The sequence below is a fragment of the Bacillus sp. BML-BC051 genome (assembly GCF_019656175.1).
Taxonomy (GTDB): domain Bacteria; phylum Bacillota; class Bacilli; order Bacillales; family Bacillaceae_G; genus Bacillus_A; species Bacillus_A mobilis.
Genome location: NZ_BPLI01000075.1, coordinates 1 through 57,671, shown reverse-complemented (window position 1 = coordinate 57,671; position 57,671 = coordinate 1). Strand labels below are relative to the sequence as shown.

The following is a 57,671-nucleotide window of genomic DNA, read 5'->3' as shown; positions in this document are numbered from 1 at the left end:
TGCAATTCGGCACGTAATCGTATCAAAAGAACGATCTGCAAACGGTAAACTTTCAGCGTTTCCAGCAACAAAAGATACATTTTCATGTCCATTACTTATAATAAATTTTTTCGCACTCTCTAACATTTTTTCAGTTAAGTCTAAGGCAATTACTTCTTTAAAAAATGGAGCTAATACATTCGCAACATGTCCACCGCCAGTAGCGATATCAAGAAGACGATAATTATGACGAGACTCAACTTGTTGAACTACATATTGTAAATCCGGTCCTTTAGCATGAATTTTACTTTTCACATACTTCTCCGCATTATTACCAAACTGCTGTTTCACAAGCTCTTCTTTACTCATTTTATCATCTTCTTTCTATTGTTATTTACATATAGAATTCATATAATAATTAAAGTTCTCTTTATGTATTTTCAAATCCTCTTTTCAGCTTACTTCTTATCATGCTGTCCTATCATCAATATAATATTAATTTTACGTTTTATTACGAAACAAAAAAGGCTACGGGAACTTGTCCCCTAACCTGACTAAATATTTATTACATTTTTACTTTTTCATATACATCTATATAATATAAATCCTCTTTCAACTTCATAATAACGTCTACTTCGTTATAAGTAGCCTCACGAGCATGTAAACCAAATTGATCCATGCCAATCCATATCCATCCAGGTGTATGAAATAGAACATCTACATTAAAATAATCTAATTTAGTAAGCTCCGATTTAATAAATTTATCTTTATTAGCGATTTGTTTATCTATCAAACCATTTTCCAATAGCGATATAATTTTCCCTACAATTGGATGTTCACGAACAATAAAGTGATATTCCTTTTCCTCCACATTCGCCACAATCAAACGAGAATCAGATAAATCAGACCCTAAATTCGACATCTTTATTTATTCACCCCCTTTATGAGTTTCACAAATATAATAACAAATGAATATTCAAATGAAATTAATATAATGTAAAAAATAAAAAAGCTGACTCCCTTTTAGAAATCAGCCTTTATATTTTGATCATCTTTATACTTTTACAAACGATTATAATGTCTCTTTTTCCTCATCATTTCCGGAAACTAAATTCCCAATAGCATCCGCCGTTACTTCAACCACAAATTCACAAATACCTACTACTACTTCTCCAATTACTTCATCCATCTTTTTTACCCCCTTATTTTATGTAACTTATTTGTAGTATAGAAGAGAGTGATTGTTTTTAACTATCGGAAAACGTGACAACAACATTACAATTTTGTAAGCTTTTTCAATTTGTTTAGCTTATATCCTTTGAAAATCCAAGTATGATTCACAAGCATATAGGCCATCATAATATTAGGTAAGTTCCAATTCTGCTAGAGGAGGCGTGTAAAATATATTACGTAAAATTAATTAAAGGTCAATCATTCTATGCTTTTGATCATCGCTTCTTAATGTCTGAAGAAGAAGCGGTTTCCGAAAAAGTTTATAATTACTTACGTCGCAATGAATTTTTTGAGGTACGTAAAGAAGAATATTCGGCTTAACTACAAAAAGCATCAAGAAAACTATCACATAATTGTGGTATTTTCTTGATGCTTTCATTTGCTCTCCCTCTTTTCAACAATTGTGCTCATTCTCTTAATACATACTATTATTTGTCCAATCTATTTCATCGTAAATTTCATATTTTAGTATATAAGGAGGTGACGAGTATGACTCATATCATTGATTACCAGGCTACTCAACCTATAAGTAAAACTGGTGAAACTACTTTTGCAATCCCAGCTTCTCCAAATAAAGCAATTCTAGCAAATTTGAAATTGAGAATTTCAAGTAGAGATTCTCATAATAACCGAGTAGAATTAATCGCTACAGTTGGTGTAGAAGGGATAACTGAGATTTCACAAATTTTATTCCGAATTTTCCGTGATAACATTGAAATTTTTAATACACAAGTAGGTATTGAATCTACAGATTCTGAACAATTCTATGCTCAAACATTTCAAGCTATAGATCAAAACGTTGGAAGTGGAACACACCAATATTCATTAACTGTAGAAAACCTAACTAGTGGCGCAAGTGCAGAAGTTATTGGTCCTCTATCTTTTAGCGCATTAGCTATTGGACAAGAACGTAAATGCTGCTAAACAATCTAAAATTTAATTTTGTGCTTGAAAAAAGCAAGACGTAGTATATATGTTCTTGCTTTTTTATTTTGTTCAAATTTATCCTTACTTTCAATAGACACTTCATCACAATTCTTTTACATTTTCATTGGTTATTTCATCAACTAACAAATCATCTTTTCGACAAATCAAAAAAATTGAAATCCATTCATGAAACACGTAATATAGACTCTGACTCTAAAAAAGTTCGTTAATAATAATACATAAAATAAGGAGGTTTTATATACGAGTTTTTCATTTTAAAAGACGGAGAGGTTTTACAATATGTGGCGTAATAAAAATGTTTGGATTGTTTTAATTGGGGAGTTTATTGCTGGTCTAGGGTTATGGCTTGGTATTCTCGGTAACCTTGAATTTATGCAAAAATATGTCCCTTCTGATTTCATGAAATCAGTTATATTATTTATCGGATTATTAGCAGGTGTTCTAGTGGGTCCTATGGCAGGTCGTTTCATTGATCAGTATGAAAAGAAAAAAGTTCTTCTTTATGCTGGATTCGGTCGTGTTATTAGTGTTATCTTTATGTTTTTCGCAATCCAATTTGAAAGTATTGCCTTTATGATTGCATTTATGGTTGCTCTTCAAATTTCAGCAGCATTTTATTTCCCTGCATTACAATCTGTAATCCCACTCATCGTACGTGAGCATGAGTTATTACAGATGAACGGTGTACATATGAATGTAGGTACAATCGCTCGTATTGCAGGTACTTCACTAGGTGGAATTCTTTTAGTTGTAATGAGTTTACAGTATATGTATGCCTTCTCAATGGCAGCATACGCTTTATTATTCCTCTCAACTTTCTTCCTACAATTCGAGGATAAGAAATCAACAACACCAAGTAAACAAGCTGCGAAAGATAATAGCTTTATGGAAGTATTTCGTATTTTAAAAGGAATTCCTATTGCTTTTACAGCACTTATATTAAGTATTATCCCCCTATTATTTATAGCAGGATTTAATTTAATGGTAATCAACATTAGTGAAATGCAACATGATCCAACGATTAAAGGCTTTATATATACAATTGAAGGTGTCGCATTTATGTTAGGGGCCTTCGTTATTAAACGTTTATCTGACCATTTCAAACCCGAAAAATTATTATATTTTTTCGCAGTTTGTACCGCTTTTGCACACCTTTCCTTGTTCTTTAGCGATATAAAATGGATGTCACTTACATCATTTGGTTTGTTTGGTTTTAGTGTCGGTTGCTTCTTCCCTATTATGTCGACAATTTTCCAAACGAAAGTGGAAAAAAGCTATCACGGCCGTCTTTTCTCATTCCGTAATATGTTTGAGAGAGTTATGTTCCAAATTGTCTTACTTGGCACAGGTTTCTTCTTAGATACGATTGGTTTACAGTACATGGTATTAATTTTCGGTGTCATTTCATTATTAATTATTTTCATTTCATTATCTAAACAGAAACAATATGAAAAACAACCTTCGCAATCTGCGAATTTATAACTTAAGAAAAGAAGCATGGATCATTAGATTAATCCATGCTTCTTTGTTATATATAATCTTATTTATTACGTTTACTGAAATGATTTAAAGGAGTACCCCATTTTGCTTTCGAATATAATATATAAATACGGTCTATAGGAGGCGCAAAATGTCTGATGGCATCCAGTTATTTATTATCCTTTTTGTTGTATTCGTTATGTTTAGCATCATAAACTTTTTAGCAATTTCCCTATCTCAACATAGCCTTAAAAGAAGAATTGTGGCAGGCTTCATATTTTTACTGCTAACGCCTATTATTTTTTTGACAACTACGGCACTCACTTCTATATTCGATAACGCTGGTTTTGGATCAATTAACCTAACCTCTTCTATTATAAACGTGTATATTTTAAACGGTATTGTCATTCTTCTTTCTACTTCATTTATCCTCAAAAAACAAAATATAAGATAGCACACTAGGCATGAATCTGGATTACATTAGATTCCTGCCTTTTTATTTTAAAAACCTCACCTTCCTCCAATTTTTATGTGAAATTAAATAATTCTTTATAAAAATTTAAACTTTATTTATTACAATATCACTATCGTATTCGCACGTTTATTGAAAACGAAATGAAAGGAGCACAAAATGAAAAAGATTCTATTGATTATTCCTATATTCATCGTTCTACTTAGCGGATGTAGCAATAATGATATATACGGTTCTTGGGAAGTCGTTGACAACAAAAATGGTCTTTGCCCTGCATCTTATAAATTTGAAACAGTTGTAAAAGAAGAAAAGAAAGAAAAAATTGTTCAATATTTAGTGGAGATGCAAACATCAAAGGAAAAAGAAGATTTATACAAAGGCTCATTTGTAAAGAATTCTAATGTATATCACATTGATTATGGTAACTCATTTACATCGGATCAAACTTTAAAAGTTGTCGATGGCAAATTAAATGTATACTTTTATACAGTGGAAAAATTATGTACATATAAAAAGAAATGATTACACTTCATTTAAAACGCAGAAAATATTTTCTGCGTTATTTTTAATTTACAAAACCTCCCCAAAAACATTTTCCTCTTTTAAATCTTAAAATTTAAATGTAGTATTATATAATAACAATATTTTAATGCGAGGTGCTTTTTTTGAGAAGTTTAAGTTCATTAATTGTATCAACAATCTGTTCCATTATCCTAATCCTATGGAGTGCACTTTCAGTTTATGAAAGATTCACGACAGGAAATTCATACTATTGGCTTAGTGGTATATTAGGCCTCGTTTTCGTGTTCTTTTTCATCCAAAATATACGGGATATACTTAATAAAAACTATAAAACATCCTAAACCGTATAGAAAGATATAATAAACAGTTCAGTTAACCAACCCTTATTTACAACGCCCTTTCAAAAAAGACTAATCCTCCCTCTAAATTTGTCAATCGTTTTAATTTTCATAAAAAAATGATAAAATGTAACCATGTGTTTTCAGAATAATTAAAAACGCAGAAAGAAAACACTGTTTTTAGGAGGGGTTTTGATGACTTACACGTTAGCAACTAGAATGAAAGCATTCCAATCTTCTATATTTAGTGAATTAGGGGCTTATAAAAAAGAAAAAATTGCAGCAGGTCACAAAATGATTGATTTAAGTATTGGGAATCCTGATATGCCACCTGCTGACTTCGTAAGAGAAGAAATGGTACATACAGCAAGTGAAAAAGAAAGCTATGGATACACATTAAGTGGTATTCAAGAATTTCACGAAGCTGTAACTAAATATTACAACAACACTCATAACGTTAAATTAAATGCCGATAAAGAAGTTTTATTATTAATGGGTTCACAAGACGGACTTGTTCATTTACCTATGGTTTATGCAAATCCGGGAGATATTATATTAGTTCCGGATCCAGGATATACAGCTTATGAAACAGGAATTCAAATGGCTGGTGCAATATCCTATTACATGCCTTTAAAGAAAGAAAATGAATTCTTACCTAATTTAGCAGCTATCCCCGAAGATATTGCTGATCAAGCAAAGATGATGATTTTAAACTTCCCAGGGAATCCAGTTCCAGCAATGGCTCATGAAGATTTCTTTAAAGAGGTAATCGCATTCGCGAAAAAGCATAACATTATTGTTGTCCATGATTTTGCTTATGCTGAATTTTATTTTGATGGCAATAAACCAATTAGCTTCCTCTCTGTACCTGGTGCTAAAGAAGTTGGAGTAGAGATCAACTCTTTATCAAAAAGTTATAGTTTAGCAGGTAGCCGTATTGGTTATATGATTGGTAATGAAGAAATTGTTCGTGCACTTACGCAATTTAAATCCAATACAGATTACGGAGTGTTTTTACCAATTCAAAAAGCAGCATCAGCTGCACTAAGAAATGGCGCTTCGTTTTGCGAGAAAAATCGTGGTATATATCAAGAACGTAGAGATACTTTAGTTGATGGATTCCGAACATTTGGTTGGAATGTTGATAAACCAGCTGGTAGTATGTTCGTCTGGGCCGAAATTCCGAAAGGCTGGACTTCTATAGATTTCGCTTATGCATTAATGGATCGTGCGAATGTCGTTGTTACACCAGGTCATGCATTTGGACCTCACGGAGAAGGCTTTGTACGTATTGCACTCGTTCAAGATAAAGAAGTGTTGCAGCAAGTCGTTGAAAACATCAAAAATAGTGGTATTTTTTCTCTTGAAAAAGTAAATGAATTAGTTAAAAATTAATGATAACTCCCCTGCTTAACTGTTGCAGGGGTATTATTCATTGGAGGTACTTCCATATGCACATTAAAGACACTCTTCCCCATCGTTACCCATTTTTAATGATTGATAAAATAACAAATGTAAAACATGGTGAATCCGTTACGGGATATAAACTCATTACAAATAACGAATGGTTTATAAATGATAGTCAAGACCATATGCCCCATATGTTAATTGTAGAAGCACTTGCTCAGCTTAATGCATTTGTACATCCAAATGATTCTGAAGGTCTAGGATTCCTCTCCTCATTAGATGGGGTTGAATGCCACGGAAACGCATATCCAGGTGATAAACTAGATTTACATTATGAGTTAACTCGTAATCGTGGAGGTTTTATTCTCGGTAAAGGTACTGCAACTGTTAATAATCAGCCAATTGTAACTGTGGAAAAGCTATTAATATATCAAGCAAATTAGAGACGATTTAATCCGCGGGGTATCTATCTCCTAAAAATCGTCTTACCAATATGAACAGAGTAAACAAATTACTTGGTTAGGAGCAGGAAAATGGAAAGTACTATTGGTATCGATGCTGGAGGAACATTAACAAAAATTGCTTATTTGAACGAACAAAAGCAATTAGCTTTTGAAAAATTTTATTCAAATGAACAAGATAAAATAATAGATTGGCTCAAGAAAAATACTCGTATAAAACAAATATGTATTACAGGTGGTAAAGCAAAACAATTACAGCAACTACTTTCAGATTCTTATAAAATAGTAGAACGAAACGAATTTGAAGCTACTCTTATAGGTGTCCAATACATATTACAAGAAGAACAATATGATATAAATAACTTCATATTAACAAATATCGGTACAGGTACTTCCATTCATTACGTTTATAATGACCAATATATTCGCGCTGGTGGAACCGGAGTTGGCGGTGGTACTATTATGGGACTTTCAAAATTATTAACAAATATAGATCATTTTGAAGATGTGATTCCTTTAACAAAATTAGGTTCTAGAAAAGTACTAGATATTACGGTTGGAGATATTTATGATGGTATTCTCTCTCCTATTGATAATAGCTTAACTGCAAGTAATTTTGGTAAAGCCGCTATTACAGAATCAAATTATAATAGCTCAGACATACTTGCTACTGTGCAAGGACTTGTCGGTGAAGTCGTTACTGCATTAAGCCTTCAATTCGCCGAAACAAAAAACATTGACCATATTATTTATATCGGTTCCACTTTATGTAATAACGTACACCTTCAAAATATTATTAGTAACTACACAAAATATCAAAATAAAACACCAATCTTTTTACGCGATGGTGGTAATAGCGGTGCGATTGGTGCTTTACTTCATGTTACGAATAAAAAAAGCTGACACCTGTCAGCTTTTTTGCAACGGTACTTCAAATTCAATAATTGATTCCCCATTCTCTCCAATTCGCTCTACACTAATTCTATCAACTACACATTGTAACTTTTCAGGGAAACTATGAATTTCCTTAGCTACTTCAGCAGCTAACTCCGCACTTTCTTTTCTCCCGACTGTTACATGCGGTATGTACGGAATATCTTCTTTTAAAAATTGTATTAAAGGTCCTGTATACAGCAAATCATGTAGTTCTTCTATTTGTTCTTTCCCTCCCTCAACTTCTAAAAACAAATAGTTTCCTACACTAGTGATACGATTTGCAAACTCAATTTCAATTTTGCCAACCCCTCTTGATAAATTCAAAATATGAGATTTTAATTCATCATTTGAAATATTACTTTTAAATGGAAATACGATTGTTATATGTGGTGGAATTAATCCAAATAAAGGATCATGTTTATGTCTAATGTTCTCTATTTTATCGATGGACATGTTATTTAGAAAAACTAAAATTGTACGCATTTTTATCTCCTCAACTTTCCCTCATTATCATATTCTATGACAGCCTACCCTTCAACAACTTGTTTTGCTTACATCTAAGAATAAAAAACTTCTCAAATGAGAAGTTTTCATATAGTGTGATTATTATTTTCCCGCCAAACTTTCCTAAACTTTATATAACATGCAATTCTCCAAGGAATAATATACGATACTGCAACAATATAAAATAATAAACCGATCGTTTGTTGATCTAAATCAACAATAAATTGTCTTGAACCATATCTCAAAACGACAAGCGCAATAAAAGTAATTAAAAAAGCTGCACTTTTTTTCGTATAAATATTTCCATCATCTCTTCGTTCATAATTTGTTAAAACTATAAGTGGTACGGCGAAAAGAACTCCAATGAATACTGCTATAATAACTTGTAAAATAGCTGGATGCATAGGACCAAAAAACCATAAAGCACCTGGTGTTAAAAATAATAATGGCCACAAAATACGTTTTCCCGTCCCCTTAATTGGCTTATGCATAGAACGATAACGACGCCAAAATATTAATAGTGCAATACCTAAAAAGACTGTAATGAGTGAAGATGTGTCTCCCATTTGCTATCCTTCTCTCTATAGTAATCTACTAATTTTTCAAATCGTTTTTTCGAATGATACTTTACGAATAAATATACTACTAGTTACGATATAAAGAACAGTTAATCCAATTGAAATAACAGTAAAATACGGTATATCTACTAAAGATCCATCACTCGTAAATAATAAACCGGTTATCCCCGCTTCCCCATAAAGCACACTATTTGTTGATAAGAAAAGGGATCCACCAATCATAAGACCAATCCACTGAAATCTTTGTTTAAAAACTACTACTACTTGGAAGAAACATGCTGTTGTAACATAAAATAAAAATTGCAAAATAAATTGTTGTACCGATTGCTCCCCAAAACTAACATTTACTAAATTATATTTTATATCTTGTAAAAGCATAACTTGAAGAAATGAAAATAATGCAGATTGCAATGCGATATAACAAATTGCCCCGATAAAATATTGTATTCTCGTTACACCAAATGAAACAGCTAAACGAAAAAGCTCATCTTGAATGATGAAAACACTCCCTACTATAAATAACATAATTGCTATTGAAGGGTTATTTATAATTTCGGGTAAATAACCAATGTTCGCTCCATTTAAATGAGCAGCATGTAAAGCTCCTTTTATTAATAAAGCAACAATCCAAAATATCACAATTGCTTTATAATGAAAATTTATTTGTAACTTCAACTGCTTCATTAACATCGTCATTTCACTTCACCACCAGTTATGTGAATAAATAGTTTTTGTAATGTAATTCTATCAATTACTAAGCCTTCTTCTTCAAGAGAATAATAATCTTCATTCGAAAGTTCTTCCCATATAACAGTAATGCCTTTATTCCCATAGACTTCTCGATTTATTACTTTCTTTTTTATCGAAAATTCATCTACTTTATCTTTTTTTCCTGAAATAATATGAGCTTGTTGCAATAAATCTTCTACCGATGATTGAACAACTAGTTTTCCTTCTTTTATGATGATCACATCTTCAATCACATGGGTTACTTCTTCTACTAGATGTGTTGATAATATAATTGTTCGTGGATACTCACCGTAATCTTCTAGTAGTAAACTATAAAACAACTCTCGATGTGCTGCATCCAAACCTGTAGTCGGTTCATCAAAAATTGTTATAGGTGCCCTGCTTGCTAACCCTTGAATAATGCCGACGACTGTTTGCATGCCGTGTGATAGCTTATGGTATTTTACTGCCATATTAAGCTGAAATTTATCAGCGAGTTCTTCAGCATACTTTCCATCCCAGTTTTTATAAAACATGCTGCACATCTTAAAGATTTCTTTTACTTTATAACTTAAATGTGCTTCTTCTTTCACTTTAACAAAACAAATATTTTGCATTGCTTTACTATTTTCAAAAACATTTTCACCAAATATTGATACGCTACCACTACTTGAAGTAATTTGGCCTGCAAATAAATTTAATAGTGTCGTTTTTCCCGCTCCGTTTCTACCGAGCAAACCATATATTTTATGCTCTTCCAATGAAATCGTTACTTCATTTACTGCTACTTTCTTTTTATATTTTTTCGTTACATCTTTTGTTTCAAGTGCAATCATTCCTCTTTCCCCTCCTTCGTAATTTTTTGAATCATTTCCATCAATTCGTCTTTTGATATTTCTAACACTTTTGCTTCTTCCCATACTTTCGGTAAATATTCGGTCATAAAAGTATTTTGTCTTTTTTTTAGTACGACTTCTTTCGCTCCCTTTGCAACAAACATTCCGATCCCTCTCTTTTTATATAAAATCCCTTCATCCACTAATACGTTTACCCCTTTAGCTGCAGTAGCTGGATTAATTTGCAGCATCTTCGCAAATTGATTTGTTGATGGAACTTGTTCTTCTTCAAGTAGTATGTCTTTTAAAATATCTGATTCAATCGTTTCTGCAATTTGTAAGTATATTAATTTATTTTGCTCCAGAGTAGGTTTCACAACTTCACCACCTTAGGTTCATAGGTTCATTACTTATGTAATTAACCATATCACATAAAAATGTTTATTTCCATAAATTTCTTTTACAAAAAAGAGAGTCATTCGTTTAAGAATGACTCTCTTTCTAAAAATTTGAAGTTTCAACTCTTATTCTCTAATTCTTTTCATTTTATTTCAACTACTGCACTGGATATTTAACAAATAAAGATTTCCGGAAATCTTTATCATTTATAAGCATTGTAATTTTTTCTTTATTGTCGCTAAGGAACTTTACTACTTTCTTTTTATCCCATATATCATCTTCTTTTGGAAAATCATCAAATTTTTCATACAGGATTGATAGTATTTCTTCTCTTTTTATCGTAAAATTTTTATTTTCTACTTGAAACTCGTAATTTTTCGCATTTGGAACTAAAATCGCTAAATAAATAACGTTAAAGAGAAAATTCTTCTCCATCGTGTCCTTGCCATCAAACCAATACGTCTCAACCATGTCTTCTGTCAGAGTTCCATTTCCTTTTGCACCATAGTTTACCTTTATATTTTCATTCTCCAAACTTATACTTTGAAATGTTTCACCACCGGGTAAATGATTCACAATTGCAACCACATCTGATTTATTACCAACATATGTCCCAGCATATTTCTTAAAAGTACCAGGTTCAACATCAGATATTTCTTTTATTCTTTCTCCGCTAGAACAAGCAGTAATAAATAAAAAAATTGTTAGCATAACAACCACATTACGATGCATATATTTCATTTAGCATCCCCCATTTTTATCGATATTTCGTTAATTACAATACATCTTCTCAAAATCCTTTAAAACATACGCATTTTAATCAAAATTAAAAATTTTCAATTTTTCTGTTTACAATTATCCATTAATTGTATATACTTACTAACGTAAGAAAAATATTCTAAAAGGAGGTCGAAGGAAATGATGAAATTACAATTACATGCTTTAACTTTAGCGTTAACTGCACCTTTGTTTTTCGGACAATTAAATATGAATTCGACCACCCTAATGGAGAATTGAAAATCGTACATTGTTTCGATTAATTCATAAATTCGCCACAGGAGGTCGTATACTTTCCTGTGGCTTTTTCGCGCCCTGCCATAGGAGAACTATATCTTCCTGTGGCTTTTTTGTGCGATTTTTTAGCCTCTTATATCATTTTGTTAAGAAAGGAGCAACATTCGATGACTATTAGCGTATTGTTTTTAAGTATTACGATTCAAAGAAATACAATTTCCAAAAATGAAATTCTTCATAATGAGCAAATTGAAAAAGCAATGAATGATGTTAAGGAGCGCCAAGCGCTTTATTGTGATCACCTGTAATTCCTTTTCGAAAGGAGGAATTCATTTATGACTTTTCATATTTTCTTTTTTACGACTGTACTTCAGAAAAACACTTTATCTGAAGATGAGATCATTCGTAAACAACAATTAAAACAACTAACTGATAAAATGACTGACATTAAAAGTTCATACTATACGCAAATGTATTAAAAATATATTTTTAAGGAGAAGTACCTTCATGAAATTTAAAGCATTCTTTTTAACGATTACCATTCAAAAACGTAAGCTTTCACAGAAAGAAATTTCACGTGAGCAACACATTCAATCTATTATGGACGAAGTGAAAGAGCGTCAAGCTTCTTATTACAGCCGTCTTTTCTAAATAACTTTTAAAGGGGCAATACACTTATGAAATTTAAAGCATTCTTTTTAACAATCACTATTCAAAAACGTAAGCTTTCACAGAAAGAAATCTTACGCGAACAACACATTCAAACTATTATGGGCGAAGTAAAAGAGCGTCAAGCTTTTTATTGCAACCGTCTTTTCTAAATCATTTATAAAGGGGCGATACACTTATGAAATTTAAAGTATTCTTTTTAACAATTACAATTCAAAAAACTAAGTTCTCGGACAGTGAGATATTGCATGATCAACAAATTAATAAAGCTATGGAAGATGTAAAAGAACGTCAAAGTCACTACTGTAGCCATCTATAATTCCTTTCGAAAGGAGGAATGTATTATGAAGTTTCACCTTTTCTTTTTAACAATTACAATTCAGAAAAAAAACTTTTCTGAAGCTGAATTAAAACAAGAACAACAATATAAACAGGTTATAGATGAAATTCGAGATCGTAGAAGCAAATACTACTCTCACCTATAATCACAATATAAAACTTGAAAGGAGTCGATTATGATGTTGATAGCACGCTCTAAGGAAATGATTTGGATAGTTCAGAGGGATTCCACATAGTTTTATCGAGGCTATATTATACAAGTTTTCTGTTACATTTGATATGTAATAAATATATAATAAAATTGCATCAATACACTTTTTAACATCGATTAACAAACAAAAGATACACCACTTAAAAAGCGGTGTATCTTTCTCAGCATAAACTATTTTCGATTACTTCGTTTCGTCTTAAACAATCTCACTAAGTTCGATACAACTGTTTTTGTTACTGCATAAACTGGTACTGCCAAAATCATTCCGATAATTCCCGCAAAGTTACCTACCCCTAAAATTAAAATAATAATTGTTAACGGATGGATATTTAATTTTGAACTCATAATACGCGGTGAAATGATGTTACTTTCAAACTGTTGTACAATTGTTACGATAATAATTACGTACAACGCTTGCATCGGAGATACGAACAGACCTACAATAACAGCTGGTGCTGCACCGATAAATGGACCTAAGTTAGGAATGATATTTGTAAATGCTGCTATAATTCCTAAAACGAAAGCGTACGGTAAATCGATAATTAAATAACCGATAAAAGTAAAAGCACCTACAAATATACAAACGAGCGCTTGCCCTTGAATATATGCAGATAATGTTTCGTTCGTTTCCTTAATGATGCGAAGTCCTTCTTCACGGTAAGACTCTGGTAATAGGCTTACTGCTTTACCTGGAAACGCATGTCCATCTTTAAACATATAAAATAAAATGAATGGTACTGTGAAGATAACTAATGCAACGTTCGTGATAATACCAAATAAAGCCGTTGCACTCGACGTAATCGTGTTTGGTATATCCTTTAAGTATTCAATCGCATTTTTCTCAATTGTTTCAATGGAAACGTAGTTTTGTGTAGATAACCATTCAAATAATCTGTGATGGGATAAATCTTGTATGTATAGTTTTCCCTCTTTAATATAACCGGGCATATTTTTTACTAAATCCATTAACTGTTGTGAGATCGTTGGAACAACTACCCCAACTCCAACTGCAGTTAATGTTATAATAAAAAGATATAACAGTAAAATCGCTAAATTTCTAGGTACTTTTTTATTCTCCAAAAAGACTAACAATGGGTTAAATATGAAGTATAAAAATAACGCGATTAAGATTGGGAAAAACAACGTTGATATGAAGATACCAATCGGTTGAAATAGAAACGATATTTTTGTGCAAATAAATATGATCGCTACAACCATTAGCACTTCTAATGTCCAAAAGTGCACTTTCGATTTCAAAAAAACGTCCTCCTTTAAACTAGCACTTCTCTTCATTGTACCAAAATAAGCAAGAATTTCACATAATATTTTCCTTTACAATATTCCAAAATACCAATAAATACACTACAATGAGATTACATACAAATTTGCAGGTAAAGGTGATAAAAATGACACAATGCATCATATGCAGAAAAGATACGAAAGAACTTAGTGAACAATATGTCATCCCCGAAATATTATGTGGATATTATTTCACAAACTCAATTTGTGATACTTGCCATGAACAAATGACAACAAATATTGATCGTCCCTTAATTCGGCATAAATTAAGTCAATTTAAGATTGAGCAAATGAAAAAACAAATTGATTCCCCGCTCTATACGAATGAACATGGTGAGGAACTTGCGGCTGCTGAGACAGATGTTGTTGAAGTAAGTGATGAAATACTTTATTCCAATGCATTAATTATGAAACTATGTAAAAAGCACGATATTTCACTACATAATGAAATTTGGAAAGAAGAACGTGTAACGAAAGTAGCCAGCTCTATTCAACGTGAATTACTTTTAGATAACCGTAAATACAAAATGAGTGTATTAAAAATGGCTTATACTTTCGCTGTACAAGCTGTTGATGGCTATTTTGAAGATCCAGATGCGATTGATATTTCTAACATTCTATCAAATGGCGATTTTATGGAATTAAAAGAAAAAAGTATAGTTCGCGATTTAAGTAAAAGTTCTTTATGGAATACATTAAATACAAATAGTGAGAACCATTACTTTATTTTATTAAGTGATAAAGATGGCCTGTTCTGTTTCATTCGTCTATTTGATATATTTGACGTTGTCGTTCATTTATCAGAAAAGAGATATGAACTTTCATCTCCAATTGTCGGCGTAAATGATGTAAATAGGCAGGAATTTTATGTCCAAACTTTAAAACAGTATATGGATGGGCTATTTAAAGAAAAAAAACCTTCTATTTAATCGAAATCAGAACATACGGTCTCCTTTCTTGACGAAAAGACACTGTGTTATAATAAGTATGAAAAGAACAATACAATCACATAAACCAATTATTAATTGTAAATAAATAAAAAAGACCAGTGTGCGGCTACACACTAGTCCACGTAACTTAGCAGATTGGATTGTTCATTTATCCTATTTGTTTCTTACAAACAAAACAACCCACATTCTATTGGCATAGGTGGGTTGTTATTTTTTGAGCTTGTCTATTAAAACGACGACGAACGTTAACAATGCAACGAGAAACAGTCCACCTTGCAGTAGCAACGCTATTTCACTCACGTATTATCACCCCCCTCCTATTCGGAGAAGTGATAATTGAACAACCAACCGTACCTTTAGTTACTATTTAATTTTACCATATTTTCTAATAGTTTACGATGAAAACCCGCAAGTGAAATACTTGCGGGTTTTTTATCCCGTATTAACAGGCAGTAAACAAAATGAAGCAAAACATAGGTGAAACTGCCTGTAAATGCCCGATTGGTTCAACTAATAATCCTTTGGGACAATTCACCCAAAGGATTAAAGTTTCATTTTATTTCTCACTATTTTTTTAATGCATATGCATCAGCAATCATTTCCCCAACAATTTTATTTTCTTGTTTCTTCTCGTCTTTCAATAAAGGAAATAACAGTTCTGCCACTTCATATGCCTCTTCTAAATGGGGGTATCCTGATAATACAAACGTATCAATTCCTAACGCTTCATATTCTTTTATTCTATTTGCTACTGTATGCGGATCACCTACAAGCGCAGTACCTGCACCTCCTCGTACAAGTCCAATGCCTGCCCATAAATTAGGACTTATTTCTAACGACTCCCGTGTACCTTTATTTAAATGTGTCATTCGTTTTTGTCCGACTGAATCATATCTGGCAAATGTTTTTTGAGCAAGCTCAATCGTTTCATTATCTACATATTGAATTAACTTTTCAGCCTCTTCCCATGCTTCTTCCTCTGTTTCTCTTACAATTACATGTAATCTGATGCCAAATCGTACTGCACGCCCCTTCTCTTCTGCAAGTTTTCTTACTTCATCTATTTTCTCTTTCACTTGCTCTGGTGGCTCTCCCCACGTTAAATATACATCACTATGTTCCGCAGCAACTTCTTTACCTGCAGCAGACGATCCGCCAAAATAAATTGTTGGATACGGTGTTTGAACCGGAGGAAATACAACTTTACTATCCGTAACTTGAATATGTTTCCCTTCTAAAGAGACCGTTTCACCTTGTAAGGTCGATTTCCAAACTTTTAAAAATTCATCCGCTGCTTCATACCTTTCATCATGTTCAAGATATAATCCATCGCCATGCAATTCAACAGGATCTCCTCCAGCTACTACATTAATAAGTAACCTCCCACCTGAAATTCTATCAAATGTCGATGCCATCCTCGCTGCAACTGTCGGTGACATTAGTCCTGGTCTAACTGCTACTAAAAATTTTAATTTCTCTGTTTCAGCAGCAAGTGCAGATGCTAATACCCATGGATCTTCACACCCTTGACCAGTTGGAAGTAACACACCCGTATATCCTAAATAATCAGCTGCCTGTGCAACTTGCTTATAATAACCATATTCAGCTGCCCTTCCTCTTTTTGTCGTCCCTAAATATCGACCATCTCCATAAGCTGGAATAAACCATAACAATTCCATATCTTTACACACCCCTTACTTATTTTAAAATAAAATACCCTATATAAATTACCCCTAATAATTTATATATTAATTCCCTGTCTCTCCTTTAAAATTATCTCGCCATCTCAAAAACTTCACTTCTAGTAAACGTACGAGTGAATCAGAAAACTTTCCGACAAATGCAAAGATAATAATACCGACAAATACGATGTCTGTATTTGAAAATTGCCTTGCATCCATAATCATATAGCCAATACCTTCTGTCGATCCCATAAGTTCTGCTACTACTAAACTCACCCATGCAACTCCTAAAGATAATCTTGCTCCAAGTAATAGATTCGGCAATGCAGCAGGTAAAATGAGTTTCGTAATTAATTTTCTTTTACTAAACTCTAACACTCTCGCAACATCAAATAGCTTTGAATCCACACCTCTTATTCCTAAAAACGCATTTACGTATAAAGGAAAAAATGCACCGTCCGCAATTAATAATACTTTCGATGATTCTCCAAAACCGAACCATAATACGAAAAGCGGTGCCACAGCTAAATGGGGCACAGTTCTTAACATTTGTACTGACGGGTCTAAATATTGCTCACTTCTCGTTGAAAATCCAACAATCGTTCCTAGAATAATTCCTAAACCCCCGCCGATAAAGAAACCAGCCGCAGCCCTAAATACACTAACACTTAAATGACCGAATAACTCTCCTGTTTTTATAAGTTCTTGAAAAGCTAGAAATATATCTAATGGCGTCGGTAAAATTGTTTTAGAAACTAAATCGAATACGCCAGCTAACTGCCAAATAATTAATACGATAATCGGTATAGTAATTGCTCTTACTAGCACTTTTACATTAGTCTTTCGCACTTTCTTTACATTCTTTTTGCCAATCGTTATACCCGCTGGTTTCATAACAGCTTTCGTATTCTCCAATTTACAAAACCTCTTTTCATTTCGCCTTTAATGCTTTTTCTACGAAAGAATTATCTACAACTTTATCTGTCTTGATTTCTTTCTTTATAGAACCGAGCTTATATTGAAAATCCGCTGTCTTTTGCTGTTCGGCTATTATTTCTTTCGTTACAGGAACTAAAATTGGCTTGTCGTGATCAAATACTTCTTTTACAATTTCAGCATCTATTTTTTTTGCCGAAGTATATATTTTTATTGCTTCATCTAAGTCTGACTCTTGCCACACACGTGCCTTTTCATAAACTTTAAGAAATTTCTCAACTAATTCTGGATGTTCTTTCGCAAATTTTGTTCTCGCAATTAAAAATTCTGGAGAAGAAACATTTAATCGTTCACCATCTGTAATAACCTTGGCGCCTTTATTTAACGTATGTAGCGAAATGAATGGATCCCAAATGGCCCATGCATCTACTGATCCTGATTCAAATGCGGGCTGCGCTTCATCTGGTTGCAGTTGAATGACATTTACATCTTTCGCATTGATACCTTCTTTTTCTAAGGCTCGATACAATAAATTAAATGCGCTACTTCCTTTTGCTACTGCGATTTTTTTACCTTTTAAATCTTTTACACTCGTGATCTTGCTATCTTTTTGTACAAGAATGCCTGTTCCTTTCCTCGCATAACTTGTATTAGCAATTTCGGTAAATTCAATACCTGCTGCTTGCGCGGAAATAACTGGGGAATTTCCCACTTCACCAAAGTCTAATCGATTTGATGCAATTGCTTCAAAATAGGGAGGTCCACTTTGAAACTCTGTCCATTTCACTTTAACTCCTTCTTTTTTAAACTCCTCTTCAAACCATCCTTTTTTCTGTGCCAGTAAGAGCGGACTTAACCCTTGCTGTATACCAATTTGTATTGTTACATCTTCTTTCTTGCTACTCGCTGTACTTTTTTCACACCCTAATAAAAATAAAGATATAGCTAATGCAAAAGAAAGAACTTTTCCTTTTTTATTCATATATAATCCACCCTTTCCTATATACTCGTTTGAATCAGTCCCCCTTGTTCAAACTGCTGCAATACTTTCGTACGAATTTCTTGGAATAATTCCGAAGTTTTACTACGTGGATAAGGTAAATTATTTTCAATCACTTTATGTATTTTTCCAGGCTTTGCACTCATGATGATAATTCGGTTTGAGAGATATATCGCTTCGTCTATATCATGAGTAACAAATACCATTGTCGTTTTCTTCTGCTCCCAAATATTTAGCAGTACTTCTTGCAAATGACTTCTAGTAAAAGCATCAAGTGCCCCGAATGGCTCATCAAGTAATAATACATTCGGATCCCTTAATAAAGCTCTCGCAATCGCAACGCGTTGTGACATCCCGCCTGAAATTTCTTTCGGATAGGATTTTTCGAAACCGTCTAATCGAACGATTTCAACCCATTCTTTTACTTTATCTTTTACATGCTTATCCTTTAACGACAAATCTGCAGCAATATTTTCTTCAACTGTTAACCATGGAAATAAGCGATGTTCTTGAAAAATAAAACCTTGTTTCTTACTCGGTTTTACGATTTGTTCCCCATCAATGACAATCTTACCTTCAAATTCGTTATCTAACCCCGCAACAATTTTCAAAAGCGTACTTTTCCCGCAACCACTCGGTCCAATTATGGTGACAAAATCCCCTTTCTCTAATTGAAAATTAATATCTTCTAATACTTGAACCGTACCAGTTTGTTTCGAAAAATATTTTGATACCCCATCAATTGAAACCTTCACTTCTTCCCCTCCTTGAAATGATTCATTTAAATGAATAGATGCAACATTTGTACAATAAAAAAACCAAAGGCATTTCATCTTGTAATGAAATGCCTTTGGTTTCTCCAATCAGCTATACGTTATAGAATTAACTACATATTATACAAATTTTTCCGATAAGTCAACTAGGTTTTAATGAACGTTATTTATTTTTAAAAATAGTAACAGTTTCTGAAATGATGTTTGGAAGCGATTCTTGAATTGTATTTTTGACTGTATGAAGAGCTTTTTCTACATATCCGTCTTCAAATTGTTCTAACGGCTCAGGTAATTCATCCTCATCCAGTATAATAAACTCTCCACTGGGAAGTACCATAATATCAAGGATTAAATCTTCAAAGGATACAACTTCGTCCGATATATATGTATTCTTTACAATATTAAAATAAGAACCTAGATAACTCCCATCATGATCTCTCCAAACGTATAAATTATATGGACGATTCCTCCAGTAGTATGCAATTGTACAACTTCCTTTCGAGATCGTTAACTTCTTATCGTTCGCTTCCATTGTAAAAGAGTACAGTACTTCATGATACAAAACAATTTTGTCCTGCTGCGCTTCTACTAGTAAACAAGCATGATCTACAGTTGTAGCATCATATCGGATTTTTCTTTCAATAATTTCAATCCCTGACGGACGTAAGCAACTCATTTTTTAAATACCCCTTTTATTTTAGTTCTTTCATTATAACTCTTTATATTTCCGCTAAGAAAGCGTTCAGTCTATTCGTTCATTATTTTTTTAGTTAAAATTTATATAATCTCATTTTCTACTTCACAAAAAAGTCCCTTCTAAGTTAGAAGGAACTCTATTTGTATTATTATTTTATAACCCATGATTTATAAGCCTTCACTTCTAAACGAAACTTAGATTCTTTTAACCACTCCACAGCACTACATACAAGAGGAGATGAATTACCTTCAGTAATACTTTCTATTGGAATCCACCTAGCTCCTAATGAATCTTGCTCTTCAAATTGTTCCAGTACTTTGAATTCACCTTCGCACCTTTCTACAAAGTAAAAAACTGCGATATGATGTACATGTGTGTACTCCTTGAATTTTGATGGAAATTGAAAATCAATTGTACCTACTTGTTTTACTACCGTTACATTTAGCCCAGTCTCTTCTTTAATCTCTCTATGAAGTCCACCTAATAATGATTCCCCATCTTCTAAACTACCACCAGGTAAATCATACCGATTTCTATATGGACCTTTAATTTTATCAATTACTAATAAATTCTTGTTTTCGATACAAATTCCGTACACACCAAACGCACGATGAAAATTAGTAGCATTATTCATGTTTCAACTTCTCTGTGACCATATCATAAAATCTCCGTTCCTCATCAACATTTAAGTGAACGCGGCTTACTGTTTTAGAAAATCCATATAACAATTGCGCTTTTACAGGCTCTTTTAGTGTTATTTCAAATGTTGGAGGTTCCTTTATAAATTCCATCACAGTTGCGTCAAGGACCTCTTTCTCTTTCTTTAAAGATTCTCCTTTATAAAACAAAATTTTATCAATTTGTGTAAATGGTATAACAATTTTCTTACCTAATCCAATTTGAATGATTATTTGTTCTTCTGTAATGATAATCGGATTTTTACGCATTGCTTGTATTTCAGCTAAAAAATAAAACATTGCGTATATGTTTAAAATAAGTAAAATCCATGCTATTACTGGATTCCATTGATGAAGCAAATAATGAAAACCGATACTTTCTATTAAGGTCGCATGGATAATCATGATATATACACCTATTGCTCCAGTCTTTTTGTGATATGAGTACACGGATTCACCTTCTGGTACTGTTGCACGCCACGATAAAAATGCATAATAGATTAACTTACACTCTGTTACAATGATATCTACTAATTTATTTCTTTTCATAGTAGCATCAAACGCTGCATCAATCGCATAAGAAAATGAAGAATATTCTCTTCTATATTCTTTAAATCGTTTGATTGTTTCAGGAAGCACTTTAACGATTTTATAGAGAAGGAAAAATTCTAGACCTACAAAAGCAATTTCTCCCGCAACTATAATATAAGAAACGTTTGAAAACGCTCGTAAATAGTCGCTTGGAATAATAAATCTTGCAAATATATAACCAGCTATTACGACAGGGAATATATACGTTAACGAGTATCTTTTTCGAATAATAAAGAAATACGTAATGACCGGAATTACAAACATACAATCTAACAAAGAACCAAGCACTACTTCATTCGGAGCAGCTGGTACAATCGGAAGGGTATACAATAAATAGTTTGATAACAAGATGAAAGATACGAGTCCAATCCAAATGCCTTTTCGCCTTCGCGATAGTGAGACATTCATATGTTCACTCCTCTATTTAAAAACCTCGTTTAAATGGTCTTTATAAAATATAATGGCACGTTCAAATTCTTTAACTTCATCTACTTTTATAACCGTTTCAAGTAATAATTTCATCGCGGATTCATGATCGTTTACGTTATATTTTGCTAATGAGAGAAACACTTTAATCACGTCGTTATCCGGAAACTGCTGCATACCTGTTTCTAAAACAGTTATCGCCTTGTCATACTCACCTATACAACGATATGTACTTCCAAGACCGATATATGCATCGCAAAGTGACTCACCCTCAAGACCGTTTGCAATCGCCTGTTCATAATATGGCACAGCCTCTGTTTCAAGTCCCATTACATCATGTATCCAGGCACATTGAAAAAGCACTTCTGCATCCCGCGTAAAGTTTGTTAGCCCAATAAGTATCTCTTTGGACTGCGCATATTTCTTCTCATTTCTTAGTTTAATAGCTTGCTTTAATAAATGTTCCATAGAATCCACTCCTCACCAATTATTCTATGTATCCATCTTGAATGGTTAACGTTCGTGTAAAAGTAAAATCCCCTTAAATTAAAGCTTCACTTACCTATATATACTATGCAGATTCACTCTTATCCAAATACTTAAAATTATAAAACGGTAATGTGATTACATAGCACTTCTAACCTTTTAACAATTTCTTTCGCTGTTTCATCTTTCCCATTACATAACTTCCCTTTACCATCTTGTCCAATTACGTAGTGCACTGCTCCGCGCGAATATAAAGAATGTGGTGAATTTGCAATCATTACATTTGCCTTAGCTTCTTTCATTCTATTTTTCGCTCTTTCAAACAGTTCTTCTTCATTTACATCACTTTCAAGTTTAAATCCAACGAGTACCGTTTCTGGATCCCACTCTTTTATATGTTTTAATACTTTCGGAGCCTTTTGAAAATGAATAATTGGCGCTATATCACTTGAAATTTTCCCATTCATATCAAGAACATTACCATCTTGATCACAAATTTTGTCTACAACCCAATCTGATCCAGCCGCTGCCATAATGACCGCATCGACCTTTTCATGCGTAAGTATACTTTTCATTTTATCTTGCAAATCAACAATTCCTTCAAATGGGTGTAATTCTAATTGATTATTTACATCGTTCGGTTTCTCAGCGAAATAACCGTGTAAATATATAACATAAGCCCCTTTATCTATAAGCTCTTCCGCAATTATTCTTCCAATCGTACCTTTTGCCATATTCGTATGCCCGCGTACTTGGTCCCATTTTTCTAAACAACCACCACTCGTAATTAATACCTTTTTCCCTTTCATTGTAACCATCCCTTACTGATTTTTCTTACGAAACCATTCTGTTCCAAAGTCAACGATATCTCGTTGCTTCATAAGTCGGCACGTTGCATTTCCTATTTTCCCATTTGTTACAGTTCCTTTTCGTTCAAACTCTACACCGATTTCTACAAACTTATCAGAATCGTAATCCATATCAACAAACTCTTTCCATACTCTTTCACCATTCTCTATAATTGGTGCCCCTACTTTTATTAACTCACATGCACCAGAACGAACTTCAGATAAGTGTACAGACGTATTGGAATCATATCCAACACCAATTAATAATATGTATCCGTCTAAATCGTATATTTTTCTTAATGGAGATTCCTCTCCTAAACTCATTGATAACGACTGATTCATCGTTATTTCTTCTGCATGCTTTCCCCATGCAGCAAAACTTCCTAATGGATGGTTACTACGTACCACATTCGGATATGTACGAAAACATTCAACTACTTTTCCCATTGCTCTTGTTGGTGTAATATGTGGCTCAAATGCTGGGACATTGTCTCTGATAATTTGCCACCATTCTTCAGGTACAGGTGGTCTTGACCAATGTTTTGGATCAGATAAATCCGAAGATTGTGTTGGCATAATAATTGTTCCCTCTTCCGTAATAACTTTCATTAACGCCTCTACTACCGCAACTGCTCCGCCAGATACCCAGCCAATAGAACTTAGTGAAGAATGTACAATAACCGTCATTCCTTTTTCTAACCCTAATTTTCTTAAATCATTTGAAATTGTTTTAATTGTATTTGGCAATGGTGTACTTGCCACTATGTCATTCATTTTCACGATTGTTCCCCCATTTTTTTAAACTACTACATATATATATTATCATATTTTTCTTAATTTTTAACTTAATCATTTTCATCCACATATAAAATGTTAATATATTAATTTTATATAACTATAGAAGAAAAATAAAGGCGTTGCATCAAACAATAAAAACACTAATATAAACGAAAGAGCCCATCACAACTGATAAGCTCTTTCGTTTCATTTACCCTTCAATTGTAACCCCTGTAAACATCGATAAGTTTCCCGTGATTTTTTCGCCTACACGTAAAAATAACCCTGCGGCTCTCCCGCTAATACAGTGGGAACCAATTAATAGTTTACCAGTATACGGACCATCCCATGTATCAATTGTATAGTCAGGCATTTCTATGTATTGCTGGTATATTTTTCGCTGTTCAAAATAATACTCCGTTTTATCTTCAGCTAATAGTTCATCATTTTCGTATATAGATACCCCTCCGCCTTCACGCCCGTATAAAGGCTTAGAAACATATGACGCATCTCTTTCTATAAACGGTTTATTTGTAAAATATGTAGGTAAGCAGTAGCTCTGAATGATTGCTCTCTCTTCTTTCTCAAAGAAAACTCCCTCTTCGAACAGTTGCCAAATTAATGCGAGTACACTTTTATTTTGCATAAGAAAAGCTGCAGGTGGATTAATGATTTTCACTCTTCCTTGCGCTATATGGTCTAAAAACTGAAGTCCAATCCTTTTCCCATTTTTATCGGTATCTGAAACTAAATATTCAATTGGATATAGTCTATATAAGTAATGGATTCGTTCACCATTTTGCGTATATATACCATCATCTGCTACGACGATATCTTGTATACCTATATAATCTGTTGATTGATCTAAGCAATAGCTTCTTAAAAATTGAACTGTTTGATGATCTTCATCGTGCCAATCATAACTAGTAAAATATATCGTCTCTTCAGGTCCAATATTATAGTCATGTTTAATTTGTTCCCATGCCTGCACAATATGCTCTTCTATATGATTGGGATGATTTACATCGTGATAACGGCACAACACTTCATTTGCGACGGATGGCTCTAAATAACCTGTTGGTGTATCACAATTTACTTCTATTAATTTTATATCTTCACCGTTTACTATAAAGTCAAACCTTGTAAAATATGAAAACAAACCAATATGTTTCATTCTCGCAATTTCCCACGTTTCAGCTGGAAATCCTAGTTTTTGAAAATCTTCTGTCGTATTGATAATATATTGATAGGTTCTATATAACACATACATAATTTCCTCTGTCGCTTTTGAAATAGCAGTATATGTGTTTACTGGCATACGATACATACCCGTTGCCATATATTGATTCCATTCTTCCTTCTCTAAAAGGCTCGGCCATGTAAATCCATTCCTACCAACCTCTTCCGCAAGTGAAAACCATACTTTCATATACTCTTTCTGCTCTTGTTCTGTATACATGACTCCATTATCCTTTCGTGTTATGATCCGGCTGGTGCTTTTGCATTCCCAATTCCACTGGAACCAGAATTCACTTTTGGCGTTTGTGTCGTAGATGATTTCGGCGTATTTGTATCTGGCGTCACTTTATTTGAGGAATTTGGCTGTTGTTTATTTAAATCTACTTTATTGGAAGTATTATTGTTGTTACTGTTAGTTCCGCCGTAAGAACCTCCACCACCGCTGCCACCAGTTCTACTTTGGTCTTTTTCACGATATGGAATAATATTATTTGCATACGGTTTCTTCATTATATTTGGTTTTGCTGTATAATTCATATTTGAAGTTCTGCTTGCTAATAAATATCCTGCAACGAACGGCAGTATCGGCAAATGTGAATTTTCATGATAAGAAGAAAATGACGGATTATTTTCCTTACATAACTCATCTTTTTCTACATTTTCATTAGTTGGAGCTTTATCATCACAATTTAATGTTTCTTGTTCATTTCCTTGTTTTGCACCATCTGTTTTAACAGCGGTACTTTCTTTCTGTGCAGTTTCTTCTTCATAATCGCCACAGCCTGTTAATAAAAAAGATGACACCCCTATTGAAGTAGCAATTTTTATAAATTTACTTTTATCCATTCTCATGTGTTATACACCTAATTTCTATTATCTATATTTTTCCAGATACCTTTATTATATAATGTAAATATCACTTTTTTCAAACGAAACATAATATGTATATTTATATATTTTTATACTGCATTCCCAAATAACAACAAAACCTTTCAACCCCCGGATATTTTTCTCCTAAACTTTTAACCTGAAAACCAATTTTTTTATAAAATTCTACCGCTTCATCGTCTGTCTCTGCCTCTAGATACCTCAATTGATGCATTCTTAATACTTCCTTTATCATTTGCCACGCAATTCCATTATGACGATATTGTGGAACGACTGCTATATGGCAAATTCTCGCTTTCTTTGCTCCGATTATTTCAATACCTATGCAAGCCTTTTCTTCATATCTATGCAAAGTCGCTTTATTCCTTTCATAAAATAAAACTGCTTTCTTTAAGCTAGTTTCACTTGGTCCGACTGCATACTGTAGTACATTTAAAATGGGATCTTTCTCAATTTGTTCAACGCGTTGCAAATTCATATCATCATTCCTTTCTATGAAAAAAGATTAGCTCTTTATATAAAGAGCTAATCTCATTACGCCGTTATTTTTTCTTCTTTCTTCACAACGACCGCTACATAACTATGTAGTATCATTCCAATAATAACGAGGCTCATACCAATCCAAGATAAAGATGACGGAATTGGTGCAGATAACAAGATAAGTTCTCCTACTAGCGCAAATAAAACCTCACCGGACTGAGTTGCTTCCACTGTTGCTAGTTTTTGCGGATCATCTTTTACAAGATCTGTCGCAAAGAAGAATAATACCGTTGCGATTAAGCCAGAACTAACTGCTACTATAAAACATTGGAAAACTTGGCTACTTGACGGTAGACCACCTGTTGATACTTCATAACCAGATAGTAAAAACCAAAATGGTAAGCTTGCTAATGTCATACCGAGAACTCGCTGAAATACGTCTAATTCCCCTTTACAAACTTGCATCATTTTTCGATTTCCAAGAGGGTACGCAAACGCTGCAATAAGTACAGGAACTACACATAAAACGGTTTCACGAATTCCTAATGAAGAAGCATGTTCTACTTGCATGAGTACAACACCACATAAAATAATACCCGACATAACTAATTCCTTCATTGGGAGTTTTTTATGTAACGGATCTACCGCAAAAAATGGTGTTAACAAAATCCCTGCTACGATCGTAATTTGCCATGTTGATGCAACGAGCCAACCAGGTCCGAAAGCTCCAGCAAAACTAAGTGGTGCATAAAAGAGACCAAATCCAACGATACTCCAAACTAACCATTCTTTCGGATTGTTTTTCATATATTGAAAGAGTTGCTTTAAGTTTCCTCTATACATGACAATAAGTAAAAGCATTGGAACCATAAAGTAGTACCGTAATGATGCACTCCAAATCCAGCTTCCACCTTCTAAGTCCATCGCCCGGTTTAAAACGAAGGTAAAGGCAAAGAAAAATGATGCCAATATCCCTACTGCAATAGCTTTCATGATAAAACCCCTTGTTTAGTTTCTTCTTATACTATACAACAAATTAAATATAATTAAAATTTGAAATCTTTATCTCGCATGTATTCTAGCTCTATATAGTTTTCTTATCTGACTAATATGAGCTTGATGGTACCGATTATGATCTGCTATATGCCATATCCCCCATCTTATAGTCGCATTTTCTCCCTTTTCATAAAAAACTTCTCGTGTTAAATCATTTTCTGTTAGTTTCATACATTCCGCATAAAACATATGTTGCACAGCTTCATAATCTTGCATTAATTGTTGCAACGTCTGTTTTCTTAAACTTGGCAGTTTTCCTGCTTCATTTAACATAGGTCCATATATAGTATCAAGTGCCTGTGGAATTGCTTCTCCTTTTAAGCGGTACACCCAATGTAAATCGACAACTGCTAAATGTTGAAGTAGTTGTCCAATACTATTTTCATTATTTTCTGACCCTTTAAAAGACAATTCTTTCTCATCAATACCTTCTACTAACTTTTGCAATCGTTTAAATGTATCCGTAACCATCGCATACAAAATCGCTACTTGCGGGTTCATATTTTTTTCTAAACGGAGATCTTTCATACTAAACTCCCTTTCTTAAAAGAACAACACCATATATTCATCATCACTATATACACCGTTTATTTTTAAAGCTCTTTTCTCGATTCCATACGTTTGAAAGCCCATTGATTCATACAATTTTTTTGCTGGCTCATTTGTGGACACAACACCTAAAGTCAATTGTTCCAAGTCCATTTCTCTTGCTTTTTCAATTGCCTTACGTATTAACTCACGTGCAAGGCCACTTCTTCGATTACTTGCATCTACATACATCGCAACGATATGCCCTTTATGTTTATATGCCTCTTTCTCTTCTGTTAGTAAAGTGACAACTCCAACCAATTGATGATCCGCATTAAAAGCACCGAATGTACAACTAGTAGCAGCTGTTAAATTACTTTCCACTCGCTTAATCGGATTTTCTTGACGAATCGCCTCTTCATAAGTCGTTACAAATGCCTCTGGATTTACTTGTAATGCTTGTAAACGTAACTCCCAATATTTTTCCGCATCTTCTTTCGTTAGTAATCGAATCATATTACTCCATCCCCTTATAATTTACATAATATTTTTATGAACTACTAATTAATGTTTGATATTCTTCTCTTAACATACTATAACGATATCGATGAATGAACTGACCTTTACGTAATCGATCATTTCTCATTAGTCCTTCACAAACAAAACCGGCCTTTTCATAGCTCTTTCTAGCTTGAAAATTATCTTCGTCTACACGTAGCCAAACTTTTTCTAATTTAAATTCAAAGAATGCTAGCTGTAACATACCATATAGAGCTGCTATTCCATATCCTTTGCCCCAATACTCTTTATTACCAATCCCGATTCCCAGTTCTGCATTTTTATTTGTTTTATCAAAGTTTTTAAGATCTACCCATCCAATATGTATGCCGTTCTCTGCCGTGATAGCTCTTTGTTCATAACCATTTTTTCGATTTATACATGCTTCAATCCATATTTTCGTATCTTCACGAGTGAACGGTGGATATTGATCTGGTACAACTAAATGTTTCGTTACTTGTGTATCTAATGACCATTGATATCGATCTTCTACATCATCTAGTGTCAGTTCTCTTAATTGAACAAATGGTACATTCATTGTGTTAGCCCCTTCTTATTTTCCTATAGAAAACCCTTCGAACATTCTTCCTCCATACTGTTCTAGTGTTTTTTCTACAAAAGTAATTAATTTCATTTTCTCTCCAGTTATATAAAAATGATCGAAAGCCGCTACAAATTGATCTGCGTATTGTTCATCATATTTTCTAAGTACCCTTATAAACCATTTTGAACTTCCAAGCCATTTTCCATTTACTCTTAATACATATTCATGTAATAAATCAGCTAATAAATTCGCGATAAACAACTCTTCTTCTCTTTTTGTCGCCCCGATAAAGTCATCCAGAGTATCCGTAATAAAATATCGCTTCTGCTTCATCATTTCTTCGGTCCATTTAGCTGGTCCTTTATTTAGTAAATCATTTGCTTCTCTTTTTAATTCCTCAACAATTTCATCTTCCCCTTTTAATACAATACCTTCTGCAACTAATTGTGGTAACGAAGGTCTTCCGCGATCACAATCCATTTTAAAAAAGGCTTTATACGTTTCAAAATTATGTACAAACACCTCAACAGGCCATCCATTACTATAGAAAGATTCTCTATAACAAGATGACAAACTACGATCTATTATTACAATATCTAGGTCAGATGTTTTTGTCGCCTCTCCTCGTGCAACGCTTCCTCCTAGTAAAGCTACATCACAATTCGGAAATTGTGATGTAATTATGCTTTGTGCTGCTTCCATTGATTTCATAACCGTTCCCCTTTTCTTATTTCACTTTCTTTTTTCAGCTCTTTCTCTCGCTTTTTTTATATACGGTTCTGCGTCTGGTGTTTTGCATGACGTTGCTCCGTGATCAACCTTTACTTTTCCAATTTCACGTGCAATTTCAATCGCTGTTTGCTCTAAGTCTTCATTACGAATACCTATCGCGATTAATGCACTATTCATCGCTTCTTTTTTTCTATTTTTTTCATTATGTATATTTACTTTAATTTCTTCTAGATACGGAGAGAAGAAATCATCTTGTAACGTTTTATTTTTAATCGCTATATTTGCTAATAGAGACCAGCCTGCTCTTCCAATCCATTCATCATCAGACTGTGTCCATTCTTCCATTCTTTCTATCGCGATTGGCGACGTACAAATAGCCGTCATCAAAACGTCCATTAAACAATAATAATCAACTTCCTGTACCCATTTATTTAGCTGTTCTGTCGTAACTTTTTTCGGATCTAAAATCATCGTCGCTAAAGTCATTGCATCCATATTTTTTGTTTCCCATAATAAAATTGCTAAATCATGATCTTTTTTTATCTTCTTTTTTAACAATTTTAAATTGGCAAAACTAACTCCGAAGAGTGGCTCTTTCGCTCCGTGGTTTTTATACGTTTTACGATTTTGTTCTGTTCCATATTCCTCTAGTTGTTGCATTACTTCTTCTAGTAACATATGCACACCTCTTTTTCTTTTATGTTGATTTCATATATGTATGTACGATATATTCTACATTACTTTTTGGTTTTCCTATATGTATTTTTAAAATACGGTATGTGAAATTTTTATTAGTGTACTTTAAAGCAACAGACACTCTCTTCACTAACCATACGATGTATAACATTACCCCACTAACACACTGAATGGCTTTACTAAATATAAGGACAAATTACATGCATTTTCATTCGATTCTTGTTTCATTTTATTAAGCATGCAAAACAATGAAATCTTGCATGCTTTTTTACAAACTTTTTTACGTTTGTAAAAAAGTTTTTTTGCAATTACCGCCCTATAATTGCTAATATAGTAGAGTAGAACTTTTATAGAGAGAAGGAAAATTATGCACAATGGAATTCGAATGACAACTTTAGTAAAAAGGGCTATGTTGATTTGCGCGGGGGTATTATTTACATACGAAGCAACTTTAGGATCAACACATACTGCTCTAGCAAGTACAGAGGATGAAACAAAATCTGTTCAACTTGTAAGTGAAATTCAATCATCTCTTGCACCGAAAGAAGCTCCAAAACAATATAACGGGCAAGTTAGAAAAGTCGCTTACTTAACATTTGATGATGGTCCTGGAAAATACACAGCTGAGCTTTTAGATATGTTAAAGAAAGAAAATGCAAAAGCAACATTCTTCCTAATCGGTTCAAATGTAAAAGCATTCCCGGAACTTGTAAAACGTGAAGATGCTGAAGGCCACTATGTTGGGATGCACAGTATGACTCATAACTACAAGAAGCTTTACACTGAAGGTCATTATGTAGATGAAATGAAAGAAGATCAAGGCTTAATCGCTGGCGTTCTAGGTAAATCACCAGTATTAACTCGCCCATCTTACGGCTCAATGCCAGGGTTAAACGAAGCACTTCGCAACAAAGTTGTCGAAAATGGATTAAAAGTTTGGGATTGGACAATTGATTCTTTAGACTGGACATACAACAAAATGCCTGTTGATGCTGCATCAGCTAAAATTGTACAAAACGTTGTAAATGGAGCTGACAAGCCAACAGAAGTTATTCTAATGCACGATATTCATCCACAATCCGTTAAAGCAGTACCTGGAATTATTAAAGGACTGAAAGAAAAAGGATATGAATTAGAAAGTTATAATGAGAACGAACACTTCCCATTAAACTTCTGGCACGATAATCGTATGTAATGTGAAAGACTCTATTTCCTCTAGTAGGTTATTGAGTCTTTTTTTCGTATTGGGTATTACTTCTCTTATATTCGATTCCCCCTTCTTCCTTTATATCAATGGGATATAAAAACCACATTAATTTAACTAAAAAACATGACATGTTATTCTAAAAACGACTAGTACGAAATTAAAACATATATCAAAATACAGTAAGAAATTATGGATTGAATATACAAATTCAATCCTATTTTTTATATTATCAACACTTTAGCACATATTACTCTTAAGGAGTGATGTGTATATGGATTTTCTTTCAGCCGAATATTTATCTGCCCTACTTACCATCATTGTAATTGATTTAGTGTTAGCTGGTGATAATGCCATTGTAATTGGATTAGCAGCAAGGCGATTACCGAAAGATCAACAAAAGAAAGTGATTATATGGGGAACTATCGGGGCAATTGCGATTAGGGCCCTCGCTACTTTAGTTGTCGTCTGGTTATTAAAAATACCAGGGCTACTTCTAATTGGTGGTGTACTCCTTATATGGATTGCTTACAAATTAATTGCTGAAGGCAAAGATCATGATATTAAGGCCGAAGAAGGATTTTGGTCTGCTATTAAAACCATTATTATTGCTGATGCGTTAATGGGTATTGATAATGTACTTGCTGTTGCAGGAGCTGCGCATGGCAATTTTTCTTTAGTCATCATTGGACTATTAGTATCTATTCCAGTAGTAGTATGGGGTAGTACATTAATTTTAAAGTGGGTAGACCGGTTCCCTGTCATCATTACAATTGGAGCAGCTGTATTAGCTTATACTGCTGCGAAAATGATTGTAGATGAGAAATGGTTCGCTGGATTTTTCGAAGGTAACCCTTTCATAAAATGGGCCTTTATCATTATTATCATTGCGGGTGTAGTATTCTTTGGAAAGATGAAACAAAAAACAAAAGATGTTTCTATATCATGACAACGTTATATGTACAAAAAAAAGCGCTACTCCTATGAGTAGCGCTTTTTAATATTTATTTCGTTTCTCCGTCTTCAGTCGTCTTTACCTTCGTTTTATTTTTATCACGATGGTTATAGTTGTACTTCGAACGATCGACCGGTGTAAATCCTTCCGGTGTATAGAATCGTAATAAGTCACCGTTTACGACTTGGTCAGAGTATTTTAATGACTTTTGAACCATTTGTTCATTTTGTTTTATTTCGTCTGTTAATTCTACAGAGTTACCAGTAGCTGTATCATAGTATTTTCCATTCAATGCAGTAACTGTTGGACTTACGAAGTTACCGTTACGGAATGGAACAACTTGTTTATGCTCTGGTGATAATAAATCGGATCCAAATTGGACATAATTTTTCGTATCTGTACCTAGTAAGTGTAATAGTGTCGGAAGAACATCAATTTCTCCGCCGTATTGATGTTGTACGCCACCCTTCATTCCTGGAACACGAATGATTAACGGTACACGTTGCAGTTGTGCATTTTCAAATGAGTTCATTTCTTTACCCATTATTTGAGACATTGCTGCGCCATGATTATCTGAAATACCGTAATGGTCACCGTACATAACGATAATTGAGTTATCGTATAAACCAGATTGTTTCAAGTAATCCATAAATCCTTTTACAGACTCATCTAAATAACGTGCCGTTTGGAAATACGTATCTACTGAAGAGTCACCTGTTTTAGCTGGTTCAATCGTCGCTTCCTCTTTATCAATTGGATAAGGGAAATGGTTTGATAGCGTAATGAACTTCGTATAGAACGGTTGTTTCAATGTTTGTAATAACGGAATGGATTCATTAAAGAACGGTTTATCTTTTAATCCATAGTTTACTACATCTTTTTCGTTCATATCGTAGTATGACGCATCAAAGAATTTATTAAAACCAAATGATTTATAAATCTCGTCACGGTTCCAGAATGTTTTATAGTTACCGTGGAACACTGCTGATGTGTATCCTTGTTGACCTAAAATAGCTGGTGCTGATTGAAACGTGTTATGAGCTTTATTTGTAAAAACAGATCCTTGTGGTAATCCAAACATTGAGTTTTCTAGCATGAACTCCGCATCAGATGTTTTACCTTGTCCTGTTTGATGGAAGAAGTTATCAAAGTATAACGTATTCGCATCTTTTGTAAATGAATTTAAGAACGGTGTAACTTCTTGCCCATTTAATTTATAATCGATTAAAAAGTTTTGGAATGATTCTAAATGAATATAAATTACGTTCATTCCTTTTCCTTTACCAAAGTACTCAGGATTTGGACTTGCATATGTTGATGTAAGATAATTTCTAACCTCAGTCATATTATCTCCATCAGCTAACGCTCGTTCTGTTGATGCTTTCGCACTTTGAATACCATCATAAATCGTATAGTTGTATGCCCCTAAATATTTCACAATATAATTACGGTCAAATGTTCTTGTTAATAATTCAGGACGATCCGATTCTGCAAGACCTAAGTTAATGCTGAATAATAAAATACCAGCTACAAATACTAGTGATAATTTATGCTTCGCAACACGAATTGGTTTTGGACTTGCAAATTTTGTTGCGACTAAAACAATTAAAATGATTGTATCTAAGAAATATAGTGGATCATATGCGTGTAGTAATGCAAAAATACTACCACCTAAATCTCCAAAGTTATTCGTCTGTGTTAATGTCGGGAACGTAATAAAGTCGCTGAAAAAGCGATAATATACTACGTTTGCGTATAAAAGTATAGACATTAACAAATTAATAACAATTAACCAAATGTAAGCACGTTTCCCCTTTGCAAATAATGCGAGCCCTAAAAATAGAACTGCTGAGCTTAACGGGTTGAAAAACAGTAAAAACTTTTGGATTGTGTTGGATATCCCTAAATTAAATTCTGTCACATATGCTGCGTATGTTTTTAACCAGAATAAAACAACGGCAAACACAAAAAATCCAAAGTGATTGCTTAACACACTTTTGCTCTTTAATAAGAACTTTTTCATCTCTCCACCTCTTTTAATCATCCAAGGCTTATTTTGATATAAGTCTGTCTCTCTATTCAATTTTTAATCTCCAAATAGATTTTATTTATTTTACTATATGAAGAATATTAGTAATTATAATTTGAAGCTATTATTTATTCAACTATTTTTTTACAAATATTTTGACCTTGGTTTCTATTTAACAAAATAATTTTGTAACATTTTCGGTTTTCTCCCAAGATTCATCCACTAATTATGACACCACATACTATAAACCTTTATTCACTGCTTCGCAAATAAATATGTCTCCAGTTCTGGAACATTAATGTAATATAATGAAATTCACAATAGATAGCATTAGTTTTTTTCGGTGTATATTACATCCTTTCCTGTAATTCAAGTTTATTCATGCTGCAGCCATTTCTATATTTGCAACATCAAAAGGTCTTCCCTCATCTAAAGTTATTTTTGTATAATTATTCACAATTCATAAAATCAAAGATTATAAAAAAACCTCGCTCTCATAATGAGAGCGAGGTTTTTCATCATTTATTATTGACCTTTGTACATTGCATCTACTTGCTTTTGAAGTTCTTCATTTTCTAAGAACTCATCGTAAGTAGCCTCTTTATCGATTACACCGTTTGGCGTTACTTCGATAATGCGGTTTGCAATTGTTTGTACGAACTGATGGTCATGAGATGTGAATAACATTGTACCTTTGAATGCGATTAAACCGTTGTTTAATGCAGTGATAGACTCAAGGTCTAAGTGGTTCGTTGGATCGTCAAGCGTGATTACATTCGCACCACTTAACATCATTTTAGATAACATACAACGAACTTTTTCGCCTCCAGATAATACAGAAACTTTCTTCTTAACTTCTTCACCTGAGAATAACATACGGCCTAAGAAACCACGTAAGAAGCTTTCTGACTCATCTTGTGGAGAGAATTGGCGTAACCAATCAACTAAGTTGGAGTCACTGTTCTCAAAGTATTTAGAGTTATCTCTCGGGAAGTAAGATTGAGATGTTGTAACGCCCCATTTGAATGAACCGCTATCTGGCTCCATTTCACCCATAAGGATTTTAAATAATGTTGTCATCGCAATATCGTTACGACCGATAAATGCAACTTTATCACCTTTATTTAAAGTGAAGTACACATTATCTAACACTTTTTCACCATCAATTGTTTTAGAAAGACCTTCAACAGTTAATAAGTCATTTCCTATTTCACGCTCAGGTGTAAAGCCAACAAATGGGTAACGACGTGATGATGGTCTAATATCATCTAATGTAATTTTATCTAATAATTTTTTACGAGAAGTTGCTTGTTTCGCTTTAGATGCGTTTGAGCTAAAGCGTGCAATGAAGTTTTGTAACTCTTTTACTTTCTCTTCTTTTTTCTTATTAGCATCTTGTGTTAATTTTAAAGCTAATTGGCTTGACTCATACCAGAAGTCATAGTTACCAACATAAAGTTGAATTTTACCGAAATCAAGATCAGCCATGTGCGTACAAACTTTATTTAAGAAGTGACGGTCATGGGATACAACGATTACTGTATTTTCAAAGTTCATTAAGAAGTTTTCTAACCATTGAATCGCTTTTAAGTCCAAGTGGTTGGTAGGCTCATCTAGTAATAGAATGTCAGGTTTACCAAATAATGCTTGAGCAAGTAATACTTTTACTTTCTCTGCCCCAGTTAATTCTGACAATTTCTTATCATGAACATCTTCACCAATACCTAAACCTTTAAGAAGGATTGCAGCTTCTGATTCTGCTTCCCAACCGTTAAGCTCAGCGAACTCACCTTCAAGTTCAGCAGCACGCATACCATCTTCATCACTAAAGTCTTCTTTCATGTAAATGGCATTTTTCTCTTGCATTACTTTGTAAAGTTGCGTGTGACCCATAATTACTGTTTCTAATACTGGGAACTCTTCATATTCGAAGTGGTTCTGTTTTAATACTGCTAAACGCTCACCTGGCGTAATATGTATGTCACCTGTTGATGGTTCAATTTCTCCAGATAAAATCTTTAGAAATGTCGATTTACCAGCACCGTTTGCTCCGATTAAACCGTAGCAGTTACCTGGCGTGAATTTTATGTTAACATCTTCAAATAATTTGCGATCCGCGAAACGCAAACTAACGTTACTTACTGTAATCATTTGTGTCCTCCTACTAATACCGCTTATTTCAGCGTTTTCTCACCGATTGTCTTAAAAAATCGCATATTACGACTCAATTATTGTAGACTATAGCTATTATATAGTAGAAGATGGATGAATAGCAACGGTTGATTGCTATTCATCCCTTTTCTACCATGAATAAAATGTTTGTTTTTTAACGAGACAATATTATATAGAAGCAAATTTCACAATTTAAAGAGGAGTTATTTTGAACAAAATATTTATAATTGGAGCATAATGTTTATCGCTCACTTCCTATACAAATAAATGGCGAAATGGAAGATGAAAAGTTTGCAAAATATAAAGATGTGATGGACAAGTTTATAAAATAAGAAAAACCCCCTTTTAAAAGGGGATTCTTTTATTTTCTTTTGCTTAATTTCTTTGTATAATCCTTTATTTTACTCGTTAAACCTATTAAAGCAGGTAGCAATATTGGCATCACAATGATAGCTAATAGTAACAGTGCAACACCAACAACAGACGCTACTTGTATAAGCGTCAATACTCCTGAAGGGATTAATGCAGCAAATGTACCACCTAAAATAAGTGCCGCTGATAATACGACTCCTCCTATGTGACGGGATGCATTTACAATTTTCGTTGCTGGGTCGCCCTCTAGTTCATTGTATCGCATCATTACGAAAATGCTATAATCCACACCTAAAGCGACAATCATAATAAAACTAAAGAATGGTACATTCCAACTTAATGACTCTACGTTTAGTATGTGTGCACTAATTTGTTCACTTATACCAAGTGATGCAAAATAAGCTAATATTAAAGATCCAATAATGAAAATTGTATTTAAAAATGAGCGTGTAATAACGAGTAATACAATCGCAATTCCAAATAACATAATCGTAGCTGTACGTAAGAAATCTTGACCTGTTACTTCTTTTAAATCAACGTTTCTAGCAGTTGTACCACCGATCGCTTTTTTTGCTGATTTTAATTCTGTACCATTTAACGTACCGTCTATCGTTTTATTAATTTCTTCAATGATTGGCATCGCTTCTTTGGAATACGGATTTACGTCTAAAATGATTGTCATTTTAGCAGTCTTTCTATCATGTGACATATACGTATTCAATGCTTTTTGGAAATCTTCTCCCTCTAAAACTTCTTTTGGAATATAAAATTTCTCAGAGCTTTTTGATTCATTTAGTTCTCCTAAATATTTCTGAGCATCCCCTAGTCCGTTACTTACCTTTTCGAGCCCTTCTGTACTTTTAAATAATCCTGATTGTAATTGCCCCATCTGTTCTTGCAAGTCTTTCAGCCCGGTTAATAACTGGCCTTGCCCATCATTTATTTTTGTTAATCCGGTTTGTAACTCAGATGACTTATTCACAATTTGTTTTGAACCTGAAGCACCTTCATTTAATCCATTTTTAAGATCAGCTGCTCCTTTTTGTAATTTAGTAACTCCATTGTTCATTTCCTTTAAGCCGTTATCCACTGTCAATAACGATTGATTTGCTTCTTTAAATGAGCCCATCGCCGCTTTATGTTGCGTTGCTAATTGATTTAATTCATTTGAAAGCACACCTAATTGCTTTTGAGCCTCTTTAGCAATTCCTATCGTTTGTAGTATGTTCGGATCATTTGCTAATTCTGGTTTCGTTTGAATGAAATTGGTCATTAACATTTCAATTTGTTCATAACCTTTTTTCGCACCATCAATGGCTTGAGAAATACTTCCGAAGTATTGATCGTAAGAACTTAAACCTTTTTCTAACTGCGCATAACCAGCATGAAGTTGTGACGTTGCATTAGATAATACATTTATATTTTCATTTACTGAACTTAACCCACTCTCAATTTGCTGCGCACCTTGCGCTCCGTCATTTATGCCATTTGAAAGTTGATTTAAAGCTGTTCCTAATGCTGAAACACCATTTTTCGCTTCCGTTGTTCCATCAATTAATTTTTGAACGTTCGTAAGACTATTTGAGTCTTTACTACCCATTTTATCTTTCGCAGTAGTTAATCCATCATTAATTTCCTTTATACCACCATTGGCATCTCCTAAACCTGTATTTAGTTCTCCCGCTTGTTTATTTATATATAATTCTTTTATTCTTTCACCAGTTGGACGCGTCGGTGAATATACTTCTGAAACACCTTTCACTTTCAAAATCTTATCAGTTAGTTCATCTAAAGTTTGAAGAGAACTCGCTTCGTCTAACTTATTATCCGATTGAACGACTAACGTACTTGGTGAAGAAAAACCAGGTGGAAAATGTTCTTCTATTACGTTAATCCCCATTTTCGACTCATATTTATTATCTACTTCAAATAAATCATTGTAATTTAGTGTATTAGAGTATTTCAATACGAAAGGAATCGATATCACAAATACAATGATTAAAGCGACAAATGGTCTTATTACTGAGTTTTTCGCAAGAAATCCCCATAAACGACTATCCTCATGGCCTTTAAATGTTTTTACTGGATAAAACATTCCTTTTCCTAAAAGCACCATGAAAAATGGATTTAACGTAGTTAATACGAGTAATAATACTGCGACACCAATTGCTACAGCTGAAGTAGATTGATACAATTTAAAACTCGCTAAAGCAAGAGATGCAAAACCAATCAGTACCGCTATCCCGCTATATAAAACGGTTTTCCCTGCAGATTTAAACGTTTCTTTCGTAGCCAAAAATGCATTTTCTTGTTTACTTAATTCTTCTTTAAATCTTGTATATAATAAAATGTTATAATCTGTTCCAACCCCAAACAGGACAACAACTACAAACACTTGTGTAAAGTTAGAAAACGGAAAATTAAATTGATCTACTAGATGGGCGATAATCCCCATTGAAACTAAATATGATACACCAACTGTAAGAAGAGAAACGATTGGAACAATTGGTGAACGAAATACAATGATTAATACAACTAAAATGAAAATGATAGAAATAATTTCTGTCTTTTTCACTCCCTCTTGAGAGGATGTAAGAAAATCACCCGCTATTAAATCACTTCCTGTTAAGTACGTTTTAACGCCCTTCGGTTTAATTTTATTATGAAGCCCATTTGCAATTTTTGATATTTCACCATGTTTTTTATCCACAGAGATTTGCGTTAAAATGGTCGTATTGTCTTTAGATATCAATTGTTTTTCCAAGTCTTTATTATCTAAATGTGAAACAACTTCCTTAATTCCTAATTGCTCTTTTTCATTTTGTAAAGCGTTGATTGTTTTTATTATTTCATCTTTTTGCTCAGTTGTTAAAGCTGCTTTACTTCCACTATTAAAAACAGCTATAACATCATATTTTTCTGTCCCGTCTTTATCCATCTCTCTTATCATTTTGTCAGCGATACTACTTTGCTCTGTATTAGGAATCGTAATATGCCCTTTTTCTTTCACTAATTTATCCATATTAGGCATCGTTACGAGCATTGTAATAGTAATCACTATCCATAATAGAAAAGATAAACTTCTCCAATTTTTCAGCTTACTCATATTAATCATCTCCCGTTTTGAAAGTTTCACGTTAGTTCAGGAATGAATATTCATTCCTATTATTTCGAAACTATTTTTAGGAATGAACGTTCATTCCTATCGTTCTATTAGTTTACTTTATAGATCCTATTAAACTGCCCTTTCCGGAATGAATATTCATTCCCTTATTTGCACAAATATCCTCTCCTACTTTCATTTTTTAAATCTATTTAGGAATGAATATTCATTCCTGTCCTTATAAAGCTATAGAATCAAATGATTCTAATAGCATTCCAAGAGCTTTCTTCCAATTCTTTTACTAACTCTTTCGAGTATTCTAATTGCCCTGTTGCAATTACTTTCGTTAATTTTTCTAACGGTTGATATACAATAATAATTAAAGCAACGGGAGGCAATGGACGAAGAAAACCTTTTGCGATTCCATCTTCAATAATATTCATAAAGAAGCCTATAAAATCGTCAAATATTTTCTTACTCTGTTCGTCAAGAAAATAACTATCGCAGTGAGAATTTGTAAATAAAAAAGCATCCACATTGTTTCTCGCAAATTCAAATAAACGGTTATACGTATGACTAAACTGTTCACGAATATTTGCTTCAACAGGAAAATCCGTTTTTATCATTTCAGAAAGCTGTAACATACTTTTTGAAAATAATGAGTTAACAAGTGCCTCTTTATTGGCAAAATAGCGATAAATAGTACCCGCACCGACATTTGCTTTTTCAGCGATCATTGGAATTGTCGTACCATCGTAACCACGCTCTGCAAAAAGTTGCATCGCAGCATCAAAAATATCCTCTTGTTTGTTTTTAGCCATTTTTTCCACCTCTATTTTCAGGAATGAAAATTCATTCCGTTTTTAATTATAAATTACAGGGACTAAAAGTCAAGTGCGTGACTACGTATAGTTGTAATTTTAATCCCTTGTTTGTGAACCAATTTATATTAGCGGTTTTCTAAATATATCGACTTACCGATAAAAACCAACAACCAAAGAGAACGCCGTCCCAAATTTTCATTTGAGACAGCCCAATTTCCTATTTAAAACTTAAAAGAAATCATAAATAAATGCTTTACGTACCGGAACTATATTCTCAAACGCTTGTATTTCCTCTTCGCTTCCGGTAATGAATTCTAATTCATTAAGTTCTAACGGACGCTTGTAGCCGAACATTATTGTAGATAATGCGTTTATATCCAGCTTAATCCCTTTATCTATTGTTTCCTCTTTCATAATTGTTATTTCACGATTTGCAAGCCTCACTGAAACGTTATTCCACGGTGCAAACGAATCTGTAATATGTAAAATCACTTCTTGCTGTACATTGTTCCAGTTTAATTCAAATTGTTTTAAAAACTGCTCCACATCTACAATTCTGCCCATAAAATACGGCTTTATTTCTGCCTTCACTCGCGGCTCTTGTAGTGTATATAATAATGGTTCGTTTTCACTTATAGTCATTTCAAGTTCTTTAATCATAGAATCATGCTGACAAATAAAGTTCCACAGGCCATTTCGCGCTTCATTATGCAGTGGAACAAATTCTTCTACTGTCATTTTGTTGTTTTCAATTTTATATAACATGTAGCCTGCTGCCGTTTTATTTTTATCGTAATAAATCGCTAATGTTAAGTCATCATAAACAGCCTGTAACCACCATTTTTTATCGCGAACTAGCATACCGGAAAAGCGTTCAGCAAATACCTCATAAATTTTCTCAACTTCTTCAGAGTGATTTTCTTTATCGAAACGTTTCACAATACCGTTTACTTGTTTTTTCATCACCAAATCACTCTTTGTCATTTGACATACAAGGAGGTTCGCACAAAGTTCCCATCCGTATTTACGGTAAAATGAAACAGCAAATGGATGTAGCATCGATACTGTATATCCGTCTTTTTTCATCGTTTGAAGTGAGTGTAGAAGCAATTCTTTTACATATCCGCTTCTTCTATACTCTGGATACGTTGCTACCCCTGCAACGCCTCCCATTTTAAATTTTTCTTTTCCTATGTATATATGAAACGGAATAACATGAAGTTTGGCTGCCAAATCCTCCCCTTCCATAATACCGTATATTTCATGACTTTCTTTCATCTTTGTAAGTTGTTGTTGCAACCGTTCCTCATCAACTTTATATTGAAAAGCGTATTCTGATAAACGTAATGCTTCTCTAAATTTATCTTCTTTTAATCGTATAACGTTCATATATTTCTCCTCCATTCCTTACTTGAATTGTATCATAATTCTAAACATTACAGTTCGGTGAATGAAATTATACTGACTTAACGACACGAATCCATTTAAAAAAGCAGATACATGTCGTATCTGCTTCTCATTACTTTATTTAGCTAATTTTTGAAGTTCTTCGAAGAATGTAGGGTATGATACGCCTACTGCTTCTGCATCTTCAATTGTTGTTTTTCCTTCTGCGATACATCCAGCGATCGCAAGCATCATTCCGATGCGGTGGTCACCGTAACTATTTACTGTATTGCCTTTTAGAGGTGATTTTCCGTAAATAATCATCCCGTCATCAGTTGCTTCTATGCGGGCTCCTAGCTTTGTTAATTCTGCAACGACTGTATCAATACGGTTCGTTTCTTTAACTTTTAATTCGTGCGCATCTTTGATTACTGTAATTCCTTCCGCTTGCGTTGCAGCTAAGGCAATAACAGGAATCTCATCGATTAATCTCGGGATAATATCTCCGCCAATTTCGATTCCTTTTAATGAAGATGTTTCAATGGTAATGTTTGCAGCTGGTTCTGATGCTCCTTCGTTAATTGGTTCTACAGTAAACGTAGCACCCATTTTCTCTAATACATCAATAATACCGGTACGAGTTGGATTCATCCCTACATTTTGTAATACTAGTTTACTATTTGGAATGATTGCGGCCGCTACTAGGAAAAATGCTGCTGATGATACGTCACCTGGCACTTGAACGTCTGTTGCTGTTAGCTTTTGTCCACCTGCAAGTTTCACTATTTTTCCCTCGCGCGTTACTTTAACTCCGAAGGCTTCAAGCATTCTTTCCGTATGATCGCGTGAAATATGTGGTTCTGTAACAGCTGTTACACCTTCTGCTCGAAGTCCTGCAAGTAAAATAGCTGATTTTACTTGCGCACTTGCTACAGGTGAAGTGTATTCAATTGCTTTTAAATTTCCGCCACGTATCGTTAACGGTGTAAACGTTCCTTCTTCGCGGCCATCAATGTTTGCACCCATTTGTTTTAATGGATTTGTAACACGTTTCATCGGTCTTTTTGCGATAGATGCATCACCTTGTACACAAGAGAAAAATGGTGTATTTGCCAAAATTCCTGACATTAAACGTATTGTTGTACCAGAATTACCAACATCTAATACAGCTTTCGGTTCTTGTAAACCTTCTAAACCTTTACCAACTACAGTGACTTCATCACCATTTTGCACGATGTCTACTCCCATTTCTTTAAAACAAGAAATCGTACTTAAACAGTCTGCACCTGGCAAGAAACCTTTAATTGTTGTTTTTCCTTCTGCAATCGCGCCGAACATGACAGCACGGTGTGAAATGGATTTATCACCTGGAATTGTAATGTTTCCATTTAATCCGTTATTAACAGGTTGTATCGTTCTTTCCTTCACGTTTTCACCTTCTCATTTAAATTGTTTCATAAGTTTGGTATTTTTCTTCTCCAAGCGCTAGCTTTGCTTTCATACGATCTTCTTCTCTTTGGAAGCTAATGCGTAATACCCCAAGCAATCCTTCACGTGCTTCTAATATTTGCAAGTTCGTAATACTAATTTCTTCGCGTGCTAAAATGCTCGTAATGTGAGCCAATGCTCCTACTTTATCTAAAACATCGACGTATAAGTCGTGATAGGCAGGAATTGCCCCTCTTTTTCGTACTGGTAAAGAATCACGGTATTCTTTCGCGTCTGCAAAATAGTTTTGAATCTCGCCTGCATCTCCGGTCGAAACTGTATCATATAAATCTTCCATTTCAGAGATCCACTCTTTTAATAATACCATTAAATGCTCCCGATTTTGTTTAACAATATCACTCCACATTTTTGGGCTACTAGATGCGATACGTGTAATGTCCTTAAATCCTCCGGCAGCTAGTTGATGAATGAGTGGATTATCTCCTGCATGTTTCTCCACTTGTTTTACTAATCCTGCTGCGATAAGATGCGGAAAATGACTCACAATCCCTGTTACATAATCATGTTCTTCCGTATTTAAAACGAGAAAATGAGATCCTGTTCCTTGTAACCAACGCTTTAGTTCTTCCACATGTTCATTTGGCACATGATTCATTGGTGTTAAAATGTAAAATGCATTTTCAAATAAATGTGCTTTTGCACTTTCAACGCCCGTTTTATGAGAACCTGCCATTGGATGTCCACCAATGAAAGAAATTTCCTTTGAAAATAAAGCTTCCGCTTCATTCATAATCGTCCCTTTTGTACTACCAACATCGGTTACAATAACATCTTCTCGTAAACGAAATGACGCTAATTTGTGTAATAACTTCTTCGTTTCTTCAACTGGAGAAGCAAAAACAATTAAATGAGCCTCTTCGCATGCATGCTGTAAATCTACCGCTACTTCATCTACTACGTGTAATTCTTTTGCACGCTCTACTTGTTCTTGAAAAATATCATAACCTGTTATCGTTACATCGTGCTCTTTTTTAATTGCTAATGCAAGTGAGCCTCCGATTAAACCAGTTCCAATTAAAACTACCTTTTTACACATTTGCCTCATCTCGAGACTTTCTTTTTTTATTTTCAAAGTGTTGTTGTAACACTGAAATCACTCCTTCATTTTGTTCCCTTGTTCCGACTGTAATACGGACACCGTTTGGGAATGGACGAATAATAAATCCTGCGTGTGCACAAGCTTCATAAATCTCTCCTGCATTCTCAACTGGCAAGAAGATGAAATTTGTTTGTGATGGATAAAATGGAATTTCATCTACCTTACAAAAGCTTTCATATTGTTGTAATCCCTCTGTATTTACACGAACTATTTCCTCAATAAACTCATCGTCACCAAAAGCAATCGTCGCTGCTTTTTGCGCTAATGAAGATACGTTAAATGGCAAACGTACGACATTTAATTTCTCAATTAGCTCTTCGTGTCCAATCGCATATCCAACGCGGAAAGAAGCTAATCCGTACGCTTTAGAAAATGTTCTAAGTACAAGAATGTTTTTATGTTTTTCTAAAAGCGGTAATGTCTCTGGGAAATCTTTTGCTGTTACGTATTCATAGTATGCTTCATCAATGACAATTAACGTATTTTCACTAATACCTTCAATAAATCGAGTCAATTTTTCATGATTTACATATGTGCCTGTCGGGTTGTTCGGATTACAAATCCATACGATTTTCGTATTATTATTTACCGCTGATGAAATTTCGTCTAAATCGTATACACCGTTATTTAAAGGGATTTCTTTCACTTCACAACCTTCAATAATTGCATGATGACGGTACTGCGGGAATGTTGCACCAGCCGTCACGATGTTATCTCCTGCCTTGAGTACTGCACGACTTATTATTTGAATGACTTCATCTAAACCACTACCGCAAAGTACTTGTTCCATTTGTACATGTAACTTATTTGCAATTGTTTGACGGAGCGTTGTAGCACCTCCGTCAGGATATAAAGCATGTTCCAGCCACGATTTTTGCAACTCATCTAAAACACGTGGTGAGCAGCCGAATGGGTTTTCATTCGATGCTAATTTCACAAATTCATGATTTCCGTACACTTCTTTCATTTGTTCAGGTGATTTACCTGGTGTATATGGTTGTAATGATGAGAGTTGATCTTTTACTTGCATGTTAAAACCACCTTTTTATTAAAATTCTTTTGCGTATTTGTTATGTTGCGTAATGTTTTGCTGAATTAACTCCATACGATCTTTTCCGAATTGTTCGACTAGTGCATGTGCAAGTTCCCATGCTACAACAGACTCAGCTACTACTCCTGCTGCTGGTACTGCGCAACTATCAGATCTTTCAATACTCGCCTGGAAAGCTTCTTTCGTATCAATATCAACACTTGCTAACGGTTTGTATAATGTAGGTATTGGTTTCATCACACCTCTTACGACAATTGGCATTCCTGTTGTCATACCACCTTCTAAACCGCCAGCATTATTCGTATTCCTCGTGTATCCATGTTCTTCATCCCATAAAATTTCATCATGCACTTTACTTCCTGGCTGTCTTGCCGCTTCAAAACCAATGCCAATTTCAGCACCTTTAAATGCATTAATACTCATAATTGCACCAGCAAGTTTTGCATCTAATTTACGATCGTAATGAACGTAACTACCAACACCTATTGGCATGCCTTCTGCAATGACTTCAACAATGCCGCCGATTGAATCTCCACTACTTTTAGCATTATCTATCGCATCCATCATCTCTTGTTCTACTTCTTTATCTAAACATCGAACTGGTGAGTTTTCAGTAATTGTTTGAATCTCTTCCATTGATAAGTTTGAAATATGTTTTGCTTTTACTCCACCAATTTCAAGTACATGCCCTGCAATTTCTACGCCTAATTCTTTCAAAATTTGTTTCGCAACTGCACCAGCAGCTACACGAACTGTCGTTTCTCTTGCAGATGAGCGCTCTAGTACGTTTCTTATATCACGATGTCCATATTTAATTGCGCCGTTTAAATCCGCATGTCCTGGACGTGGTTTTGTAATTGTACGTTTCATATCTTTACTTTCTTTTTCCGAAATTGGCTCTGCACCCATTACTTTCGTCCAATGTTTGAAATCATCATTTTTTACGATTAACGTTATCGGCGAGCCAAGTGTCATCCCATGACGAACACCACTTACAATTTCAACTGTATCAGTTTCTATTTGCATGCGTCTTCCGCGTCCGTGCCCTTTTTGTCTTCTTAATAATTCTTTATTAATATGTTCCGCTGTTAATGTTAAACCTGCTGGTACACCTTCTAAAATAACTGTTAACTGCGGTCCATGTGATTCTCCAGCTGTAATGTATCTCATTTCTCTTGCCCCTTTACTATTTTTTTTGTACAAAAAAGTCCCTACTGAGCGCTCAGTAGGGACGATGTTTATCGCGGTACCACCCTAGTTGTAGACAACTATCGTCTACCTCTCTTCTTCTGTAACGATCATTAGACCGTCCTTCCCTCCAACAGTTGGCGGAAAAGATGCTCCAAGGCTGTAATTCATGCTTACCTTTGTACTGATTCACACCGACCATCAGCTCTCTTTAACAGGGAGATAAGCACTACTGTTTCCTCTTCAGCGCATATATGATATTGAATTAAGATAATTTATTTTTGAAACCTTTTAACTCATCCATGAATCTATGGAATTCTGGAATATCCATTTGTTGTGCAGAATCTGATAATGCAACTGCTGGGTCTGGATGTACTTCAGCCATTACTGCATCTGCGCCAATTGCAAGTGCTGCTTTCGCTGTTGGTAATAATAGGTCTCTACGTCCAGTTGAATGCGTTACGTCAACGATAACTGGTAAATGTGTTTCTTTCTTTAAAATCGGTACTGCAGAAATATCTAATGTGTTACGTGTTGCTCTTTCGTATGTGCGGATACCACGCTCACATAGAATAATTTGGTCGTTACCTTGTGCAATGATGTATTCAGCTGCGTTAATGAACTCATCAATTGTTGCTGCTAATCCACGTTTTAATAATACTGGCTTGTTAACTTTACCTACAGCTCGTAATAAATCGAAGTTTTGCATGTTACGTGCACCAACTTGAATTACATCAACGTAGTCTAATGCCATTTCAACATCGTTCGGATTTAAAATTTCACTAATGATCGCTAAGTCGAACTCATCTGCAACCTGGCGTAAAATTTGTAATCCTTCTACTCCTAAACCTTGGAAATCGTATGGAGATGTTCTCGGTTTGAAAGCACCACCGCGCATTAATTTTAAGCCTTGATCTTTCATCGCTTGCCCTACTTGGCGAACTTGCTCTAAGCTTTCTACCGCACAAGGTCCCATGATGAACGTTTGTGTTCCGTTACCAATCAATTCACCTTTTACATCAACGATTGTATTTTCTTTTTTCTTTTTACGTGATACTAGTAATGCTTTACGGTTATCATCTTCTTGTAATTCTAAGCTAGCTTTGAAGATTGTTTTGAAAATATGTTGAACTGTTGACGTTTCGAATGGTCCTTCGTTATTCTCTGCGATCATATCAAGTACTTCACGCTCACGTACTGGATCAAAACGTTTCGTACCTTGTACTTGCTTTTGCTCCCCAATTTTTTGAACGATTTCACCACGTTTATTTAAAAGGTGTAATAGTTGTAAGTTAATTTCATCTACCTGTTTACGTAATTGATCTAATTCATGATTTGCCATTTGGAAATCCTCCTCTAATGTTTTAAAAATATAGTAAGAGAATGAAAAATTCTCTATTTTCTGAACTGATAAATTATACAAATTTTAAGTGGAATCGATACCTCTTCTTATTTTAAACGAATACTTACTATAAGGACACTATCTACTATATAAAAACCCACTTTTTTGTACAAAAAATCCCTACTGATTCAATCAGTAGGGACGATATTTATCGCGGTACCACCCTAGTTGTAGACTTCTTTCGTCTACCTCTCTTCATTGTTAACGATCATCTGACCGTCTTTCCCTTCATAAAGACAATACTCTCTTTACTACGAAAAAGATGCTCTAGGACTGTAATTCGCTCTTGTTTTTGTACTGGTTTGCACCAACCACCAGCTCTCTGTTACAGGGAAACAACAACTACTGCTTTTCCTTTCAACGCATGAATATTTAATTTTCAAGTTGGACCACTAAAATACAAAAAGTCCCTACTGAATAAATCAGTAGGGACGATATTTATCGCGGTACCACCCTAGTTGTAGACTAACTTTCCGTCTACCTCTCTTCACTGTTAACGATCAATTGACCGCTTTTTCTTCATAAAGACGAAACTATCTTTACTACGAAAAAGATGCTCCAAGACTGTAATTCATGATTATCCCTGTACTGGTTCACACCAACCACCAGCTCTCTGTTACAGTAAGACTAACCACTACTGTGATCTCTTCATTGCACTTTGTTTATTCAAATGTTTTTTTGAAATTGAATAAGTATGATTCGTATTATAGAACGCTTTTCAAAACACTGTCAACAACTTTTTATATATTTTTTAAAATTCCACTTTTTCCCTGCATTTCTTCTTGTAAATTCTCCATAACAATTCCGATGCGAATTATCTCATTATCTATTGCATTTAATACATATTTTTCTACACCATACCGGATTAATACTTCTTTTATTCGAATGATTTCCGTTTCAAGTAAATCAGCTTCCTGAAGCGTTTGCAGTAAAGTGAAAAATGCATTTGCATACAAATCTTTGGACATTTTTATACGCTCTGTCTTTTCAAGTATTTCATTAAATAACTGTTTTATCTCCATTTGATTCCCTTTTCCACCCACGTCCGAAAATGATTTACATATTATCGATAATCCTCTTTCTACTATTTCATCCATAAATAAAATAATACGTAAAAGCATTACATATTCTCTAGCTGTGATTTCACCCATTTTCGGTCGCTCTCGCAAAAATATACTGAGCCAAGCTGCCCAAAATTTTTGTTGTTCTTTTGTACTTAACGTTTTGACGTAATAGCATAAAAACTGCATAAATTTAATTTTATTTTCTTCATTTTCTTGTATAAGCAACGGGTATAACCAATCTGTTTTTTGCTCCCAATACAGTACACATTTAATAAATACAAAACTAAGCCATTTCAAGAAAGCTTCCCTCGTATGCGGATGCAATACTTCCAAATGTTCTACCGCATATTTAATAAATCGCTTCATTTCTGTAAATAAAGGTAAATTGATTTGCGTGTAACATAAGCCTGCCCATGCATATTTCGTAATCTCATTTTCCTTCTTTAAATCTAAGTACGGTAACAAATATTTTCGGCACCATTGTTTCTCAATATGATAAAGAAATGTTATATCTGCTACTAAACGAGCTAACATGTAATTTGTCCGCTCTGAACTAACTCTCACTTGTTCTTCAAATAAAAATAAATATTCATACACGTTACGATCGTATAAATGATCATATGATAACAGTTTTAATAATACAGCTGTCATTTTCCCAACTGGATGCTGGATCGATTCATTGTAAAAATCTTGTTTTCCAAGCTTAAAATCTGTATCACTTTTCATTACTTGAGGGAATACCGAAAAAGCAAATCGTTTTACATTACGTATGCTATTTTCCTCTAGCTCCTCTAATCGATTACTAATTTCATATAGAAAGCTACTAATTAACCAATGAAAAGCAGTATTTCTAACAAATTTCTGCAATAGCGGAATAACTTTTTGGATTTGTTCATTTGTCAGTCCTCGGTTATTTCGCCACTCTCTAATACAAACAAACCATACTTCATTACTTATTTCATGCATGCTAACTAATTGATAAGCAAATGAAATACTCCATTCTGTATTCAATTTACATGCTTTCGATAACATCTCTAAAAAATGACGCTGTTCAAAAACACCGTCTTGAGAAAATTGCCGAACTTGTTTCATAATTTCTTCGTCTTTCAGCTGTAATAATCCATCAGCAGTTACATTACAAGTAATACTTTGTTCTGTGGTTTCTTTCTTCTGTACATTGTATCTCTCAGAATGAAAGTGAGGATGTTTTTGCTTCATTACCTCATAACCTTTTGCTGTAGATGGACTATTTGAGTCACAAGTAAATAATAAATCTAATACTAAACAAACATCAAATGCCCTCTCCTCTGCAAGATCTTTCAGTACAATTTGAATGACTTCTTCCTTTGTTTTTTCTAAAGAAGATGCGAAATGATTTTTTATAAGTTGAAAAACTTCGTGTTTATACGTGACATCTAAAAGAAGTCCTTCCTGTAACAACCATTTCATTTTGTCATCAGCGCTAACAAATATGTTTTTATTCATCGCATCAATTGCAATTCGGGTCTGAAGTACGCTGTTTGCTTCTATCATTTCTGTAATATAATAATTTGCTTTTTTTTCATTGTTTTCACATAAATAAGCTAAACACTCTTTTACAATTTGAATTAAAAAGGCAAGATCATTTTGCTGAAACTCTTTTTCCGCATTTTCCTTACCCTTTTTTTTCAAAGCCGTTTGTCTTAGTGATAACAGTCGCATCTTCTCTATTCCCATCATCATAATTGGTACGGCGTAATAGGAAATATGCGGTTTCATCTTCTCATTCCAAATTTGCTCCACATACGAAAATGTAGCCACTGGTAAACGACTCGATTCCTCAAGTTCTATTGATTCTTGCGTATCATTTCCCCATTTCCTTTCCCGCTTCAACTTAAGCTTTCCATCCAAAATAAACGTTAGTAACAATAAAGCAATCTCTTTATGCTCAGGAAAAGAACATTTTTGCAGTAAGTAAGAAATTTTTTCAATTGACTTACTATCTTTTTCAGCTGTTTCTAGTAAAAGAAGTGTCCATCTTGCAAACAACAACGGGTCCATCTTAATCTCCATTTCGTTTAAGTAGCTACAAATCGTTCTCCATAATAACGGAGATATTTTAGAATGATTTTTAAAAATTAATTGAAATAATTCTTTTTGATGACTAAAAAGAAATTGTTCCACTAACCATTCCGCAAGTAGTTCATCTACCTCATTATCGTTTGATGTAACTAAAAATAAATTTTGTAATTTCCCTTCTGCTTCAAGCCATTCCACCCATTCATAATCATGAGCAAATTCAACAAAATAGCGGACTGTTTCAATTTTTTTTATTGATTGTTTTATGTATGATAATTGTTCCTGCTCTACTGACGGCGGAACTGTTACTATGTCACGAATGCGCATTCGTTTTGTAATATAATTATCTCCCATTAATTCCGCCCATCGCTTCACAGCTTTAACAAGAGATTGGTGATTATTACCTTTATTCGGGTATACAATCGGTCGTATTCCCAAATGCTCCCAGTGGTACGTATTTTCCCCTTGTGCAACAAAGGCATAACGCCTTGTACTTGGTGGTAAACCAGTCGCTAAATATTTCATTACTGGGTCATTATGGCTATATCCAACGAATAAAACGGTATAATTCGAGAATAAATCCACTAAAAATCTTCTTGCCCATCCTTCCGTCAAGTAAGCCCTTCCAAAATCACCATCTGTTAATATTAATGCTTCTTTCTCTTGTTCTATATTGCCATGTATGTAAGCGAGTCCTTTAAACGCTCGACCTGTAGGTAACGCAGGTGCGTAATATACGTTTAATTCTCTATTCATTTCTTTCATCGCGGTTGTAAAATGCCGATCAAAATTTGTCGTTACAATGCGGACTTCTGTATCTAAAGGAAACAACCTCGGAATCGCATAATGAAGTGGATTCGGCTTTGACTTTTCAGTATGAACTAAATCTCTTGCAACTTGATGTACGTCTTTTGTTTTCGCAATTTTACCAAGATAATAATCATGTGGTTCTGTTATTTCACGCGTTTCCACATATAACGTTTTCGCAATTTCATCAACTAGATCATCAAAATTTGGTAAGTTTGATTTCCCTTTCATAGAAACTCCCGCTCCAACAAATAGTACTAACTTTCCTTGTTCAAGATGATCAATTAACTCATCTGGAATTTCTACTTCTGAAGTAATCCACACCCCGGATTCCCCCTTACCTAAAAATGTCATATACTCTCATTTTACTATAACATTTTTTCTTTGTTTTTTTAATATTTAGACAAAAATCGAACGTGAAAAAGTTTTATGTAAATATATTTGTTACAATGTATGAACTCCTAAATTTATTGTAAAACTATGTATAAATCGGAGGTGTAAATATTGAATGGTTTTACTGTAGTACTTATCAAATTTATATCGTGCATTATCGCATTTAGTATTGGACTCGCTTTATTTTTCCCTGCAACGTTCGTCCAAATTATTTCATTTAGTCTCTTTGTTACAATCGTTTCCTATATGTTCGTCGATAAAATCATATTAAACCGAATAGGCAATACCGGTGCCATTATGTCGGATTTCTTACTAACGTATTTAAGCGTATGGATTTTCGGTAATATTTTATTAGACAATTACATGCAAATTGCATGGGGGAGTTTCCTTTCCGCTACTGTCTTTACATTATCTGAAGTAATCGTTCATCGCTTTTCTAACTCACACACAAGGCACCAAAATGATAACATTCATATTAATCGCCGCTTTGCGTATGGTACAGAATTTGCTGAAGAACAGAATATATTGGATAAAGATAAGAAGAAGTAACATTTCGATGCAGGAGCACCCTTTTTAATTATTTGGTGCTCCTTTTTCATGTATTCATTATGCTACGTGAAATTATATGAACGATGTTTTCAAGATATCGTTCATATAATAAAAAAACTACCTCTTATTTAGAGGCAGTCACTTTCAAATCTTTTAACGCAACAACATTAGCAAACGCTCCAAACACCACATTATGATGCTTTACAATGTCTTCCGCACGTAACACTTCTGTATTAAACGTACTATGTGCATCACTCACTAACGTTACTTTATACCCTTCACTAAACGCTCTTCGCGTTGTCGTATCCACACAGTACTCCGTTTGCATACCTGAAATAATAACGTGTTCAATTCCTTTTTCTTGTAATACTTCGTTTAATTTTGTCTTATGGAATGAATCTGGCGTCGCCTTTTCAACAATACTATCCCCTTCTTGCGGAGCAATCACCTCATGTACTTTCCAGCCCTCTGTACCTTTTTCTAACGGATGATCTTTTGGTCCGTTATGTTGTACATAAATAACGGGAATATCATTAGAACGACATTGCCCAATAAGTTCTTGTAATATTTCTAAAAACTTCTCCCCATTATGTACTGGCGTTCCTGCTGTATACATACCTGCTTGCACATCAATTACTATTAATGCTTTTTTCATTTCGCGCAGCTCCCTTTGTTTGTATTCCATCATCCAACAATCTTCTAATTTCCCCTCATGCAGCTCCTGTTCCTTTAATATCTTCACCTTTTTAAATCCGCATTTTTCATAACATTTTATCGCACGTTCATTATTTACTTTCGGGTCCATTGCGATTGCTTCTGCTCCCGTGTTCTCCATAATATATGTAATTGCTGCCTGAACGAGTTTCGTTCCAATTCCTTTTCCCCAATAAGTCGGCTCTCCGATAAATTGATCCATTCCCCATACATTTTGTGATTCTTCATAGCCATATAATGTTTTCCACTCAGAATCAATTGGGTACATTTGTATGTAACCAATTGGAACGGCATCAAACTCTATTAAACATCTTTTTTCATGACTATTTGGATTATGTATAAAATGATTCAGTACCATTTCTACAGATTGCGGATTATCTCTTCCTTCGTAATACTGCAAGACTTCTGGGTCTGTTAACCATTTTGAAATGACCTGTGCATCCTCTTCTTTTACGTACCGTACCGATACATGATCTTTTTGAAATAGCATATAATACCTCTTTTTAATTATTTGTATTTTTCCTTGTTGTGAAATCTTTTATTGCACCAATTAATGCGTATGGTAACAATGTAATCGCAAAAAATGCTGTAAACACATTAAAATGAGGAATTTCATATGGAGTGAACCATTCCGTGAAAAATTCAGAATGTAAAATTCTATTTAAAAACTCTCCACTTGGCTTAAAATTTGGTGCCCATCCTGTAATCTCACAAATAATAAATAGTAATTGAACAATAATAAATGCCCCTAGATAGCGAAACCATGCCCGTTTCCAAATCGGCTGCGCCTTATTTAATTTATGTTCCATCTAGCTCCCACCTTTTTACTTCCATCCTATTAATTATACACTTTCCACGGTTTATTTGTTAAAATTTTCTATATAATCATTCGTGCTGGGGGAATATATTATGTCTAATCCCATCCTTAAATCAACATTAATCATTCTTAGAGGAAACTCCGCAAGTGGTAAAACAACAATCGCAAAGCAACTACAAGAACATTTCGGACAAGGTACACTTTTAGTATCACAAGATGTTGTACGTAGAGATATGCTTAGAGTACACGATACGATGGGGAATTTATCACATGATTTACTATTTGAAATTACAAAGTACGGAAAAGGAAAATGTAAATTTGTTATTTTAGAAGGCATTTTAAACAGTCGTAGATACGGTGATATGCTGAAAGAATTAATACATTTTTCCGAAGGAAACGTCTATACATATTACTTTGATTTATCGTTAAAAGAAACGATTCGACGACATAACACAAGGGACAAACGACATGAATTTGGTGAGGATTCCATAGAAAAATGGTATAATCCGCACGATACAATTGAAGTTACCAGAGAAGCTATTTTTACAGATAACTTCACGCAAAAAGATATATTTGATGCGATTCTTTCTGATGTTGCGATACAAAAATAAGACCGACAGAATATGTCAGTCTTATTTCCGTTATGTACCTTGTATTTCAGTTTTAATAATTGAACACTCTTTACATATATAATAATATATATTCATTTCCCCAAACTGGAAATCAACTACCGAAATAAGTCCGCGTTCCTCCAAATCTTGTGTAATTGTAGCAACATACTTCATCTCTTTAGAACAAGTTGGACACGCCAAATTCTCTGGAAGATCATCATATAATGGTACCCCTAATAATCTACATACATATTCAGAACCAAACAAGTCAAAAGCTTCCCCGTAACTATCTTCATCTATAGGTATATCATCATTTTTCATATTTATAAGCCTTACCGTTGTTTTTGGTAATGAAACTGGTAACTTATATTCCTCTTCCATTATCCATTCTTCTGTATTTTGCTGCTGAATGATTCGAACCGTCTTACCTCCATCACTTAACTGAAAATATTGTGGTTCCCACACCATCGCGCAATTCAAGCATGAAACTAAAGGTAAAATGTCTAGCTCACTACTTTTAAGTTAAGCAATCCTCTCATCTTTTAAATCAAAACAGAGAATTTGATGCATGTTCTCACCACATAACTTACAAAATGGTAAATTACACTCTTCACCACCAAAGTAATGATTGTAGGGTTCTTTGCCTTCTACTACCCTATACCCTTTCATGTCATTGTACTGTTCCCCATATAATTCCATTGTCATATTCTATCCTCGCTTTATATAAATCTAATCCACTTCATTATAAAAAAATTAACATTAGAATACACCTATACTTTAAACTTAATTACACTATTACGAGTGAAAGTACATAGTAAATGATTTGATATATAATAATATTTACTTTTTCTTTCCATGAATCAATTATATTAACTCAAAAATAAAAGCCAGTCTCAATAAAGAGAACTGACTTCTATCTAGTTAACTATATTTATTATAAAATTTTAACTTTAACAGTTTGTCTTCCCCAATTCATAGCTTTACTTTTTGTGCCCATTAAAACATCAATACGATTTCCTTTAATAGCACTTCCAGTATCACCAGCGATAGCTTCTCCATAACCTTCTACCCATACTTTAGATCCTAATGGGATTACTTTCGGATCCACTGCGATAATTCTCATATTCGGATTAGACGTTAAATCATGCCCCATCGCAGTTAAAACGCGTCCACCATACGTACCATTTTCACTTGGATCAGCAGTATACGCTGTCGCTACTACCGTTAATTCACGTTTAGCAGACTGTATGTTATTTTTAGACCCTTCTTTTACTTTTGCTTCTTCCTTAGCTTTGGCTATTTCTCTTGCTTTCTCTTCTTCCTTAGCCTTTGCTATTTCTCTTGCTTTTGCTTCTTCTTTAGCCTTTGCTATTTCTTGGGCTTTTGCTTCTTCCTTAGCCTTTGCTATTTCTCTTGCTTTTGCTTCTTCTTTAGCCTTTGCTATTTC

62 protein-coding genes, 2 pseudogenes and 3 other annotated features (1 of these 67 running past the window's edge) are annotated in these 57,671 nt (G+C 34.0%); of the genes and pseudogenes, 19 read left to right on the top strand and 45 right to left on the bottom strand.

The features are described 5' to 3' along the window. Positions 1–348, bottom strand: partial view of a class I SAM-dependent methyltransferase gene (locus tag K5S59_RS25025; RefSeq protein WP_120450354.1) — the 5' portion only. 438 nt of this gene lie to the left of the window's left edge; the window shows 348 of its 786 coding nt (coding positions 1–348); it begins with the start codon at positions 346–348; its stop codon lies beyond the left edge, outside the window. 196 nt (positions 349–544) lie between these two features. Then, complete coding sequence (locus tag K5S59_RS25020) at positions 545–901, bottom strand: hypothetical protein (protein ID WP_098873502.1); 357 nt, start codon at positions 899–901, stop codon at positions 545–547. A gap of 479 nt (positions 902–1,380) precedes the next feature. Here K5S59_RS25020 and K5S59_RS25015 point away from each other — a divergent pair, with 479 nt between their 5' ends. The 8 genes from K5S59_RS25015 to coaW all read left to right on the top strand — a co-directional run bounded on the left by K5S59_RS25015 (position 1,381) and on the right by coaW (position 7,742). After that, positions 1,381–1,533, top strand: a complete 153-nt coding sequence (locus K5S59_RS25015) for a YqbF domain-containing protein (RefSeq protein ID WP_080000137.1) — start codon at positions 1,381–1,383, stop codon at positions 1,531–1,533. A 168-nt stretch (positions 1,534–1,701) separates the two neighbouring features. Beyond that, complete coding sequence (exsC, locus tag K5S59_RS25010) at positions 1,702–2,136, top strand: exosporium protein ExsC (RefSeq protein WP_000148795.1); 435 nt, start codon at positions 1,702–1,704, stop codon at positions 2,134–2,136. Between the two features lie 303 nt (positions 2,137–2,439). Then, a complete protein-coding gene (locus K5S59_RS25005; RefSeq protein WP_000269233.1) occupies positions 2,440–3,642 on the top strand; it encodes an MFS transporter in 1,203 nt (400 codons plus the stop codon). Positions 3,643–3,790: 148 nt separating this feature from the next. Then, positions 3,791–4,093 carry a hypothetical protein gene (locus K5S59_RS25000; RefSeq protein WP_001279470.1) on the top strand — a complete coding sequence of 101 codons (303 nt, stop codon included), beginning with the start codon at positions 3,791–3,793 and terminating at the stop codon, positions 4,091–4,093. 177 nt (positions 4,094–4,270) lie between these two features. Beyond that, on the top strand, positions 4,271–4,633 hold the full coding sequence (locus K5S59_RS24995; protein WP_000722265.1) for a hypothetical protein: 363 nt from the start codon (positions 4,271–4,273) through the stop codon (positions 4,631–4,633). 533 nt (positions 4,634–5,166) lie between these two features. Then, a complete protein-coding gene (locus tag K5S59_RS24990) occupies positions 5,167–6,366 on the top strand; it encodes an LL-diaminopimelate aminotransferase (RefSeq protein ID WP_000222686.1) in 1,200 nt (399 codons plus the stop codon). Between the two features lie 56 nt (positions 6,367–6,422). Continuing rightward, positions 6,423–6,821, top strand: coding sequence for a 3-hydroxyacyl-ACP dehydratase FabZ family protein (locus K5S59_RS24985; RefSeq protein ID WP_000547634.1), 399 nt, complete (start codon positions 6,423–6,425; stop codon positions 6,819–6,821). 90 nt (positions 6,822–6,911) lie between these two features. Further along, entirely contained in the window at positions 6,912–7,742 is an 831-nt protein-coding gene (coaW, locus tag K5S59_RS24980; protein WP_098259146.1) for a type II pantothenate kinase, read from the top strand. A gap of 6 nt (positions 7,743–7,748) precedes the next feature. On the opposite strand, the gene K5S59_RS24975 is transcribed toward coaW, so the two are convergent. The 6 genes from K5S59_RS24975 to K5S59_RS24950 form a co-directional block, all read right to left on the bottom strand. Continuing rightward, positions 7,749–8,258, bottom strand: coding sequence for a 2'-5' RNA ligase family protein (locus tag K5S59_RS24975; RefSeq protein ID WP_001259223.1), 510 nt, complete (start codon positions 8,256–8,258; stop codon positions 7,749–7,751). A gap of 107 nt (positions 8,259–8,365) precedes the next feature. Then, a complete protein-coding gene (locus K5S59_RS24970) occupies positions 8,366–8,845 on the bottom strand; it encodes a CcdC family protein (RefSeq protein ID WP_098872883.1) in 480 nt (159 codons plus the stop codon). 36 nt (positions 8,846–8,881) lie between these two features. Next, positions 8,882–9,553 (bottom strand): DUF4052 family protein, encoded by a 672-nt coding sequence (locus K5S59_RS24965; protein ID WP_120450356.1) that lies wholly within the window; start codon positions 9,551–9,553, stop codon positions 8,882–8,884. Continuing rightward, positions 9,550–10,422, bottom strand: a complete 873-nt coding sequence (locus tag K5S59_RS24960; RefSeq protein ID WP_120450358.1) for an ABC transporter ATP-binding protein — start codon at positions 10,420–10,422, stop codon at positions 9,550–9,552. The genes K5S59_RS24965 and K5S59_RS24960 overlap by 4 nt, the downstream gene beginning before the upstream one ends. Then, positions 10,419–10,799 carry a GntR family transcriptional regulator gene (locus K5S59_RS24955; protein ID WP_073515392.1) on the bottom strand — a complete coding sequence of 127 codons (381 nt, stop codon included), beginning with the start codon at positions 10,797–10,799 and terminating at the stop codon, positions 10,419–10,421. The genes K5S59_RS24960 and K5S59_RS24955 overlap by 4 nt, the downstream gene beginning before the upstream one ends. A gap of 178 nt (positions 10,800–10,977) precedes the next feature. After that, on the bottom strand, positions 10,978–11,562 hold the full coding sequence (locus K5S59_RS24950; protein ID WP_120450360.1) for a DUF4825 domain-containing protein: 585 nt from the start codon (positions 11,560–11,562) through the stop codon (positions 10,978–10,980). A gap of 440 nt (positions 11,563–12,002) precedes the next feature. Between K5S59_RS24950 and K5S59_RS24945 the strand changes: the two genes are divergently transcribed. The 6 genes from K5S59_RS24945 to K5S59_RS24920 are packed head-to-tail and all read left to right on the top strand — an operon-like array spanning position 12,003 to position 12,989. Next, the gene (locus K5S59_RS24945; RefSeq protein WP_000156200.1) at positions 12,003–12,143 is read left to right on the top strand and encodes a YrzI family small protein; all 141 of its coding nucleotides are present in this window, start codon (positions 12,003–12,005) and stop codon (positions 12,141–12,143) included. 27 nt (positions 12,144–12,170) lie between these two features. Then, on the top strand, positions 12,171–12,314 hold the full coding sequence (locus K5S59_RS24940) for a YrzI family small protein (RefSeq protein ID WP_000142721.1): 144 nt from the start codon (positions 12,171–12,173) through the stop codon (positions 12,312–12,314). A gap of 28 nt (positions 12,315–12,342) precedes the next feature. Further along, entirely contained in the window at positions 12,343–12,486 is a 144-nt protein-coding gene (locus K5S59_RS24935; RefSeq protein ID WP_000668969.1) for a YrzI family small protein, read from the top strand. Between the two features lie 26 nt (positions 12,487–12,512). Then, positions 12,513–12,656 (top strand): YrzI family small protein, encoded by a 144-nt coding sequence (locus tag K5S59_RS24930; RefSeq protein WP_000668967.1) that lies wholly within the window; start codon positions 12,513–12,515, stop codon positions 12,654–12,656. 26 nt (positions 12,657–12,682) lie between these two features. Further along, complete coding sequence (locus tag K5S59_RS24925) at positions 12,683–12,823, top strand: YrzI family small protein (protein WP_000669813.1); 141 nt, start codon at positions 12,683–12,685, stop codon at positions 12,821–12,823. A 25-nt stretch (positions 12,824–12,848) separates the two neighbouring features. Next, positions 12,849–12,989: a YrzI family small protein gene (locus K5S59_RS24920; protein ID WP_000668501.1), complete on the top strand. Its 141-nt coding sequence runs from the start codon at positions 12,849–12,851 to the stop codon at positions 12,987–12,989. A 236-nt stretch (positions 12,990–13,225) separates the two neighbouring features. Here K5S59_RS24920 and K5S59_RS24915 read toward each other — a convergent pair whose 3' ends face one another. Further along, on the bottom strand, positions 13,226–14,311 hold the full coding sequence (locus tag K5S59_RS24915; protein WP_000837880.1) for an AI-2E family transporter: 1,086 nt from the start codon (positions 14,309–14,311) through the stop codon (positions 13,226–13,228). 149 nt (positions 14,312–14,460) lie between these two features. Here K5S59_RS24915 and K5S59_RS24910 point away from each other — a divergent pair, with 149 nt between their 5' ends. Further along, positions 14,461–15,282, top strand: a complete 822-nt coding sequence (locus K5S59_RS24910; protein ID WP_000189697.1) for an HNH endonuclease — start codon at positions 14,461–14,463, stop codon at positions 15,280–15,282. A gap of 228 nt (positions 15,283–15,510) precedes the next feature. On the opposite strand, the gene K5S59_RS24905 is transcribed toward K5S59_RS24910, so the two are convergent. The 20 genes from K5S59_RS24905 to K5S59_RS24810 all read right to left on the bottom strand — a co-directional run bounded on the left by K5S59_RS24905 (position 15,511) and on the right by K5S59_RS24810 (position 30,899). Beyond that, entirely contained in the window at positions 15,511–15,603 is a 93-nt protein-coding gene (locus K5S59_RS24905; protein WP_001289320.1) for a putative holin-like toxin, read from the bottom strand. 266 nt (positions 15,604–15,869) lie between these two features. Continuing rightward, positions 15,870–16,982 carry an FMNH2-dependent alkanesulfonate monooxygenase gene (ssuD, locus tag K5S59_RS24900; RefSeq protein ID WP_000422292.1) on the bottom strand — a complete coding sequence of 371 codons (1,113 nt, stop codon included), beginning with the start codon at positions 16,980–16,982 and terminating at the stop codon, positions 15,870–15,872. A gap of 69 nt (positions 16,983–17,051) precedes the next feature. Further along, the gene (locus K5S59_RS24895; RefSeq protein ID WP_120450362.1) at positions 17,052–17,900 is read right to left on the bottom strand and encodes an ABC transporter permease; all 849 of its coding nucleotides are present in this window, start codon (positions 17,898–17,900) and stop codon (positions 17,052–17,054) included. A gap of 16 nt (positions 17,901–17,916) precedes the next feature. Next, the gene (locus tag K5S59_RS24890; RefSeq protein WP_097843533.1) at positions 17,917–18,903 is read right to left on the bottom strand and encodes an aliphatic sulfonate ABC transporter substrate-binding protein; all 987 of its coding nucleotides are present in this window, start codon (positions 18,901–18,903) and stop codon (positions 17,917–17,919) included. A 17-nt stretch (positions 18,904–18,920) separates the two neighbouring features. Further along, positions 18,921–19,676: an ABC transporter ATP-binding protein gene (locus K5S59_RS24885; RefSeq protein ID WP_000868607.1), complete on the bottom strand. Its 756-nt coding sequence runs from the start codon at positions 19,674–19,676 to the stop codon at positions 18,921–18,923. A gap of 181 nt (positions 19,677–19,857) precedes the next feature. Then, positions 19,858–20,370 carry a ribonuclease FAU-1 family protein gene (locus tag K5S59_RS24880; protein ID WP_001277680.1) on the bottom strand — a complete coding sequence of 171 codons (513 nt, stop codon included), beginning with the start codon at positions 20,368–20,370 and terminating at the stop codon, positions 19,858–19,860. A 169-nt stretch (positions 20,371–20,539) separates the two neighbouring features. Beyond that, the gene (locus K5S59_RS24875; RefSeq protein WP_001057907.1) at positions 20,540–21,025 is read right to left on the bottom strand and encodes an NUDIX hydrolase; all 486 of its coding nucleotides are present in this window, start codon (positions 21,023–21,025) and stop codon (positions 20,540–20,542) included. Continuing rightward, positions 21,018–22,067, bottom strand: a complete 1,050-nt coding sequence (locus K5S59_RS24870; protein ID WP_001103142.1) for a hypothetical protein — start codon at positions 22,065–22,067, stop codon at positions 21,018–21,020. Before K5S59_RS24870 ends, K5S59_RS24875 begins: the two co-directional genes overlap by 8 nt. Positions 22,068–22,079: 12 nt before the next feature. Next, on the bottom strand, positions 22,080–22,553 hold the full coding sequence (locus tag K5S59_RS24865) for a tetratricopeptide repeat protein (RefSeq protein ID WP_000400632.1): 474 nt from the start codon (positions 22,551–22,553) through the stop codon (positions 22,080–22,082). 137 nt (positions 22,554–22,690) lie between these two features. Continuing rightward, positions 22,691–23,380, bottom strand: coding sequence for a phosphopantothenoylcysteine decarboxylase domain-containing protein (locus K5S59_RS24860; protein ID WP_000676702.1), 690 nt, complete (start codon positions 23,378–23,380; stop codon positions 22,691–22,693). A 12-nt stretch (positions 23,381–23,392) separates the two neighbouring features. After that, on the bottom strand, positions 23,393–24,193 hold the full coding sequence (aacC, locus tag K5S59_RS24855; RefSeq protein WP_141523920.1) for a BA2930 family N-acetyltransferase: 801 nt from the start codon (positions 24,191–24,193) through the stop codon (positions 23,393–23,395). 214 nt (positions 24,194–24,407) lie between these two features. Then, positions 24,408–25,655 (bottom strand): glutathionylspermidine synthase family protein, encoded by a 1,248-nt coding sequence (locus K5S59_RS24850; protein WP_000287879.1) that lies wholly within the window; start codon positions 25,653–25,655, stop codon positions 24,408–24,410. Between the two features lie 20 nt (positions 25,656–25,675). Then, positions 25,676–26,287, bottom strand: coding sequence for a hypothetical protein (locus tag K5S59_RS24845; protein ID WP_001242161.1), 612 nt, complete (start codon positions 26,285–26,287; stop codon positions 25,676–25,678). Positions 26,288–26,384: 97 nt separating this feature from the next. Next, the gene (locus K5S59_RS24840; protein ID WP_098259154.1) at positions 26,385–26,801 is read right to left on the bottom strand and encodes a GNAT family N-acetyltransferase; all 417 of its coding nucleotides are present in this window, start codon (positions 26,799–26,801) and stop codon (positions 26,385–26,387) included. A gap of 56 nt (positions 26,802–26,857) precedes the next feature. Continuing rightward, the gene (locus tag K5S59_RS24835) at positions 26,858–27,796 is read right to left on the bottom strand and encodes a DMT family transporter (RefSeq protein ID WP_000643664.1); all 939 of its coding nucleotides are present in this window, start codon (positions 27,794–27,796) and stop codon (positions 26,858–26,860) included. A 69-nt stretch (positions 27,797–27,865) separates the two neighbouring features. Then, complete coding sequence (locus K5S59_RS24830) at positions 27,866–28,387, bottom strand: DinB family protein (protein ID WP_098228263.1); 522 nt, start codon at positions 28,385–28,387, stop codon at positions 27,866–27,868. Between the two features lie 15 nt (positions 28,388–28,402). Next, positions 28,403–28,903 (bottom strand): GNAT family N-acetyltransferase, encoded by a 501-nt coding sequence (locus tag K5S59_RS24825; protein WP_097891870.1) that lies wholly within the window; start codon positions 28,901–28,903, stop codon positions 28,403–28,405. A gap of 34 nt (positions 28,904–28,937) precedes the next feature. Continuing rightward, entirely contained in the window at positions 28,938–29,483 is a 546-nt protein-coding gene (locus tag K5S59_RS24820) for a GNAT family N-acetyltransferase (RefSeq protein ID WP_212982245.1), read from the bottom strand. 15 nt (positions 29,484–29,498) lie between these two features. Beyond that, entirely contained in the window at positions 29,499–30,200 is a 702-nt protein-coding gene (locus K5S59_RS24815; RefSeq protein ID WP_000839605.1) for a nucleotidyltransferase domain-containing protein, read from the bottom strand. Positions 30,201–30,221: 21 nt separating this feature from the next. Next, on the bottom strand, positions 30,222–30,899 hold the full coding sequence (locus K5S59_RS24810; protein ID WP_000923431.1) for a DNA alkylation repair protein: 678 nt from the start codon (positions 30,897–30,899) through the stop codon (positions 30,222–30,224). A 385-nt stretch (positions 30,900–31,284) separates the two neighbouring features. Here K5S59_RS24810 and K5S59_RS24805 point away from each other — a divergent pair, with 385 nt between their 5' ends. Further along, entirely contained in the window at positions 31,285–32,112 is an 828-nt protein-coding gene (locus K5S59_RS24805) for a peptidoglycan-N-acetylglucosamine deacetylase (protein ID WP_000551441.1), read from the top strand. A gap of 283 nt (positions 32,113–32,395) precedes the next feature. After that, positions 32,396–33,070 (top strand): TerC family protein, encoded by a 675-nt coding sequence (locus K5S59_RS24800; RefSeq protein ID WP_000346941.1) that lies wholly within the window; start codon positions 32,396–32,398, stop codon positions 33,068–33,070. 55 nt (positions 33,071–33,125) lie between these two features. Here the strand turns inward: K5S59_RS24800 and ltaS are convergent, their stop codons facing one another. The 11 genes from ltaS to K5S59_RS24745 all read right to left on the bottom strand — a co-directional run bounded on the left by ltaS (position 33,126) and on the right by K5S59_RS24745 (position 53,494). Beyond that, positions 33,126–35,099, bottom strand: a complete 1,974-nt coding sequence (ltaS, locus tag K5S59_RS24795; RefSeq protein WP_033656357.1) for a lipoteichoic acid synthase — start codon at positions 35,097–35,099, stop codon at positions 33,126–33,128. Between the two features lie 531 nt (positions 35,100–35,630). Continuing rightward, on the bottom strand, positions 35,631–37,256 hold the full coding sequence (locus K5S59_RS24790; RefSeq protein ID WP_000633867.1) for an ABC-F family ATP-binding cassette domain-containing protein: 1,626 nt from the start codon (positions 37,254–37,256) through the stop codon (positions 35,631–35,633). Between the two features lie 382 nt (positions 37,257–37,638). Next, positions 37,639–40,755 carry an MMPL family transporter gene (locus K5S59_RS24785; protein ID WP_120450363.1) on the bottom strand — a complete coding sequence of 1,039 codons (3,117 nt, stop codon included), beginning with the start codon at positions 40,753–40,755 and terminating at the stop codon, positions 37,639–37,641. Between the two features lie 251 nt (positions 40,756–41,006). Beyond that, positions 41,007–41,573, bottom strand: a complete 567-nt coding sequence (locus K5S59_RS24780) for a TetR/AcrR family transcriptional regulator (RefSeq protein ID WP_001107306.1) — start codon at positions 41,571–41,573, stop codon at positions 41,007–41,009. 231 nt (positions 41,574–41,804) lie between these two features. After that, positions 41,805–42,965, bottom strand: coding sequence for a GNAT family N-acetyltransferase (locus K5S59_RS24775; protein WP_120450365.1), 1,161 nt, complete (start codon positions 42,963–42,965; stop codon positions 41,805–41,807). Between the two features lie 135 nt (positions 42,966–43,100). Further along, positions 43,101–44,390 carry a 3-phosphoshikimate 1-carboxyvinyltransferase gene (gene aroA, locus K5S59_RS24770; RefSeq protein ID WP_000664616.1) on the bottom strand — a complete coding sequence of 430 codons (1,290 nt, stop codon included), beginning with the start codon at positions 44,388–44,390 and terminating at the stop codon, positions 43,101–43,103. Positions 44,391–44,406: 16 nt separating this feature from the next. Further along, a complete protein-coding gene (gene tyrA / locus K5S59_RS24765; protein WP_000335163.1) occupies positions 44,407–45,507 on the bottom strand; it encodes a prephenate dehydrogenase in 1,101 nt (366 codons plus the stop codon). Further along, positions 45,500–46,600 carry a histidinol-phosphate transaminase gene (gene hisC, locus K5S59_RS24760; RefSeq protein WP_001197283.1) on the bottom strand — a complete coding sequence of 367 codons (1,101 nt, stop codon included), beginning with the start codon at positions 46,598–46,600 and terminating at the stop codon, positions 45,500–45,502. Before hisC ends, tyrA begins: the two co-directional genes overlap by 8 nt. Positions 46,601–46,618: 18 nt before the next feature. Continuing rightward, the gene (gene aroC, locus K5S59_RS24755) at positions 46,619–47,791 is read right to left on the bottom strand and encodes a chorismate synthase (RefSeq protein WP_098259160.1); all 1,173 of its coding nucleotides are present in this window, start codon (positions 47,789–47,791) and stop codon (positions 46,619–46,621) included. Between the two features lie 54 nt (positions 47,792–47,845). Further along, positions 47,846–48,065, bottom strand: a binding site (T-box leader). A gap of 9 nt (positions 48,066–48,074) precedes the next feature. Continuing rightward, the gene (locus K5S59_RS24750; RefSeq protein WP_001273579.1) at positions 48,075–49,151 is read right to left on the bottom strand and encodes a bifunctional 3-deoxy-7-phosphoheptulonate synthase/chorismate mutase; all 1,077 of its coding nucleotides are present in this window, start codon (positions 49,149–49,151) and stop codon (positions 48,075–48,077) included. Between the two features lie 194 nt (positions 49,152–49,345). Further along, positions 49,346–49,581, bottom strand: a binding site (T-box leader). 54 nt (positions 49,582–49,635) lie between these two features. Then, positions 49,636–49,872, bottom strand: a binding site (T-box leader). A gap of 79 nt (positions 49,873–49,951) precedes the next feature. After that, positions 49,952–53,494, bottom strand: a complete 3,543-nt coding sequence (locus tag K5S59_RS24745) for a DUF4020 domain-containing protein (RefSeq protein WP_002072116.1) — start codon at positions 53,492–53,494, stop codon at positions 49,952–49,954. A gap of 150 nt (positions 53,495–53,644) precedes the next feature. Between K5S59_RS24745 and K5S59_RS24740 the strand changes: the two genes are divergently transcribed. Next, the gene (locus K5S59_RS24740; RefSeq protein ID WP_001013098.1) at positions 53,645–54,082 is read left to right on the top strand and encodes a YndM family protein; all 438 of its coding nucleotides are present in this window, start codon (positions 53,645–53,647) and stop codon (positions 54,080–54,082) included. 124 nt (positions 54,083–54,206) lie between these two features. Here K5S59_RS24740 and K5S59_RS30325 read toward each other — a convergent pair whose 3' ends face one another. The 3 genes and pseudogenes from K5S59_RS30325 to K5S59_RS24730 form a co-directional block, all read right to left on the bottom strand. After that, positions 54,207–54,737 carry a cysteine hydrolase family protein gene (locus K5S59_RS30325; protein ID WP_033656358.1) on the bottom strand — a complete coding sequence of 177 codons (531 nt, stop codon included), beginning with the start codon at positions 54,735–54,737 and terminating at the stop codon, positions 54,207–54,209. Between the two features lie 15 nt (positions 54,738–54,752). Further along, positions 54,753–55,286, bottom strand: a pseudogene (locus K5S59_RS30320) (GNAT family N-acetyltransferase); the annotation flags it as partial. A gap of 13 nt (positions 55,287–55,299) precedes the next feature. Continuing rightward, positions 55,300–55,605 (bottom strand): YfzA family protein, encoded by a 306-nt coding sequence (locus K5S59_RS24730; RefSeq protein ID WP_120450367.1) that lies wholly within the window; start codon positions 55,603–55,605, stop codon positions 55,300–55,302. Positions 55,606–55,705: 100 nt separating this feature from the next. Here K5S59_RS24730 and K5S59_RS24725 point away from each other — a divergent pair, with 100 nt between their 5' ends. Further along, complete coding sequence (locus K5S59_RS24725) at positions 55,706–56,224, top strand: kinase (RefSeq protein ID WP_120450368.1); 519 nt, start codon at positions 55,706–55,708, stop codon at positions 56,222–56,224. A gap of 30 nt (positions 56,225–56,254) precedes the next feature. Here K5S59_RS24725 and K5S59_RS24720 read toward each other — a convergent pair. Together K5S59_RS24720 and K5S59_RS24715 are read right to left on the bottom strand one after the other, a co-directional pair. Then, a pseudogene (locus tag K5S59_RS24720) lies at positions 56,255–56,929 on the bottom strand (hypothetical protein). Between the two features lie 229 nt (positions 56,930–57,158). Beyond that, the coding region (locus K5S59_RS24715; RefSeq protein WP_259653023.1) for a 3D domain-containing protein at positions 57,159–57,671 on the bottom strand (513 nt) is incomplete at its 5' end.

What these genes read in the sequence shown, in the direction of transcription:
- K5S59_RS25020 (WP_098873502.1), bottom strand. Translation starts at nt 901, where the DNA reads ATGTCGAATTTAGGGTCTGATTTATCTGATTCTCGTTTGATTGTGGCG.
- exsC (WP_000148795.1), top strand. Translation starts at nt 1,702, where the DNA reads ATGACTCATATCATTGATTACCAGGCTACTCAACCTATAAGTAAAACT.
- K5S59_RS25005 (WP_000269233.1), top strand. Translation starts at nt 2,440, where the DNA reads ATGTGGCGTAATAAAAATGTTTGGATTGTTTTAATTGGGGAGTTTATT.
- K5S59_RS25000 (WP_001279470.1), top strand. Translation starts at nt 3,791, where the DNA reads ATGTCTGATGGCATCCAGTTATTTATTATCCTTTTTGTTGTATTCGTT.
- K5S59_RS24995 (WP_000722265.1), top strand. Translation starts at nt 4,271, where the DNA reads ATGAAAAAGATTCTATTGATTATTCCTATATTCATCGTTCTACTTAGC.
- K5S59_RS24990 (WP_000222686.1), top strand. Translation starts at nt 5,167, where the DNA reads ATGACTTACACGTTAGCAACTAGAATGAAAGCATTCCAATCTTCTATA.
- K5S59_RS24985 (WP_000547634.1), top strand. Translation starts at nt 6,423, where the DNA reads ATGCACATTAAAGACACTCTTCCCCATCGTTACCCATTTTTAATGATT.
- coaW (WP_098259146.1), top strand. Translation starts at nt 6,912, where the DNA reads ATGGAAAGTACTATTGGTATCGATGCTGGAGGAACATTAACAAAAATT.
- K5S59_RS24975 (WP_001259223.1), bottom strand. Translation starts at nt 8,258, where the DNA reads ATGCGTACAATTTTAGTTTTTCTAAATAACATGTCCATCGATAAAATA.
- K5S59_RS24970 (WP_098872883.1), bottom strand. Translation starts at nt 8,845, where the DNA reads ATGGGAGACACATCTTCACTCATTACAGTCTTTTTAGGTATTGCACTA.
- K5S59_RS24965 (WP_120450356.1), bottom strand. Translation starts at nt 9,553, where the DNA reads ATGACGATGTTAATGAAGCAGTTGAAGTTACAAATAAATTTTCATTAT.
- K5S59_RS24960 (WP_120450358.1), bottom strand. Translation starts at nt 10,422, where the DNA reads ATGATTGCACTTGAAACAAAAGATGTAACGAAAAAATATAAAAAGAAA.
- K5S59_RS24950 (WP_120450360.1), bottom strand. Translation starts at nt 11,562, where the DNA reads ATGAAATATATGCATCGTAATGTGGTTGTTATGCTAACAATTTTTTTA.
- K5S59_RS24945 (WP_000156200.1), top strand. Translation starts at nt 12,003, where the DNA reads ATGACTATTAGCGTATTGTTTTTAAGTATTACGATTCAAAGAAATACA.
- K5S59_RS24940 (WP_000142721.1), top strand. Translation starts at nt 12,171, where the DNA reads ATGACTTTTCATATTTTCTTTTTTACGACTGTACTTCAGAAAAACACT.
- K5S59_RS24935 (WP_000668969.1), top strand. Translation starts at nt 12,343, where the DNA reads ATGAAATTTAAAGCATTCTTTTTAACGATTACCATTCAAAAACGTAAG.
- K5S59_RS24930 (WP_000668967.1), top strand. Translation starts at nt 12,513, where the DNA reads ATGAAATTTAAAGCATTCTTTTTAACAATCACTATTCAAAAACGTAAG.
- K5S59_RS24925 (WP_000669813.1), top strand. Translation starts at nt 12,683, where the DNA reads ATGAAATTTAAAGTATTCTTTTTAACAATTACAATTCAAAAAACTAAG.
- K5S59_RS24920 (WP_000668501.1), top strand. Translation starts at nt 12,849, where the DNA reads ATGAAGTTTCACCTTTTCTTTTTAACAATTACAATTCAGAAAAAAAAC.
- K5S59_RS24910 (WP_000189697.1), top strand. Translation starts at nt 14,461, where the DNA reads ATGACACAATGCATCATATGCAGAAAAGATACGAAAGAACTTAGTGAA.
- ssuD (WP_000422292.1), bottom strand. Translation starts at nt 16,982, where the DNA reads ATGGAATTGTTATGGTTTATTCCAGCTTATGGAGATGGTCGATATTTA.
- K5S59_RS24890 (WP_097843533.1), bottom strand. Translation starts at nt 18,903, where the DNA reads ATGAATAAAAAAGGAAAAGTTCTTTCTTTTGCATTAGCTATATCTTTA.
- K5S59_RS24880 (WP_001277680.1), bottom strand. Translation starts at nt 20,370, where the DNA reads ATGAGTTGCTTACGTCCGTCAGGGATTGAAATTATTGAAAGAAAAATC.
- K5S59_RS24875 (WP_001057907.1), bottom strand. Translation starts at nt 21,025, where the DNA reads ATGAATAATGCTACTAATTTTCATCGTGCGTTTGGTGTGTACGGAATT.
- K5S59_RS24870 (WP_001103142.1), bottom strand. Translation starts at nt 22,067, where the DNA reads ATGAATGTCTCACTATCGCGAAGGCGAAAAGGCATTTGGATTGGACTC.
- K5S59_RS24865 (WP_000400632.1), bottom strand. Translation starts at nt 22,553, where the DNA reads ATGGAACATTTATTAAAGCAAGCTATTAAACTAAGAAATGAGAAGAAA.
- K5S59_RS24860 (WP_000676702.1), bottom strand. Translation starts at nt 23,380, where the DNA reads ATGAAAGGGAAAAAGGTATTAATTACGAGTGGTGGTTGTTTAGAAAAA.
- aacC (WP_141523920.1), bottom strand. Translation starts at nt 24,193, where the DNA reads ATGAATGACATAGTGGCAAGTACACCATTGCCAAATACAATTAAAACA.
- K5S59_RS24850 (WP_000287879.1), bottom strand. Translation starts at nt 25,655, where the DNA reads ATGTATACAGAACAAGAGCAGAAAGAGTATATGAAAGTATGGTTTTCA.
- K5S59_RS24845 (WP_001242161.1), bottom strand. Translation starts at nt 26,287, where the DNA reads ATGAGAATGGATAAAAGTAAATTTATAAAAATTGCTACTTCAATAGGG.
- K5S59_RS24840 (WP_098259154.1), bottom strand. Translation starts at nt 26,801, where the DNA reads ATGAATTTGCAACGCGTTGAACAAATTGAGAAAGATCCCATTTTAAAT.
- K5S59_RS24835 (WP_000643664.1), bottom strand. Translation starts at nt 27,796, where the DNA reads ATGAAAGCTATTGCAGTAGGGATATTGGCATCATTTTTCTTTGCCTTT.
- K5S59_RS24830 (WP_098228263.1), bottom strand. Translation starts at nt 28,387, where the DNA reads ATGAAAGATCTCCGTTTAGAAAAAAATATGAACCCGCAAGTAGCGATT.
- K5S59_RS24825 (WP_097891870.1), bottom strand. Translation starts at nt 28,903, where the DNA reads ATGATTCGATTACTAACGAAAGAAGATGCGGAAAAATATTGGGAGTTA.
- K5S59_RS24820 (WP_212982245.1), bottom strand. Translation starts at nt 29,483, where the DNA reads ATGAATGTACCATTTGTTCAATTAAGAGAACTGACACTAGATGATGTA.
- K5S59_RS24815 (WP_000839605.1), bottom strand. Translation starts at nt 30,200, where the DNA reads ATGAAATCAATGGAAGCAGCACAAAGCATAATTACATCACAATTTCCG.
- K5S59_RS24810 (WP_000923431.1), bottom strand. Translation starts at nt 30,899, where the DNA reads ATGTTACTAGAAGAAGTAATGCAACAACTAGAGGAATATGGAACAGAA.
- K5S59_RS24805 (WP_000551441.1), top strand. Translation starts at nt 31,285, where the DNA reads ATGCACAATGGAATTCGAATGACAACTTTAGTAAAAAGGGCTATGTTG.
- K5S59_RS24800 (WP_000346941.1), top strand. Translation starts at nt 32,396, where the DNA reads ATGGATTTTCTTTCAGCCGAATATTTATCTGCCCTACTTACCATCATT.
- ltaS (WP_033656357.1), bottom strand. Translation starts at nt 35,099, where the DNA reads ATGAAAAAGTTCTTATTAAAGAGCAAAAGTGTGTTAAGCAATCACTTT.
- K5S59_RS24790 (WP_000633867.1), bottom strand. Translation starts at nt 37,256, where the DNA reads ATGATTACAGTAAGTAACGTTAGTTTGCGTTTCGCGGATCGCAAATTA.
- K5S59_RS24785 (WP_120450363.1), bottom strand. Translation starts at nt 40,755, where the DNA reads ATGAGTAAGCTGAAAAATTGGAGAAGTTTATCTTTTCTATTATGGATA.
- K5S59_RS24780 (WP_001107306.1), bottom strand. Translation starts at nt 41,573, where the DNA reads ATGGCTAAAAACAAACAAGAGGATATTTTTGATGCTGCGATGCAACTT.
- K5S59_RS24775 (WP_120450365.1), bottom strand. Translation starts at nt 42,965, where the DNA reads ATGAACGTTATACGATTAAAAGAAGATAAATTTAGAGAAGCATTACGT.
- tyrA (WP_000335163.1), bottom strand. Translation starts at nt 45,507, where the DNA reads ATGTGTAAAAAGGTAGTTTTAATTGGAACTGGTTTAATCGGAGGCTCA.
- hisC (WP_001197283.1), bottom strand. Translation starts at nt 46,600, where the DNA reads ATGCAAGTAAAAGATCAACTCTCATCATTACAACCATATACACCAGGT.
- aroC (WP_098259160.1), bottom strand. Translation starts at nt 47,791, where the DNA reads ATGAGATACATTACAGCTGGAGAATCACATGGACCGCAGTTAACAGTT.
- K5S59_RS24750 (WP_001273579.1), bottom strand. Translation starts at nt 49,151, where the DNA reads ATGGCAAATCATGAATTAGATCAATTACGTAAACAGGTAGATGAAATT.
- K5S59_RS24745 (WP_002072116.1), bottom strand. Translation starts at nt 53,494, where the DNA reads ATGACATTTTTAGGTAAGGGGGAATCCGGGGTGTGGATTACTTCAGAA.
- K5S59_RS30325 (WP_033656358.1), bottom strand. Translation starts at nt 54,737, where the DNA reads ATGAAAAAAGCATTAATAGTAATTGATGTGCAAGCAGGTATGTATACA.
- K5S59_RS24730 (WP_120450367.1), bottom strand. Translation starts at nt 55,605, where the DNA reads ATGGAACATAAATTAAATAAGGCGCAGCCGATTTGGAAACGGGCATGG.
- K5S59_RS24725 (WP_120450368.1), top strand. Translation starts at nt 55,706, where the DNA reads ATGTCTAATCCCATCCTTAAATCAACATTAATCATTCTTAGAGGAAAC.